Origin of the sequence: Bacillus sp. 166amftsu (genome assembly GCF_900107445.1) — a bacterium.
Taxonomy (GTDB): domain Bacteria; phylum Bacillota; class Bacilli; order Bacillales; family Bacillaceae_G; genus Bacillus_A; species Bacillus_A arachidis.
Map to the genome: position 1 here is coordinate 519,043 of NZ_FNQA01000002.1, position 57,671 is coordinate 576,713.

The window sequence follows — 57,671 nt, forward strand, 5'->3', positions numbered from 1 at the left end:
GATGTAAAACTTGGTGTAGGACCTGTTATTGAAAATGGTTTTTATTATGATATGGATCTTCCAGGTAGTATAGGTGTTGAAGACTTACCTAAAATTGAAAATGAAATGCAAAATATTATAAATGAAAACTTGAAGATGGAACGAGTTGAAATTACTAGGAAGGAAGCGAAAAAAGTTTTTCAAGATATAAATGATCACTTAAAGTTAGAGCTTTTAGAAGCAATCCCTGAAAATGAACTTGTAACAATTTATAAACAAGGAGAATTTGTTGATTTATGCCGTGGCCCGCATTTGCCGTCAACTGGTTACTTGAAAGCATTTCAATTAACTCATGTTTCAGGTGCATATTGGCGAGGAGATAGTAATAATCAAGTACTTCAGCGTATATATGGCGTTGCGTTTTCTTCTCAAAAAGAATTAGAAAACTATTTGCGGTTTTTAGAAGAAGCAGCAAAGAGAAATCATCGCAAGCTAGGAAATGAACTTGAGTTATTTATGTTCTCGGAAGAAGCACCAGGAATGCCCTTCTATTTACCGAAAGGACAAATTATTCGAAATGAATTAGAGTCCTTTTTAAGAGAAATACAACAAAAATACGATTATCAAGAAGTGCGCACTCCTATTATGATGAATCAAGGATTATGGGAAGAATCGGGGCACTGGGATCATTATAAAGATAATATGTATTTTTCAGAAGTAGACCACAAAAGCTTTGCATTAAAACCGATGAATTGCCCTGGACACATGCTTATTTTTAAAAATAAATTACATTCCTATCGTGATTTACCAATCCGAATGTGTGAATTTGGTCAAGTACATCGCCACGAATTCAGCGGTGCGTTGAATGGGCTACTAAGAGTTCGTACATTCTGTCAGGATGATGCACATTTATTTGTGACACCTGAACAAATAGAAAGTGAAATAAAGTCAGTGTTAAAACAAATTGACTATGTCTACAGAACATTTGGTTTTGAATATGAAGTTGAGCTTTCAACAAGACCTGAAGATTCAATGGGGGATGATGAGCTATGGGACCAAGCTGAATCGTCTCTCGAGAATGTGCTGAAATCATTGAATTATAATTATAGAGTAAATGAAGGAGATGGAGCATTTTACGGACCGAAAATTGATTTTCATATTAAGGATGCTTTACAAAGAAGCCATCAATGTGGAACAGTTCAACTTGATTTCCAAATGCCAGAGAAATTTGATTTGAATTATATTGATGAGAGAAATGAGAAAAGAAGACCAGTTGTTATCCACCGTGCTGTATTAGGCTCTTTTGATCGATTCTTAGGAATATTAATTGAACATTTTGGGGGAGCATTCCCGGCGTGGTTAGCTCCAGTTCAAGTAAACGTAATTCCTGTTTCTACTTTAGCTCATGATCAATATACAAAAGAAATGGAAGAAAAGCTCAAACAGGCAGGTATTCGAGTTAAACGAGATATTCGTAGTGAAAAATTAGGGTATAAAATACGGGAAGCTCAGATTCAAAAGGTACCATATGTTCTTGTTATAGGGGATAAAGAAGTGGAGAATGGATCGGTAAATGTGCGTAAATACGGAGAAGAAAAATCAGAAGTTGTATCACTAACTGAATTTATGGAAAACGTACAGAATGAAATTTATAATAAATGTTCTCAATAATAAAAAATCACACCGCTTATTAAAAGTGGTGTGATTTTTTATTACGATAAGCAAATTATTAATAGTTGTTTTCGCTTACTTATTCAAAATCTACCTTACAAAAATGTAAGGTGAATGTAAGATAAATCGCAGGAAAATCGCAAATAAAAGTGAGAATATTAAGAAATAAGGAGGCTTATCAATTTCGTTATAGAGGATAGAAAATTTAAGAAATATTAAGAATTTATGTAGGAGAAATCTAAGAAGTGTATGGCAAAGTAATGATATACAAAATGGGATGGAGTGATAGGAATGGCAACAAATGTAGTGACAGTAGAAAGTGTGGAGAAAACATATGGTAAAAGAAATGAAAGCCAGTCAAAAGCATTAAGAGGGGTATCACTCACGATACAAGAAGGAGAATTTGTTGGGATTATGGGTCCTTCTGGATCTGGGAAAACAACATTACTTAATGTAATTAGTACACTTGATTATGCAACAGGAGGAAGTGTGACAATAGCAGGCACAGATATTACTTCAATGAAGGGGAACGCTTTATCAGATTTTCGTTCTCAAAAACTAGGATTCATTTTCCAAGATTTTAATTTGCTTGAAAATCTCTCGATTTATGAGAATATTGCTTTGCCACTTTCATTACAAGGAGTGCCTTCAAGTGAGATAAGCGGGAAAGTAAATGAGGTTGCAAAGAAACTGGATATTGTGGAGATTTTAACAAAGTACCCATCAGCTGTTTCTGGTGGACAAAAACAGAGAACAGCTGCGGCGCGGGCTTTAGTACATAATCCGGCTATTGTATTAGCGGATGAACCAACAGGTGCACTTGATAGCAAAAATGCAAAAAGTTTGCTAGAAGCGATGCAAGATTTACATGAAAATCATGGAGTAAGTATATTAATGGTAACGCATGATGCATTTAGTGCAAGTTATTGTCAGCGGATTCTGTTTATTCAAGATGGACTACTTTATAAAGAATTGAAACGCCAAGGAACACGTGAGGATTTTTATCAAGATATTTTGGGTGTGCTTGCTCATATGGGCTCAGCGGCTGAATCCAAGTAGGAGGTGAGATCATGTTATTGAAATTATCACGTCATAGTATGAAAAAAATGCTAAAGGACTATCTAGTTTTACTTGTTGGTCTTGTCATTAGTATAAGTATTTTCTACATGTTCCAAACGATGGCAATCAACAGTCAATTTACAAAAGATAATAGTATGATTAGTAGTATTCGCCTTGTATTTTGGGTCGGTGCGGTCTTACTTTCCTTCATTACGGTCTTTTATATCGTATATGCGAATTCCTTTTTACTTACATTGCGCAGGAAAGAGCTTGGTATGTATATGATGCTCGGTGCGAAGAAGAAAAAAGTAGCTCAGTTATTATTTATCGAAACATTCGGCATGGGAATTATCAGCATTATTATCGGAATTATTGTAGGAATATTGCTAGCAAGTGCAGCAGGGAATTTTTTAATGAATGGTTTAGAGATTTCGGCAAAAGGCTATGCGCCATTTTATATGCCTGCAGTTCTTGTTACATGTGGATTTTTCTTGGTCTTATTTATTATTACTGGATTTATCAATAGTGTACGTTTATTGCGCAAAACTGAACTTGAGTTACTTCGTGAAGATGAAACACAAGATGAAATAGAAAAGAGTAAGCGCCGTGTTATCATTTTTACTGTAATGGGAGTACTGCTGTTAGGAACCGGATACTATTCTATCCTTCATATAGACAAGTTACGTGAAATAGGTTTTATACTAGCAACGGGTGCTACAACGATAGGGACATATTTTATTTTTAGTTCATTGCTACCATTGTTTGTGACACGATTAAAAAGTAACAAAAATCGAAATGAAACAGGTTTAAATAGCTTTACATACGCTCAGCTTCGTTTCCGGATCAACAGTCTATCACGGGTACTTGGAACTGTAGCGATGCTAATTGCACTTGGTGCAGGAGCGATGACAGCTGGAATGGCATTTCAAAAAAATGTTGGTATTATGACGGATTTTTCTCGAGTCTATGATGTGACAATTCACGATCCGAATGAAAAAGATAAAGCTGCATTAAAGGAAATGAACATTGTAGAGCAGCGGACTTATAAATATAAAGTAGACGGAGAAGCAGTCTATTATTTACGAAACGATTTAACTGCAAAACCACCGCTCATTTCTGATCATCAAGATACTAAAAATGTAAAAGAGCCTGTACGTAAACGCGTAAAGGAACCTTTAACTGAATCATTATATACATCTATGGAAGCACCTGACGCTTCACCTAATCTCCCGCGTATTCCAAGAGATTGGGAAGATGCGATTGTAAGAGAAATTCAAGTTACACATAATCAATTTAATGGAAAACCTGTACGAATTGCAGATGACAATCAATATAAAAATATTCAAGGAACAGAACATAGTGTCACACTAGTGCAAGTAGATGATTTACAAAAATATAAACCTTTATTGATAGATATCGATCAACGACAAAAAGAGTTAGTAGAAAAAGAAACAGGCAAAAAAATAGAATTATATACAAAAATGACAACTTACCAATTTATGAATAGTTTTATGAGCGGTACGATGTTCATGGGATTCTTCCTTGGAATCGCATTCTTAGCAATGATGGCAAGCTCTCTCATGTTTAAAATTTTAACAGGAGCTTCTCGTGATGTACGTCGTTATGAAATGCTTCGGAAAATTGGAGTACGCCGTAGTATGTTGTCGCGCAGTATTTATAAGGAAATTTCATATCTCTTTATTTTCCCAGCTATCATTGGTATTTCTCACATTTTAGTAGGACTTAACTTATTCCGTCTCTTCTTAGTTGATCCGTTTGTAAAAGTGTGGATGCCAATTGGAATTTTTCTTGTTATTTATGTTGTATATTACTGGATTACAGTTCAATTGTATAAGAGTATGGTTCTGCCGAAAGAGCAAATGGTAAAGTAGATTTCATTACCCTTAAGAAAAATTCGATTTATGTACGATTAGCAGTACCTGATTCTGATTTTTAATAGAGGAACAATAAATGAACGTGGAATGCACGTTCATTTATTTTGTTGAAAAATATATTTTACAATTTTTGAATATTTTGTAAAATGAAATTATAGTTCAGAGAGGGGGAATGTTATGTTACTTCGAGTTGGAAAGTGGTGGTGGATTACTTTTTTACAATTATTAGCTGCACTAGGATGTATTCTATGTTTAGGGGCACTCCCGCGTTTATTTAAAGGATTACAAATAGACCTTGTTGGATATGGAAAAGCAATTGTATATCTTGGTGGTAAATTGATTCATCCAGGGGAGATTATGTATGGATTTCGTGATTCTCGGACTCTATTTCCACAAATTTGGATACATTATATGGAGACGATGCTAGTATTTGTTTCGTCTTTTCTACTATCTTTATTTATAGCGTACGTGCTTGTTGTATGGGTATTGCAGAGTTCTCATATTAGGCAACGCGTATGGAATGCGGTTTTTCTTACACTTGAAAGTATTCCGGATATTCTACTTATTTTATTATCACAACTTTTGGTAGTGATTGTGTTTCAAAAAACAGGATGGATGCCAGTGAAGTTTGCGGGGATGTCCGGAGAAAGGGTGCGTCTTTTACCGATTTTGTGCCTTACATTACCGACAACGTTACTATTTATTAAATTGTTATTACTCCGTTTTAGAGAAGAGTCAGAAAAAGACTATAGTTTATTTGCGAAAAGTAAGGGATTAAGCTTACGGCATATATTAACGCACCATATTTCAAGAAACGTGTTACTCACTACAGTTTACTATGCAAAAACGAATATTTTATTCATGTTATCAAATCTTTATATTATTGAATGGCTCTTTAATACATATGGCATGCTTGTATTCGTAAAAGAAAATTCGAAAATAGAAGTGTTTACTGTGTGCTTAGTTCTATTATATGTCCCTATTTTCTTCTTATTTCGCTTGTTACATACGCTCATGCAAAATGTGATAAAGGAGCGTGTGTAATATGTGGCAAAAGTTAAAGTATGACATGCGATTTTGGATTGGTTTGATTTTTTTAAGCGGACTTATGCTTGTCAGTATCGGAAATACTCTATTTTTCGATGGAGAAATTCGAGAAGTAACGATGTTGTATAACGAAAAAGGACAAGTAGAAGCAGCACCTTTTCCTCCATCATCTCAGTTTTGGTTTGGGAGTGATAGTAAAGGGCGTGATTTATTCCAATTAATAATAGAAGGTGCAAAATGGACAATTGGTGCAAGCTTAATTGTTGCGATTTTGCGGGTTATCATTGGAGGAGGATTAGGGTTACTTCTTGGCATGTATAGTAAACGTTCTTTTTCGGTTATTTCTGCATTTTTTGATCCATTTAGTATTGTTCCCATGATTATGATTTCGTATTTTATGTTAAGAGAAGTTTTATTCTTTGAAAATGGTACTATTCCAGCTCCTTTCACAATACGAGTTCTGTTTCAAATTAGTATTCTCACATGTTTAGCTGTGCCCACTGTTATGCTGTATACAGGGCAAGAGGTGCAGCGTGTAAAACGAGAAGAGTTTATGATGGCAGCAACTGTTCTTGGGGGGAGTAAATGGCATCAATTACGTCGCCATGTATGGCCTCATCTTGTACCATCTTTTTTCTTACTTGTTGCCCAGCAATTTGTTAGTATGTTGCTGCTTCTTATGCATCTTGGCTTACTCGAGTTATTCTTTGGAGGAACTATATTATTTACCGGTGACGTAGATAGTGTGACGAAGGAATGGACAGGATTGATTGGACAAAATTTTCGCCATTTGACCACGCATACTTGGATTGTTCTTATACCGATGTTTTTCTATAGCTTGACTATCTTGGCAGGAAATCTTATTAGTAATAGTCTGCAAGGATCGATTGGTATAGGAAATCTGAGAAGAAGGAAAGTAGGAAAGAAAGAAGAGAAAGTTGAGAAACAGGTGAAAAGTGAAAGAGAAGATTTTTCTTTCCATCAAGAAGTATCTAAATAAAAAAGATAGATGAGAACAATTTGTTTTCATCTATCTTTTTTCGATTTTACAAAGGTGGTAAATCAATTTTTCCTTCTTCGAACAACTCTTTTAGCATGTGTTTCGTATATCCAGCTGCTTGTCCGAATGTAATTTTTGCAGGCATTGGTGCTTCATTTACGTCTACTACTACATCAATAATACAAGGCTTATTTTGCTTAACAGCATTTTCAAAGGCAGGAAGTAATTCATCAATATGTTCTACTCGGTATCCAACTCCGCCACATATTTCTGCATATTTTGCAAAATTAGGATTTGTTAAGTCTGTACCAAATTCAACATTTCCCATTACTTCTTGCTCAAACTTAATCATAGCGATTTTATTGTTGTTTAAGACAACAACAATAATTGGTAACTTATATTTTACTGCAGTGACAAAATCATTCATCGTCATTCCAAATCCACCGTCACCACAAATTGCAAAGACTTGTTTATCTGGATAGGCAAGTTGCCCAGCAATTGCGCCAGGTAGACCGCATCCGAGTGTAGCAAGCCAACTTGAGATGATGAATTGTTGGTTCGTCATCCGAAAATGACGGGCAGCCCATACTGTGACATTCCCAACATCAACTGATAAAATGGCATCATCATGAGCAACATGTTGCAAGGCATGCATAACTCTTTGTGGTTTGATTGGAGTGGAAGAATCCTCTTCTTGGTTATGCAATTTTTCTTCCCATTTTTTCATCAATTCTTGATGATGTTCTAGGAATGAATGATCGTTATGCTTCTCCACATTTTCTAAAAACCATTTCAATGTTTTATCCGCATCACCAGCTAATCCGATGTCTGTCGCATAACGCTTTCCGATTTGTGCAGGATCTGTATCAATATGAAGCGTCTTTGCTTTTTCGGGTAAAAAGCCAGTGAAAGGGTAAGAAGTTCCGACCATGATTAATGTATCCGCATTCTTCATTGCTTCGTAAGACGGTTTTGTCCCAATTAATCCTAGTCCGCCTATACAGAGAGGATGTTCATCAGGAATAATTCCTTTTGCTGGTAGTGTTAAAACAATAGGGGCACCAATATGTTCTGCAAATGTAAGTAAAGATTCCTTCGCATGTTTTGCCCCTTTTCCAGCTAAAATAACAGGTTTTTTTGCGTCATTTAATGCAAGTTTTGCCAATTTTAGATCCTCTTCTTGCGGAAAGAGTTCGGGCAATGTAAAAGAAGAACTTGTTATACGTGCACCAGCTTCCACTTCAAACTTCGGAACATCATCTGGAATAGTAAGAACAGATACACCTTTCTTTGTATATGCCATCCGAATCGCTTGGTTTACAACGGCAGGGAGTTGTTCAGCTGACATAATTCGTTGATTATAGACAGCGACATCATCAAACATTCTTTCTAAGTTTACCTCTTGGAAAAATCCTGTTCCGAGTAAATCAGATTCAACTTGCCCTGTAATTGCGAGAACTGGCACTTGATCTAGTTTTGCATCATATAATCCATTTAATAAATGGATCGCTCCAGGACCAGCAATTGCCATACAAACGCCGAGTTTACCTGTTAATTTTGCATAGGAAGCGGCTGCTAAAGCACCAGCTTCTTCATGACGAACTTGAATGAATTTGATTTTGTCTTGTTTCTTTCGAAGCGGTTCAATAATAGAATTGATTGAATCCCCGGGCATGCCGTAAATGTGGTCAACGCCCCAATCGATAAGTAAATCAATAAGTGCTTCACCGGCTGTTTTACGAAACATAATAGATCCTCCTTATGCATTGAGATACTATTATGTTTTGGATAAATAGGTAAAATATACAAGAAATGAATCCTTATTTTAATGATGGTCAGCGAAAAGAATAAAAACGGTTATGAGTAAAAATCCACTAATAGACCAAGAAAGGAAGGGGAAAGGAGAAAGGTGTTTCTTAGCCTTCCATAACATCTCATGTATTGTGACATAACCTAAAGAACCGATTGCACTCCCCATTATCAGCCCTTGTAAGTGAAGTGCTTTCCCGTGCATCATCATCCCAAAGATTGTACCAGTACCGAGGATAATCGATAATAACAAGATTGTTAATAGAAATGAAATATATTTATGCTGTGTAAATAGAAAAGGAATGATTAAAGCTAATCCTTCTGGAATATGGTGTGTGACAATCGCAAATAAGAACGGAATTGCAGTTTCGTCATGATTTGTAAAAGCAGCTCCTAATGCAATACCACTAGGCATATTGTGAATAAAAATAGCGAAGGAGAGAAATAAAAAAGTTTGCCATGCTTGCTGGTGTTTTTTATGTATGATAGGATGATGGCAATAATTATCAAGTAAACTCATAAGTAATATACCAATGGTAATGCCGAGTGTGGTGCCAATGATTTCATAGCTTGAAAAAGTTTCTGGAATGATTTCTAGCGATAATAACCCAAATAAAATGCCTCCACATAGCGCGTATAAACGATGCATTTTTTCTTCGATAAGTTGACGCGTGGCAAGTCCAACTGCGCCACCTAATAGTAATCCACCAAACGAAAAAAACGTAACGATCATTGGAAACCATAGTCGCTCCATATAATCACACTCCATTTTTCTAGCCTTCATTTTCAGCTTACTGTGTGAAAGAAGAGATTAGTCCAACTTATTTGGAAGTAATTTTTTATATAACTTAAATCTGGTAATGATGATGTATGTAATAAAAGGTTAAATTTCTTTAAGATCAATCTATTTAGTAACATCTGATATCACTGTCAATAAGGTATTGGGTGATTTTTGAGATTGTGAAATGGTGTCATAAAATGCCTTTCGAATAGAAGTTTCTCTTGGGTCATCAAACATTTGCATACCAACGCGTGTCATTGCATAAGAAAAACCAACTCGATTGATTGGATCTGCGAAACATAAAGAGCCACCCGCACCTGGATGTCCAAAGCATGAGAAATTTCCATAGTGAGAGCCTGTTTCTAACGGTTTGAAAAAGCCTAATGTAAAAGCGGTGTCTACGGTTTGTACAACATCACGCCAACAACCGTTCGTTTGTACAGGTGGTTTCGATAGTTCACTTAAAGTATATGGGCTTAAACCTAATATGGGGCCACCATTAGCAAATTCACTATAGATTTTTGCCATATCACGCACTACACCGATGCCATTTCCAGATGGAAATTCTATTTCTCGTAATTCTCTTTTGTTGAAGTTATCATGTGCCAGTAATCCTTTTGGATCCACCATGCTACGCTTTGCTAAGGATTTTGGATTCAAAAATGCCCATAGTAAGCTTTTCGGGAAAGAGCCAAAGCTTTTAAATATGTCAAAGATAGATTGGATTCCCTTAATAGTCGCTATACGTTCATTTGGCAGTGAAGTGGGTATACCAATATACATTTCTGCTTGTAAAGGCTGTGCAATCTCTTCACTAAAAAATTGAGTCAAATTTCTTCCTTTTGGATCTACATGACGAATTAATTCACTTATATACCAACCGATTGTCCATGTATGGTAGCCATGTCTTGTGCCGGGTTCCCAAGCTGGTTTCATGGTTTCTAAATAAGGAGCAACGTGCTTCGTATCAAAATCACCAAGTGTATATAATGGTAATTTGTTAATACAACATAACCCAGCTTGGTGTCCAAGCAACTGCCGGACTGTGATGTTTTCTTTTCCATTTACTCCGAATTCGTTCCAATAAGTAGATACTTTCTCTTCGTAATCGATATAACCTTTTGAATGCGCTAAGGCCAATGCAAGACTAGCAAATCCCTTTGTTGCAGAAAAAATGAGAATTGCTGTATCTTCTTGCCAGCGTTTTTTTGTATGATGATCACGATATCCGCCCCATAGATCAACAACGCACTCATCGTTATAATAGATGCAGCAAGCAGCTCCTAATTCTTCACGGTTTGTAAAATTCTCTATAAATGCATGTTTAACTTTTTCAAATCCAGGTTTGACGAAACCGTCAATATGAATGGTTTGTTCCATCGTTGTATCCCCTTAGTGTTTAAATTATAATATTTTAAAATATTGTTATGTATATTAATACTCCACTAAAATATGTGAATCCTTTTTGTTTAGTGAAGGAAAGGAGATTGATATTAAAGATAGAATATATATTCAGTTGTGGAGAGAAGGGAAAAGAGTAACCATGCAAAGTAACAAAGTAACACATCTTTTTGTAATTAATAAAAAACGCACCTTGTTTATGTAGGTTTACAGCTCTTGTAGTAACAGTTACTTTTGAAATCGTTCAGAATGTGAGACACAAAATGAGAAAAGGTTTAGGTTAAAAGGGGGATTCTGGGAACACTGTAATAACGATAAAATCAGTTGATAAAAATGGTAAACTCGACATAGAAATTAAAGCTAACACATTTTCATATTGAAATACCAAACTCTTTGTTACTGAGAGTGAATCATTATTAAAATCACTTCTATTATGCTTTTAATAGAAGTTTACTTAAAAGAAAGTATATCGGTAAAAAGATGATGAAATAAGAAAGTGTTGGTCTCATTTTTATTAAACAAATAGATGTTTTAGTTGAATAAATCAAAGAAAAAAATCGATTTCTTTCCATGAGTATATTAGGAGAAACAATCGGAACTTGTATCCTTGCATATTACATTTTGGATGAGACTATTTCTTTACAACAAGGTATAGGTATTGTACTTATCTTAATTGGTCTAACGTTATTTCTATTACAACCAAAGAAATAACGAATCATAGGATTATGGTCTATTGTTGTTATTGATTACTGAAAAATGTTAATGTTATAAAAATAAATCAAGGGGAGAGTCTAGAAATGATTTATGTGATTAGACATGGACAAACAGATATGAGGAAAGAATGAAGACTTCAAGGGAGGCTAGGGTTGCCATTAAATGAATATGGCATAGAGCAAGCAGAGTATTTAAGAGATAGGCTTAAAAATATAAAGTTTGATTATGTATTTTCCTCATCACAAGAAAGAGAATTCTAGATAAAATATTTCATTTTAATATTCTTTATTTTATAATTATTTATAAACATAAATAATTACTATGCTTTTTTATTAGGAGGGGATTTGTGGTGAATATAGTACCAATACAGAAAGATGAAACTCTAATTAGAAACATGTCCAAACTGTACTGCATGGTGCATGAAGGAAAAGATTTTGATGAAATGGTAGAAAGAATTACAAGACATATAGATTATGAAAATTTCAAGGGTATAGTAGCTATAAGTGATGAGAATGAAATTATCGGTTTTGTTTATGGATATGAATCTTTAGAAGGGCAGTACTACAATCATTTGTTAAGGGAAGCATTAAGTTCGAAACAGGTGGATCGATGGTTACATGATTGTTTTGAATTTGTTGAATTAGCGGTCCATTCCGATTATCGGAAAAAAGGAGTAGGAACTGTATTACATAATAATTTATTAGATGGAATATGCAATAAAACTAGTGTTTTGACGACACAGGTAAGTAACAATCATGCTCGTTCGTTATATGAGAAACTAGAATGGAGTAATATAATGGAACCATTTCATCCAAGTAAAGATGATGTTCCTTATGTTATAATGGGAAAAGATTTAAGTACTGTATAATAATTGGCATCATATTTAGTAAGCAACTAGAAAATAAAAAAGAAGACCTGTTGCTAAAGTCTTCTTTTTTAAATATTAAACATTTAATCTAAATGCACCGTGCAATTATATAATTCTGAATCCCAGCCATTTTCTAGCTTTTTAATTTTAGTTATGGATGTATTTTTTGGAGAATCTGTCGTGCTCAAATGAGGTACTAATTCTTTAAGAAGATGCTTAATGTATGAGCCATGACTAACGATCAAGATATTTTTGTTAGGGTGTTTATATGTAATGTCTTCAATAAACGGTAAAGCTCTCGCTTTAACACTGTCAGCACTTTCAATTCCTAAATCGAGTTCTCTCCAGCTCTTTCCCCATTTCGAAATTCGCTCTTCTTCAGTTGTTCCTTCGATTTCTCCACCACCCACTTCACGAAGTCTAGGGTCTAAATGGATTTCTATATTTTTAATGCTTTTTCCTATTGGTTCGGCAGTTTGCTTTGCTCTTAGTAAATCACTAGAATAGATTAAATCCCAATTTTCTGTAGCTAAACGTTCTGCTAGTTTATAAGCATCAGAGAGTCCGTCTTGATCAAGTGGGATATTTGAATTACCTTGAGCTCTCCCTTCTTTATTCCAGTGTGTGCTGCCGTGCCGAATGATTCCTAGTGTTGTCATTTTGTATCCCCCTTACAATAATAGATTTACCTTGGTAATTATATAATAATTCTGAAAAAAAGTTCAACAGATTGTAAATAAATATGGACATGTGAGAGTGGAAGGAGTAGCGTTTTCTTTTTACAGGATGTTTCCTTATTTTTCAGCCTAGATTTTAGAAAATGAAGGGAGATACAGATGAAAGAAAAATGCGAAGGTATTGTGGAATGGTTTAAACAAGATGAAGGCTATGGGAGTATTTTAATAGATGGAAAAGAGGATAGTCACGTTTTTGTACACTTTAGCTCAATCGCACCTGATTCAAGCAGGATTTTTTTGTATTATAAAGAATCTTTATTGTATGGATTGGAAGGGGAGAATAAGATGGAAGTTATAATTCGTGCAGTAGAGATACAAGATGCTAAAGCAATTCATCGTATATGCATCCAAAATGATGTTTTACCTTATATGGTTTTCTTACCTAGTATGCGAATAGATGCGATGGAAAATAGAATTCGAAATTTAGCGCCGAATCAATTTGAATTTGTTGCAGAATATGACGGGCAAGTAGTAGGATTTGTTGGTTTAACGCAAGGACAAGGAAGAAGGTCACATTCGGGAGATTTATTTATCGGTGTAGACAGTGGATATCATAATAAAGGTATTGGAAAAGCTTTATTAACAAAAATGCTGGATCTTGCAGATAATTGGTTAATGCTAGAGAGAGTAGAACTTGGTGTTTTGGAAATAAATCCTGGTGCAAAAGCACTATATGAAAAGTTTGGGTTTAAAGATGAAGGTATAAAAAAGGGGAGTTTAAAATCTCACGGTAAGTTCATTGATGAACTCATGATGAGTCGTTTTCGGCCAAATGGTTTAATTACACATACGTAAAGATTGGATAATTACAAGGAATTTACAAAAAGATGTATAAAGGACATAAAGCATGATATAAGGTGGTCATGCTTTTTTGTTGCGGTGAGATTGTTAAGTAAGATATGTTGGTTGTGCGATGAAGTGTAATTTTTATTTTGACATAGTATATAGTTCCACTCATTTGTTTTTAAGATGTCATATTGAATTGAAAATGAAGCTTTTACTTATTATGTGAATACTCTATACTAGAGTACATACATTTTAAATTGGAGCGATTAAATACGATATGGAGCTGAGGAACTTAGAGCAAATCATTGAAATGAAAAAAGAAGAACTATTTACACTAGTATCTAATTATGGATTTCAACATGAAGAAGTACTTACAGTAAGTCAAGAACTAGATAAATTAATTAACTATATAATGTTATTAAAATAAGAAGCTATTATAATTTGTAGTGAATGCCATTTTTCGTAATATAACATCAATGTTCTGAACCTCATAATACACAAAGAATATAGAATTACATTCATTTTCTCGTATGGATAACACTTGAAAAAAGGTGAGTATCTTTTAACAATTCCTTATGAATTGATTCCCTAGACAACTATAAATATTAAAATAAAGAAAATTTAAACATTTAAACATTTAAACATTTAAATAATTAAATATTAGACATATTAAAAGTATATGTGGAAATAATATGTACATTTTAAGAACTTTATTAGCTGCTAGTCGAGAAAGCGAATTTTTGGTTATAATAATAAAGGAATTTATTATCGTATCGGTTAGGAGCGCAGCAAGTATGAAAACAGTTGTTGTCATAGGTGGAGGGATTACAGGTCTTTCTACGATGTATTACTTAGAAAAACTAAAAAAGGATTACAATATAGATTTAGAATTAATCCTTGTAGAAAAAAATGAATATTTAGGCGGGAAAATTCACAGTGTGAAAGAAAAAGATTTTATTATAGAAGCAGGGGCTGATTCAATCGTTGCTCGAAACGAAAATGTTTTGCCCTTTGTAAAAGAGTTGCATTTGGAAGAGGAATTGGTATACAACGAAACGGGTATTTCTTATATTTACTCAAATGATATGTTACATCCGATTCCTGCTGACACAGTATTTGGTATACCAATGAGTGTAGAGTCGCTATTTAGTAGTACGTTAGTTTCAACGAAAGGCAAAATCATTGCACTGAAAGACTTTATTACAAAGAACAAAGGTTTTACGAAAGATACCTCACTTGCTGTATTTTTAGAAAGTTTTTTAGGGAAAGAGTTGGTTGAGAAACAAATTTCTCCCGTTCTTTCGGGAGTCTATTCCGGTAAATTGAACGAGCTTACAATGGCATCTACATTACCATATTTACTTGATTACAAAAATACATATGGCAGTATTATGAAAGGGTTTGAAGTAAATAAAAAACAATTTCAGGCTGCTGGGAATAAGAAGTTTTTATCTTTTAAAAAGGGTCTTTCTACGATTATTAATCGTTTAGAAGAAAAATTGACTGGGACAGACATACGAAAAGGAGTAACAACGACGAATATAAAAAGAGTCGACGACGGATATGAAGTTTCTTTTTTGAATCAAGAGACAATAAAAGCGGATTACGTTGTTTTAGCTGCTCCACATGATGTTGCACAAACAGTATTAAGTTCTAATGAATTAGATGATGATTTCAATAAGCTGAAAAATTCCTCTCTTATTAGCATTTATTTAGGGTTTGAAATACCTGACGAACAATTACCTGCAGATGGTACGGGTTTCATTGTTTCAGAAAATAGTGATTTACATTGTGATGCATGTACATGGACGAGTAGGAAATGGAAGCATACATCAGATAAACAAAAATTATTGGTAAGAATGTTTTATAAAAGTTCCAATCCTGCTTATGAAAAAATGAAACAAAAAAGTAAGGAAGAATTGGTCCAAGTTGCTTTATCTGACATTGAGAAAAGCCTTGGGATTCAAGGGAAGCCGCAAACTGTTGAAGTTACGGACTGGAAAGATTTAATGCCAAATTATCATTTAGAACATAATCACGCAGTTCAATCTTTAAATGAGAAATTATCAGCTGCTTTTCCAAATATGTATCTAGCTGGGGCTTCATACTATGGTGTAGGTATTGGAGCTTGTATAGGAAATGGAAAGAAAACAGCAGAGAAGATTATGAACGCATTGAATAACCGTACTGAGTAATGTAACCTTTAATATTTTTTGACAAAATCCCCTTCTAGTAAAAGAAAGGGGATTTTGTCTGTTGTTACTAAAAATTGTACATATCGTTTACTATTTAACTTTGATTAGAGTGTCTGCACGTGTAGTTTCACTGTCTGTAACTATTTTTTAATAGTCTAAATCATTTTTTAAATCAAATACCTATAGTATGAAGACAGAAAAATCATCAAAAAGGGAAATGGATAGTTTGAAATATTTATATAATATTTTTATTTGTAAGCAAAATTCAATTATGTTAAAATGTCTGAAAGATAAAAATTCTGATTATTATTGTGTTAGGTTTAAAACGAATGAAATATTGTGTATAAACCGAATAAATTAAGAAAATCATTAAGGAGCCTGATTCATGTATTTTGAAAACAGGTTTTTTTATTTATGGTGAATTTTCCAGTAAGAGAAGATTTTTCTGATATAATAAACGAGTAGAAAGAAGAGGAGGGTTTTAATGACATTTCCTGTTTTAGAAACAGAACGATTACGTTTAGTTGAAATTGATCAATCTTATTGTCAAAAAATATATGAAATCTTTTCGCTTGAAGAAGTAACGCGTTATTATGGAATGAATTCTTTTACAGAATTTGGACAGGCTTCACGTATGATTGAGTCTTTTTCAAAAAATTATTTTGAAAAACGTGCAATTCGCTGGGGAATTGTATTGAAAGAAACAGGTACGCTAATTGGTACAATTGGATTGAATAATTTACAACTTTGGAGTAAACGTTCTGAGATTGGATATGATTTACATCCTTCTCATTGGGGAAAGGGCTACGCATCAGAAGCTGCTAGAAAAATCATTACTTATAGTTTTCAGGAATTAGATTTATTTAGAATTGGAGCAATTACATATCCTGAAAATGTCATCTCATGTAAGATGCTATCCAAAATAGGATTTCAGAAAGAAGGAATACTGCGCGGATATATTCAACAAGGAGAAAAACAACATGATGCGTGTATCTATTCTATAATACGAACGGATTTGGAAAGGGACCATGATATATAATATGCATGGTTTTTTTCGCATTAGTTATGGAAAGGCATAATAAAAATCCCTCTCATCCAAAGATAAGAGGGATATGAAACCATTAACCTAATTTAGGCAATAAACGTTCTCCGCTTTTCATGTTACTTTTACATAAAGGGCATTTTGGCTCTTCTTCAAATGAAAAGTTCTTTCTCATCCATCCTAAACAATCCTCTGATTCGCATTCCCAAACAGGGGTTTGTTCTGGTGGTACTTCGGCTACATCGTTCTTTCGATTGCGATACATGTGACCACTCCTTTTATGTAAAATTTTTTAATTATATATTAAAAAGGTTGTTAACCGTGCGATGGTAACAACCTTTTTATTGTTTAAATTATAGCTTTACAACGTTTTTAGCTTGAGGTCCACGGTTGCCTTCTTCAACTTCGAAGCTAACTTCTTGACCTTCGTCAAGAGATTTGAAACCTTCGCCAGTGATAGCAGAGAAGTGAACGAATACATCGTTACCGTCTGCAACTTCGATGAAACCGAAACCTTTTTCGCTGTTAAACCATTTTACTTTACCTGTTAATGTCATGGTAAGAGCCTCCTAAAAATAAGAAAAATAAATTACAATATGATCGGTCTTATTTCAATGAAAATAAAAATTCACATATTATCAAAAATCAATTATGAATACGTATTATCCTTAATAGATGCTTGATAATATGCAAAGTGAAACGTCTATAAATTTGACCTTAAGACCTATCTTACAACAAATGGTGAGAAATAGCAAGTGCTGGAAGTAAGTGGAGTAAGGGAGGTGCTTCAATCATGCTACTGGTACAGTGATTGGATTGTATTTTATGTTTTTAAGTTTTTTATTAATTAGGTATAAAAATAGGTCTTTTCAATGTAGTATGCCTAGTATAAAGTGCCTCAGATGATTAGGAATGGTATTTCTTGTTGCCTTCTTTTTATTGAATATAGTAAATTTAATGTAAAATAGGAAGTGTTTGTAAGTGGTGGAGGGAGGAGTAGTTTTGAATAATAGTCGATTTAAAACAATTAAAGCAGCCAAGGAAGGTCGAAAGAAAGTACATCCAATTTTAGCAGTAATATTATCGGTTGTGTTTTTGACTCTTGGCGAATTGTTTATGGTATTTATATTATTTTTACCGAAAGCAGAAACGACATTTATGAAGGGGATTTATGATAATGTAAGGATGTTATTGACATTTGGTGGAGCGATTTTAATTGTATTTTTATGGGTTCGTTTTGTGGAAAAACGTCGATTTTCATCAATTGGTTTTTGGAAAGATAATGCTTTGAAAAAATATTTACGTGGAGCTTTCATTGGTTTTATATTTATAACAATACCAGTTTTAATTTTAGTTTTAAGTGGTTCTGTTACCTTACATGTGCAACAGATTTCAAGTACATTCATATTAGGAATATTAGGTTCTTTAATCGCGTTTTTGGTACAAGGTGCCGCAGAAGAAATTGTTGTACGCGGTTGGTTATTTCCAGTTATTTCAGTTAGAAGTCGGATATGGATTGGGATTGTTGTTACATCATTTCTCTTTGGATTTCTCCATCTGTTAAATCCAGGCATAACAATTCTTTCTATATCAAATATCATATTAGTTGGTGTATTTGCAGCGTTCTATGTATTAAAAGAGAATAGCCTTTGGGGAATATGCGCTTGGCATTCTATATGGAACTGGGCTCAATATAATATATATGGTTTTGCGGTAAGTGGTACAACAATATACTCTACACCTTTGTTTAAATCAACAACAAGAGGATCAGAATCGTTACATGGAGGAACTTTTGGAATTGAAGGAAGTGTAATTACAACAATTATGCTTGCGGTTGCCTCAATAGTATTATGGAAACAACTGTGGGGCAGACGATCGAAACAGCATAATATGGATAGTTTGTGATGAGGGTGAAAATTCACCGCAAGTATCGAAGCCGTGATCGGATTGTTTGGTTTTTTATTGAGCGAACATAGTGTAATAATTGTCAAAAATCTATATGTCCTTGGTCCAAATTTGTAATAGCATCGCCTATCATATATTTAAATGGATTTAAAATAAAAATGCTTTTCTAATTCAATTGATTTTAAATATAGGTAGGATAAAGCTAATCGTATTTTGCTGAAAAGAGATAGAGTGCGCGAAAAAATAATTTGAAATTTTAGAAAATTTAATCCTTTTTACAGAATAATCTTGCAATATGAAATGGAATAGAAATACAATAAAAGGAAACATAGGGGATGAACTGATAAAATAATACTTTTGGGGAGAATTTTTATGAAAAAACATCTTCAATGAATCATTTATAACGAGTACATTTAAAAAACGAAATCACTAGAAGGAAAATGAGTGATGGAATGTTGAGGGGGGAATGTGTTCAATGAAGACACTATTAAAAATACTAGGAATAATTGCTGGGATGGCAGTAATTGGCGTGGCACTAACTTATGGAATCTTGTACTATCTCAATAATAGTAAGCCAACCGCTAAAAAAACATCAATTGCAGCTCCAGCAGTGGAAGTATTAGCTGATAGTAAAGTAAAAACAGAGAATGCGAAAATTTTAGAAAATGGGAATTATTCATTGCCGAATAGTGATTTTAATAAAAACTTTAAGTGGACTGATGAAAAAGTACAGACTGCATTACATGAAATGGCACATCAAAAAGTAAAAGCAGATCAAAAATGGGGTTATATTTTTATAACACAAGAACGAATTGAAAGTTTAATTGAGATTGTTAAGAGTGGAAATATGAATCAAAAAAGTGCATATATAGGTATTTTAGAAAGATGGAAGCAAGGAAAATACGAGAAAGTTGATGCTGATCATAATACGATTTGGAAATTACAAAGCGGTAACCTTGGTGAAGGTAAGGGGATAATGTCACAGGATGAGCAGAAAGATTTGATTAATAAAGTCTTCATGAAAAAAGAGACATTTTCAGGAAGTACGTTAATAGCGGGTGGGGAACAAGGGGAAAAATAACTTGTAAAATATACATAATTATATTGAAAATATTAGATTGTTCAGACCTTGTCTTGGTGGAGAAATATACCAAGGCAAGGTTGTTTTATTTGACATATGAAATATATGAGAATAAGATTCATATATGAAATAAAAAAGAAAGGCTTTTTCAAATGGATATGAAAAAAAGGGAATTATACGGAAGTATTCGAGATGTTTATCATCAATTGCAAAAAAATTTGGATAAGGCGATAGAAGAGTATGATATAAGTTATGTCCAATTTGGTGTAATACAAGTACTTGCGAAATCCGGAAAGGTATCGATGTCGAAGTTGATTGAAAACATGGGATGTGTTCCAAGCAATATGACCACCCTGATTCAAAGAATGAAGAGGGATGGATATGTTGCAACGGAAAAAAATCCAAATGATCAACGGGAAACACTTGTTTATTTAACTGAAAAGGGAGAAACAACTAGAGAGCAAGTCGATGGGAAGTATGCAAAATTTTTACAAGAAAATTGCAGTTGCTTTACTGATGAAGAAGAACGAAAGCTGCAAGAACTATTATTAAAATGGAAGCACCATTTAGTATAATTACGGTATAAGAAAAAGTGTAACATCTTCTGTTACATTTTTCTTTATATAAATCATTCATATATGAAATAAAAATATATATAAAGTTTGAGGTGAAAGGACAATTTTAGTAATTTATTTCATATATGAAATAAAAGTGGAGGAAAAAGATGAAAGGAAAATCAATGTTGTGTATTTTAGCGGTTATTGCGTTTTTTATTGGTTTAGATGGTTTAATCGTTTCACCATTATTGCCTGTGATTTCACAAACAACAGGAATGCCTGCTGAAAAAGGAGGGCTTTTAATTACAGCCTATGCACTGTGCTATGGGATAACGGCTCCATTTTTTGGACCATTGTCTGATAAAGTAGGGAGAAAGCATTTGATTGTTATAGGGCTAATTATTTTTTCAATCACTACATTTTGTACTGGGCTTATGAATCGTTTTGAAATACTCTTATTGTTCCGTGGATTGACTGGTTTATCAGGTGCGATGATCATGCCAAGTGTATTTGCACTAGTAGGAGATAAAGTACCATACGAGTCTCGCGGAAAAGCGATGGGAATGATTATGGGAGCGATGATTGGATCAACGGTATTAGGCGTGCCTATCGGTGCGTTTTTATCTGAGGTAGGAAACTGGCAATGGACATTTTATATCATTGGATTACTGACTTTGCTTGTTACGATAATTGCAAGTCAATTGTTAGAAAAAGAGGTACCGAAAAATCAATTATCAGTTTCTGCACCGAAAGCAATGATGAAATCATATAAAGTGATATTCACGAATTTTTCTATTTTCTTTGCGTTATCAGCAACACTTTTATGGACTGTTGGCTTACATGGTATGTTCTCATACATAGGTGTGTATTATGAAAGAAATTTTGGATTTACAGTTGGACAGATTGGAATTGTAATATTCTTTGCTGGTTTAGGGAGTGTAATTGGTAATATAGTTGGAGGGAAATTAGCAGATAAAATAGGGAAAAAAATAGTGATTTCCATTGCGGGTGTTATCGCTTCAGTTAGTGTAATTACATTTTCACTCTATATTGATAATATCAAAATCGCGATTATGGCACATATGGTTTGGAGCCTATTCATTGGATTTGGTCAAGCATCACTAACAGCTTTGATTTCTGAATTAAGTCCAGCAATTAGAGGGACAATTATGGCGTTGAATAGTTCTGCAATGTATATTGGAATGACGATCGCTTCGAGTGTTTCATCGTTTACCTTGAGTAAAGGGTTTCCATTTGTTACTTTAGGGATTATTTGCGCAATTGCTAGTTTACTTGTTTTGCCGATGATTTATTTTCTTGTTAGGGAAAAGACTATGTCTAATAAAAAGGAAAGAATCATGTAAAAGGGAAAGTATACCTATCAACTTAAACATATTCTCAAATGAACAAGGTGAGTTGATTTCTTGCGTAAAGGAAAATCAACTCATCATCTTTTTATATATCTGGCTATTTGTAATCGTCTTTAAGATATAGAGAAAAACAGGGAAGATGAGCAGGTGATAACTATTCAAAAAAGTCTAATTTGGCAACTAGAAAAAACATTGTTATCTAGGAACAAAGATTCTATGGAGCAAAAAACATCAAGAATAAAAAATATTCATTTGATAGGATTTAGATAGATTATAAAGAGGGAAAAAGGAGCGGATTTGTCCTTAAAGTTATATTGAAACTCTTGACTTATTTTGGTATATTTTGTGATAATATGTTGAGTTAGAAGTGAACTTCTTTGATTTAAACACAATAGAAAACGATTACATTAATAGGAATGAACTTATGGAGGAACAATATGGGGAATCTTATTCTTTCTGAAAACTTTTTGATGGAAGAACCGAAAAAGGAATTGTTGTTTCAATTATTTGAAGAGGTGTTTCATATTCCTGTTCAAACGTTGCAAAACTTTGAATCCAATGGATTTTGGGATGCTACATACAAACCTTTTTCTTATTTACAAGAAGGGCAAGTAATTGCAAATGTGTCGATGTTTGCGTTACCAATGTTTATAAAAGGAGAGCAGATTTATGCAGCTGGTATCCAATCTGTCATGACACATCCAAAATATAGGAGAAGAGGTTTGATGAAGCAGCTTCTTGGTAAAGTATTACAAGAAATAGATAAACAATATGAATGTGCAATGTTATTTACAGAGAAACCGGAACTATATGAACCATTTGGTTTTCGAGTTGTACAACAACATCTGATGACGTTATTATATGATAAAGTTCAATCTCGTTCATCTTCACTTCGAAAATTAGATTTTTATAATGAAGAAGATATGCAACTTATAAAAGAAATAATACAAAACGCTCAACAGCTTTCGATGGAATTTTCACCATTAAACTATCAGTCTTCTTTTTATTTTAATATGTACGATGTGAAATGGAATGAAAAACTATATTATTCAGAGAAACTGGACGCACTTATTGTATTTGAAGTGAAAGATCAAGTGTTAAAATTATTTGGTGTTTTTGCACAAATTATTCCGATTTTAGATGATGTATGTGCCGAAATAACTGAATCATTTACAGAGATTGAATTTTACTTTTATCCTGATGAATTAGGTATTGAAGAGGTAGCGTGCAAAGAGTTTCAGTCTGAAAAGTACTTAATGATTCGCGACAGTGAAAAGTTTGATTTGAATGGATATAAGTTTCCAATTTTAACAGAATTTTAAATAGAATCTTAATCTATAATTAATAACTAGTTACTTATTTTTATAAAAAGGAGCATCTGTTATGGATGCTCTTTTTTGATGTGTAAACAGTAAATTTAATGCTAGATAAAACGAAAATTCTATTTGTTTTTACCGCAATTACATCCTTTTTTCTTTACATACCCTTGGCGATATAGGCTTTGTGATGATTGATAATTGGAAGATTGTGAAGATGAAGTGCGGATATCTTTATTATTAGAAGAATCTTTGTTAGAAGAATAATTGTTAGAATCGTACTCTTTATTCATGATGCCATCACCTCCAGTTTGATATATAGATAGTATATGTGAAAACTCTATTAATCGTTACTGTAGTTTAAGGTAATGAATATAATGAAAATATGAGAGGATTCGTACATACAAGATTTTGAAGAACCAAAAGGATGCTTACAGAGTAAGTAAACATCTTTTTAGAACTCATTTTTCAGCTTATTAACCGAAGTAAAGTGCAATATAATTTTTATAGGATCTTAAGTGAAAGGTACTTAAACTCTGATTTACTAGATAAAGAATATATTTGCGCTGTTGATATATAAATACACTTCAATGCTAACTTCTCCTATTAATACCCCCAATATGGATGAAATGGAAACTGTTGTTGGTAGTATGAAGGTGGCTGTTCGGAATAGGGGGGATTTTGATGTGGTGTATTGTACAAAGTATTTCGATTTTGAGTGCAGTTTGTCGGAGGCCCAATTACGGTAGTTGATTGAATAGGGGATACCGCTTTCTTCCACTCCTGTTCATCGAGACAATAGGTATGAGCCATTACAGTTGATGGTGTCAGTCTTAAAATATCTGAACCAAATATAACTTCTGGTGTAGGAGCGTTAAAAATTGCTAATAAATGTGTATGATCTACAGAGGCAATTTCATAATGCCACCAACCTTGGGGTACGTTAGCCACTTGACCTGGTTTAATAGGAAGATTAAGAAGTTGATTTGTAAATGGGTTAAGTATGGATACAATAGCTGCTCCAGAAATACAGTAAACAAGTTCAGCAGCATTTTGATGTACATGTAGCTCAACCACATTACCAGTGCTTAAAAAAATATCTAATAAAGATGTATTGTCTAATGTATTTAATTGTTTAATCCCCAGTACATTTATATAATTTTGCGCATCTTTTTTAAAAAAATTACTTGTACTTAAATCATGAGTAAAACGGACAGAGGGAGAAGTGTAATCTATATTGGAAGTCATTGGTTTTCCTACCTTTCTCTTTTGAAATAGGGTTAAATACATGGATTAGGATATGAGTCTAGTTATTTTAGTGTGCAGTATTGATTTTCCTATTCGTGTATAAAGAATAGATTTAGAATGAATAAATGATGTTTTTTGAAAAAGCATAGGCTTTATTTACCTTGTAAAAATCAAACTATTTTCGTAAATACATTGATACCCTTGAGTGATGTAACGCTTAAAGAAAAAAGGTATTGTATTCTTACATCCAAATGATAAAGGAGTGAATGATCATGTCATATAGTGAAATGATTAGAAAAGAAGTACTGAGCTGGGAGGGTGTTTCTGAAAAGCCACATCGCTTTGGGGGAGTTGAATTCAATTATAAAAAGAAAGAGTTAGGTCATCTTCATGGTGACAAATTAGCAGACCTTCCATTTCCAAAACCAAAACGGGATGAATTAGTAAATCAAGGATTAGTAAGTCCACATCATGTATTACCTGAATCAGGATGGATTAGTTATCATATAAAAAGCGTAGAGGATCTGCCGTTTGTCATTGAACTTTTTCGGATGCAGTATGATAGATTCGTAAAAAATTAGAGAAAAGTTGAAGTTGGTACTTCATTTACAAAATAGCTAGGTATAAATACCTAGTTATTTTGTAAATCGCTGAGAAATTCTGATTATTTTTTGCTTTTACAAAGTAAGAATAGATGTGAAACGTACATATTTAAGGAAATAGAAAAAATATTAGATGAATTACAAAACTTTTTTGAATTGTATGTACGAATTCAGTTAATATATGAAAAAGTAGAATATTGACTAAGGAGTATGAGGTGTTTATGGAAGAAGATATTAAGATTAGAGATGCAAAAATTAGTGATTTATCTAGTATAGTGGATATATACAATTCAACTATTTCAAGCAGAATGGTAACTGCTGATACAGAACCTGTTACTGTTACGAGCAAGGAACAATGGTTTCATGAACATACACCTTCTTTTAGACCTTTATGGGTAATAGAATCGCAAGGTGAGATATGCGGATGGGTTAGTTTTCAATCCTTTTACGGTCGACCAGCTTATAATGGAACAGCTGAAATAAGTGTATACATTCATCAAATGCATAGAGGTAGGGGGATAGGTAAATATATCATACAAAAAGTGTTAGATACTTGTCCGAAACTCAAGATTAAAACATTATTAGCATTCATATTTGCTCATAATAAAGCTAGTCTTCAGTTATTTTCTTGTTTTGATTTTGAAAAATGGGCGCATTTGCCTAACGTTGCAGAATTAGATGGAATAGAAAGGGATTTAATCATTCTTGGTAAAAGGATTTCTTGATATTTGAGTGAAATATTATAATAATAGTGTAATAAGGTCAGTATAATAAGAGATTAAATTTGTATGTGAAAGTAGAAAATATGCAGTTGGATTTGAAAATAAACAAGTTAATTAATCTAGCTTGTTTATTTTCATTTCATTTAATATTATGCATAATTTCATGCAATCGATTGCGTATTTTGTTTTATAATGAAAACGGATACATAAAAATGTAATTTAAAGAGGAGAATGTCGATGAAAAATCAGTTTCAATATCTTTGTATTGTTATTTTGTCTATCGGGATGTTATTTGTATCATTATTAATTCCGCAAATTAGTTTTGCGGCTATAAATGGAAAAGGAATGAATCCGGACTACAAAGCATATGTAATGGCCCCGTTAAAAAAGATTCCAGAAGTAACAAACTGGGAGACATTTGAAAATGATCTAAGATGGGCAAAACAGAATGGCTTTTCTGCTATTACCGTTGATTTTTGGTGGGGAGACATGGAAAAGAACGGGGATCAGCAATTTGATTTTTCATACGTACAGCGTTTTGCTCAATCGGTAAGAAATGCAGGTATGAAAATGATTCCGATTATTTCTACACATCAGTGCGGTGGAAATGTTGGGGATGATTGCAACGTACCAATTCCTTCATGGGTTTGGAATCAAAAAAATGATGATAGTCTTTACTTTAAATCTGAAACCGGAACCGTTAATAAAGAAACATTGAATCCACTTGCTTCAGATGTAATTCAAAAGGAATATGGTGAACTATATACGGCATTCGCAGCAGCTATGAAACCGTATAAAGATGTAATCACAAAAATATATTTGTCTGGTGGACCAGCTGGAGAACTGAGATATCCTTCCTACACATCTGCTGATGGAAGCGGTTATCCATCACGTGGAAAGTTTCAAGCATATACAGAATTTGCAAAATCAAAATTCCGTTCCTGGGTATTAAATAAATATGGTTCCTTAAATGAAGTGAACAAAACGTGGAGTACAAAACTTACTTCTGTTTCAGAAATTTTACCACCAAGTGATGGGGAACTGTTTCTAAAGAATGGATATAATTCTTCATATGGAAAAGATTATTTAGAATGGTATCAAGGTGTTTTAGAAAGTCATGCAAAATTAATTGGTGAATTGGCACACAATGCTTTTGATCCAAGTTTTCAAGTACCAATCGGTGCAAAGATTGCAGGAGTACATTGGCAATATAATAATCCGGTTATGCCTCACGGAGCAGAAAAGCCGGCAGGGTATAATAATTACAGCCATTTACTCGATGCTTTCAAAAGCGCAAAGTTAGATGTAACATTTACTTGTCTAGAAATGACAGATAAAGGTAATTATCCGGAATATTCAATGCCTAGAACATTAGTACAAGATATTGCAACATTAGCTAATCAAAAGGGAATTGTATTAAATGGTGAAAATGCTTTAAGCATCGGAAATGAAGAGGAGTATAAACGAGTTGCAGAAATGGCTTTTAATTATAATTTTGCTGGATTTACTTTACTTCGTTATCAAGATGTAATGTATAATAATTCACTAATGGGAAAATTTAAGAATTTATTAGGTGTGACACCTGTTATGCAAACAATTGTAGTAAAAAATGCTCCTACAACAATAGGAGATACTGTATATATTACGGGGAATCGTGCGGAATTAGGAAGTTGGGACACGAAACAGTATCCAATTCAATTATATTATGATTCTCGTAGTAATGATTGGAGAGGAAATGTTGTGTTGCCAGCTGAAAGAAATATAGAATTTAAAGCGTTCATTAAAAGTAAAGATGGAACGGTCAAATCATGGCAAACAATGCAACAAAGTTGGAATCCAGTCCCCCTGAAGACTACCAATTATGTAAGTTTATGGTAATTATATTATGTAAACAAAAAGATCCTTTAATATGAAATAAAGGATCTTTTTGTTTTTGAAGGAAAAATAAATCTTAAAAAATGTCACATTCAACTTCCTTCATCCGTCTTGTGTGTAAAACAATAAGGAGGAAATTTATATGCAGAACTTTAATGTGGCAATTATAGGCGGGGGACTTGCTGGATTGACAGCTTCGATTTATTTAGCAAGGGAAGGTAAAAAAGTTGTTGTATTAGAGAAATCGAGTCGCTTTGGCGGAAGAGCAATAACAACGAATAAAAACGGCGTTCTTATGAATCTTGGGGCGCACGCTTTATATCGCGGTGGAGAAGCACTATCAACTTTTAAGGAACTCGGAATCAACATTCTAGGAGGAATACCTTCTACTAGTGCACATGGTATATGGAAAAATGATGTGTATACAATACCGACAGATTTTCGGTCAATCTTAGCTACACCATTATTTTCATGGTCTGCAAAAATACAATTTTTCCATTTGATGTTAAAGTTAGGGAAATTTGATTTGAAGACAATTCCTAAAATGAGTTTGAGTGTATGGGTAGAAAAAGAAATTAAAGATCCAATGGTAAGAAATATGTTTTATGCATTATGCCGAACATCGACTTACACATATGCTCCTACATTACAGTTAGCATCTTCTGTACTAAAACAAATACAACGATCAATGAAAGAAGGGGTTTTTTATGTCGATGGTGGATGGGAGACGATCATAACAAAGCTAAGAGACGAAGCTACAAATGCTGGCGTTCATTTTATAGCGAGTAAAAATGTAGTTGAAATTGAGCACTGTGGTCATATTCAAAGAATTCGTTGTTCTGGTGAGGAACTCTTTGAAGCTCCTACTGTTGTTGTTACTATACCACCAAAAGAAGCTTGTAAAATTATAAAGGGAGCAAAAGATACTGCGCTACAAATATGGAAAGAACAGTCTATGCCAGTTACAGCAGCTTCGTTAGATCTTGGTTTAAGAAGGTTACCCAATCCATCATATCAATTTGCTTTAGGATTAGATCAACCTGTATTTTTTACGAATCAATCAAGAGCCGCTAAGTTAAGTGATGATGGAACGGTAGTAGTGGGATTAATAAAATATCACAATCCTGCATTACAAGCTAGTAACTTTAATGACGATAAAGTTTTGTTAGAACATACAATGGATTTATTACACCCGAAGTGGCAACAGGAGTTAGTTGAAAAGCAATATTTACCTAAAGTAACAGTTGTATATGATTTTCCTCATATTGGTCGTACTGAAAATCCAGGGCCTGCTGTTCCTGAAATGCCAGGGATATATGTTGCAGGAGATTGGGCTGGCCATGATGAATTATTAGCTGACGCTGCAGTTTCTAGTGGTAAACGAGCAGCACTACAAATTTTAGAACAAAGTAAAATCACAAATTGAAAGAGGGTCATGTGAGTTTGGAACTGGAGCAATTGTATCAAGCATATAAGCCTTTATTGTTTTCTTTAGCCTATCGTATGCTCGGGAGTGTTATGGACGCTGAAGATATTGTTCATGATACATTTCTTTCATTAGACCAAATAGAAGAGCTAGAGTCTGTTGATAATATAAAAGCGTATTTATGTAAGATGGTTACGAACCGCGCCATCGATAAATTACGTTCAGCATCTCATAAACGAAATGTTTATGTTGGCATGTGGTTACCTGAACCACTCGTTGAAGAAAATGATGATCCTTCCATGACATATATAATGAAGGAATCTATTTCTACAGCGTATCTTTTGCTTTTACAACAGTTATCTGAAATTGAACGGGCAGTGTTTATATTACGAGAAGTTTTTGGTTACGATTATGATGAAATTGCATCAATTGTTGATAAAAACAATGCAAATTGTCGGCAAATCTTTCATCGTGCTAGAAAGGGCATTGTAGATAAATCGAAAGCTTCAAAATTAAGTATAAAGCAGATGGCTGCATATGTGGAACAATTTGTCGCATCTTTGCAGCGAGGAGACGTAAAGGCAATGCTAGAAGTGTTAAAAACAGATGCGATATTCAAATCAGATGGTGGAGGGAAGGTTACAACAGCTCTTAAACCAATTTACACATCTGAAAGGATTGTGCGCTTATTCTTAGGAGTTATCAAAACGTTACCAGAAGAACATTCCATTGCATTTAGAATGGTGAATGGTACACCTGGTATTATTGTAAATATAAATAATCGCGCTACGTATGTGCTTTCGTTTGAGTTTCAAGAAGAGAAAATAGCATCTATTTATATGATGATGAATCCAGATAAGCTTATGCATTTAAATGAGAATGTATAGAATGAAAAAGACGCATCTCAATAGAAATGCGTCTTCGATTTAAAATCATGTAAATTACTTCTCTAACATTTCAAGAGGAACATCCTTTTCGCCTAATACCTCGAACTTAATTTCTCCGTCCTCTTCGTAAATACGTTTAATAATCGGTATAGTTATCATTCGCTTTTTGTGCTGTTTACGTTTTCTAGCAGCGTCTAAATTAATCACGTTCATGTTCAAAGCATCCTTTCTTACATACAGTTATAAACAAAAGAAAATGCGTCCGAAAAGGGCGCTTTTTTAATTTGAAATACCGATTAAAAATGATTTTATAATTGCATTTTGATTGTAAAATAATGTGAATGGAATAATTACACGTAGAAATTAACTTTACCAAAAAATGAAACAATACGCTACAAAAAAATTCAATTCTTTGTCTTATAACAGGAAAAACCTATTCGTTTAGCATATAATGAAAGGTAGACAAACATAATCAACTTTCTCATCAATTTTTTATCATTAAATTTGTTGGAAAGGAGATAGATTGTATGAATTCATTAGAATTATTGTTGTTAGAGCTTGAAAAATACGGAAAAGAGCACGATAGTAAAAAAGAGAAACGAGAAGAAAAATTAAGAAATATTTCTCGTGAAATGGGAAAATTTTTATCTATTTTAATAAAAGGGTGCGGCGCTCAAAGAATTTTAGAAATTGGTACTTCAAATGGATATTCAACATTATGGCTGGCAAATGCGGCTAAAGAAACGAAAGGAAATGTTACAACTGTTGAACTTTCTTCAGGACGAGTTGCAGAGGCACTTATGAATTTTGAAAAGGCAAATCTTAGATATCAGATTGATATTCATAATCAGGAAGCGGGGGCGTTTCTAGATACACAAGTAGAGTGTTCGTTTGACTTTATTTTCCTAGATTCAGAGCGTACTCAATATATGTGGTGGTGGGAAAATATAAAGCGAATATTAGAACCTAAGGGATTTCTGGTAATCGATAATGCAACTTCGCATGCAGAAGAGTTAGCGGAATGTATTCAGATGATTGAAGAAGATGATACGTTTGAAACAGTATTGCTAGGTTTTCAAAAAGGAGCGTTTGTAGCACGAAAAAAATAAAAAATATAGCCATAACAAACAAGGGGATTCAATAAAAAATGCATATACATTCTTATTTTTATGAGCAGGCACAAAAAAATCCTGATTGCGTTGCACTTTCGGAACAACATAATAGTTGGACTTATAAAGAGTTGGCGCAGAATGTTTCAAATCGTGTATCAGTGCTTATGCAAGAAGGAGCGGCACCAGGGCATATTTTTATTATAAAGTTAGACAATTGTATGGAATGGATTCAAGATGCCCTTGCAGTTTCAGAAATTGGTGGAATTATACTGCCAGTTCATCCAGACGTTACAGAAATGGAATGGAAAACAATTGTAAGTAGAACGGAGCCTAATTGGATTATCACATCTAAAGGGACTGTATGTCAAACAATGGAGCATAATACCATCTCATTTCCTTTTAGACATGTGAATAGTAAGGAAGAGTTATACTTCTTTGGCTATACTTCAGGTTCAACGGGCACACCGAAAGGTTTTGTTAAAAGTCATCGATCATGGACTAGTAGCTTTAATGGATGGAGTAAGGCGTTTTCGCTAACTGAAAGTGATCGCATAGTAGTTCCATTACATTTATCTTATTCAGCTCAGCTATACCCGGCACTTCATGCATTAGCTACAGGAGCTGAGATTATTTTATTATCTAATTTCACACCAGAGGCATTTTTCAAAGCGAAAGGCTCATGTGTTTCTATTACACCAGCTTTAATTGAACCTTTAACTCGTTATGCAAAGCAAAAACAAAGTGTACAGGAAATGATTCCGAGGTGTATGATTTCAGTTGGGACAAAATTATCGCCTATACAAAGAAAAAAATTTGAGGAATGTTTTTCTAAATCATTTTTGTATGAGTATTACGGATCATCAGAAATGGGGTATGCCTCATTATTAACACCAGAAGATGCAAGAACGGCACCTGAAACAGTCGGAGTACCATTCCCCGATGTGGAGATTGCTTTCTTTAATGAGAAGAAAGAACGAATAGTAACTGATAAAGAAAACTTTGGGAAATTATTTGTTCGATCTGGTCAGGCTTTTGAAGGATATATTGAAAATGAAGAGCAAACAAAAGCTACTTTCATAGAAGATTGGGTAACATCACATGATATTGGTTTTCAAAGAAAAGATGGAAAAATTGTTTTAATAGGTAGAGACCGAGATGTTATAAAAGCTGCTGGGAGCTTTGTGTATGCTGGTGAAATAGAAGAGGTATTGATGGGACTTACTGGTGTTATAGAAGCTATAGTGTTTGCAGAAAAAGATGAGAATCGTGGAGAAGTTATACACGCTATTATTGTAAAGGAACCTTCTCAAACATTATTAGCTATTCAACGAGAGTGTCGTCAGAAATTAATATCATATAAGCAACCAAGAAATTGGACTATATTATCACAATTACCTAAGAAGCCGAATGGGAAGGTAGACAAAATAAAATTGAAAGCGGAATTACTAAACAATAAACCGTGTAATATGTGAAGAATCCGCCTTTAGCACGTAGCATTCTAGGTCTTAAGTCTGAGGAAAATAATGCACGAAACAGGTATACTTATGGTAAGAAACAGGGAATGACTGCATAAGCAGGAGTTTATTAAAAATCGATTTCAAACAAATATCATATAAGTGGTATAAGATATTTTAGATGAAATATAGTGCAAATAAATTCGCACATATAAATAAAGGAGCGATTTTGTTGACTGAATTAGAGAAAAAAGAACCTGTATCAGTAGCGAAAGATAATATGCAAGTAGTGGTTGATACAGTTATTAAAGATGAAGAACTTGTTGAACTGAATAAAGAAGCTGATTTATATGTGAAAAAGTTAAATAGTGAACAAAATACTGATCTTTCAAAAGTGTTATCCCAGCTCGGAGATTTAGGAGATAAAGAGCAGCAAGCAGCAGGTCAAACATTATCAGCATTAAAACGTCCTGTGACTGCAATGATGAACGGGAAGAATGAAGAGATTCCGAATACATTGCTAGAACTGCGTAAAGTCGTATCAGAACTTGATCCTAATTCATTAAAAGCGTCGGGTATGAAGAAATTTATGTTTAAAGTTTTTAAGAAAAATCCACTTGAAACGTATGTTCATAAATATCAATCTATAGATAAACAAATTGAAGAAATTATAAGATCATTGCTTATTGGACGTGACAATCTCCAAGAAGACACGGTTGGTTTAGAAATGCTAAAAGAGCAATCACATGATAAAATCCATGCATTGGATAAGCAAGTATATCTTGGCAGAAAACTTGCTAGTATGCTTGAAGCAGAAAAGCAAAATCCAGATCGTCAAAAGGATATTCCATTAATCAATGATGCGTTAGAAAAAATTCTTGTACGTACACGCAACATGCAGCAAGCAAAAAGTGTATTGTTGCAATCTATCGCATCAGTAGACATCATTAAGAAAAATAACGAAAAGTTAACAGAGGCAATTCGTAATGCAATTACAATGACGCAAAACGTAGTTACTGTTTCAGCAGCGATTCAGCTAGCACTAACGAACCAACGTAAAACAATCGATGCGGTTAATGCGACGAATGAAGCAATCGAATCAATGGTATTAAGTAACTCACAAGCTTTAAAACAAAACACAGAAGAAACGACGAAGTTGCTTGAAAATCCAGCAATCAGCATGGATAAGCTGCGCGAATCATTCCAAAATGTATTTGCAGCTATTGAAGCATCTGAGAAATCATCAGAACGCATTATCGAATCAAGTAAGAAGTTTGTTATTGAACTTGATACATTTAATGATGAAATGAAGCAGAAGCTCATTCAGCGTCCAAAGAAATAAAAGGTCATTAGAGGAGGTGAAAAGATGGGTTTCTTCGAATTTGTTTTAATGATAGGTGGAATTTTGCTTTTACTAGGGTTTACAGTTGTTGTTTTACTCGTTTACTTCGGCCGGAAATTTTACTTATCCTGGACGAAACCGTATAAGCGGGCAAACGAATCAATTGAAAAATTATCAAATAAATCAACACCATTTTTACAAGAATTTACGCAGCATCCTCTGTTTTATCGCTGGATTCGTACAGAAGGAAAAAAAGAACAAAAAGCATTTAACACACTTTTTTGTGCGGCAGATCAACGTACAAGAGAACAAGTTTTCTCTATGTTACCGAAAGATAAACAGAAAAAAGTACATGTAATGGCAAAAACAACGAAAAAAGTTACAAATGAAGATATTGATGTAACTACAGTGAAAGTAAAGGATTTCTTAAGGCAAGAAGCACAACAATCATCTAAGCCAACGGATCTATCGTTTTATAAATTGTATTTTTACGACCGTTATCCGGATGCATTAAATACCATTCAGGCGTATAAACGATCTGTTAATCCTTCATTACAAAGAATGGTTGATGAGATTACGATTTCAGTCTTAAATGCACTTCCTTACTATCAAGAACAACGTATGTTTGAACAACAACACAAACTGGAAACATTCTTAATGAAAGACTTAATCGCTATGTTGTCATTAGTAACACAGCTGCCGCCATCACAACGTCCTGAAAAAGAAGAAGAATTGCAAGTTTACTTACAAAACTTTCAAAAAGAAATGGAAGTGGTAGAACGAGATATTCGGGACTCTATTGATCATGATTTGAATGTGAAGATGAGAGCGGCGAAGGAGAAATTTAAGAATAAGTAAAGGAAAGCCTCTTGAGTAAATTACTCAAGAGGCTTTTGGTTTTAATATACATTTAAGGGGGATGTTGTATATTTTTGGATTATAAAATGGTAAAATATACAATGTTATATTGAGATTTTAGAATGCTAAGTGGAAAGTGGTTATAAGTTGCACATTTAGTATGGTAGCCTATGAATCAGATAAAATGAGGGACTTAAAATGAAAAATCATTTTGAGGAGAACGATAAAAAAGAGAAAGATCGCTTTGAAAAAACGCTAATTTAAAAAATAGTAAATATCTCTTGTGAAAAATAGATCAAAATAAGGAGATCAGCCTATTGTGTTAATTATTATTTTTATTTTTCTCGTATTGTTATTACTTATTATCCCAATTGAAAGGATTTGGAAAAGTTTTCTACAAGAAAGAGAGATTACCGTAAATGTATTACAAATTAAGAATTGGGAATTTATATCTATTAGTATAAGCTATTTTGTATTATGGTTAGGTATAATGGGAAATCTAAGGGACGTACAAGCAGGACAGCCTTTGCACAAATATGAATATAATGGTGTTATGCAAGATCAATATGCTTCTTTAGCCCCAGATCATATTTTCATTGTCGTATTTTTGTTTATTTTAGGAGGTTTTTCATATTGGAAATTAAGTTCAGATATAGAAAAGCTTTCGCCTGTTATGTATATTGTTTATAGTTCGTTATTAATCTTAAATGTTGTGTTTACAGTGGTTTATATAACACATACGGGTATGACTGTTTATGCAGAATTTCTAAGATTAAGATATATTTCCGTTTTGTTTATTCAAGCTAGTGCTTTTTCAATCAGTTTATTATTTATATCTAAATTAAAAGATTCCTTGAGCTATTTTATTCAATGTAGGCAGAATAGAGATTATAAACAGGAAAACAAATTTATGAAGTTTTTATATCGTATTTCTTTTGGATATGAAAAGATGTCGAGAATTTGGATGATTAGTTTATTTCCTATTTTATTGATTGTTCAATTTATATTAGTGCTTTTTGGACAAAGACCAGATAGTTTTATTCGAGTGTTTTTAGAAACGAGTAGTTTTAATTATTCAAAAATCGCTGCACCTAGTCCTGAAATACTTTCTGGTGATGGACATTACCTGTGCACAGTTTCGGTTAAAGGACATAAGAAAATTGTTAAACCGCTTAGAGCTGGTATTAGGCATGGAGAAAGAATTACTGTAAATCGGCAGTTATTAATCGCAAATGCTTTTGAAAACGTTATTGAGGAATGTGCTCCAAAATATCATAAAGTAATTCGGGATATTTACGATAAATATGGTTATCCAATTAGCAAACATATCAACACAAAGTGGTCAGCCGATCTCATTTATATAATAATGAAGCCGCTAGAATGGTTTTTCTTACTCGTATTGTATACAGTAGATGAAAATCCTGAAAATAGAATCCACATTCAGTATAGTGAACTAAGAAAATAGCACTTTCTTTTTAAAACATATGCAAGATATAATCCCCTACAAAATGGAGTGGGGGATTTTTTATTATTACTTAGCTTTAACAGCGGTTTTACTAGAAAGGGTACTTTCATTGTGCAACTAATCCACCGTAGTTACTACATACATATAAGTCTCTCAAGAGGTAGCTGTTTTATCTACATAACTACCTTTTATTTGTTTGAGGATTTTATGCAATTCGTCTTGACTATTCTTCAGGATTCGACTAAGCGGGAACGGAATTATTGTTAATTTTGTATGCAGCTTGTCCAATATATAAGTGAATGGATTTGTTTGCATTTTCTTTTACCTGCCAATTTGTTGAAATATCATATGATGCAGCTGCAAAACCGATATTTCAACAGATTTGAGGTCTAAGCTGCGATGGAGAATGTGAAAAAACGACTATTGCAAATGACAAAAGCTAAGCATTTGCAAATCATGCTTGGGACAGGGACATTAGCAAATGATTCAATCGCTTTGCAGCTAAAGTTATTAAAGGGACGTGGATTCATTTTAACAAATGGTGAGTTTGGAAATCGTTTAATCAAGCAGGCGATTCGAGTAAACTTATCGTTTGATACATATGAAATAGAAATTGGGAGACCATTTTTATACAATGAAATAGAGAAATTAGTGAAACATCAAGAGTATGAATGGTTATGGTTTGTTCATCACGAAACATCCACTGGTATGCTAAATAATTTAGAAGAGTTAATTGGAATTAGTAAAAAGTACGGTATTAAATTATGTGTAGATTGTATTAGTTCTATTGGAGCAATACAATCCTCTCTAGAAGATGTGTATTTTGCTAGCGGAGTTAGCGGAAAAGCGATTGGAGCATACACGGGATTATCTTTTGTATTTTACAATCATATTGTGAATGCAAATGAAACATTACCTACCTACATGGACATAGGAATGTATGAGGAAAACGGGAGTGTACCGTATTCTCAATCTTGGAATTTAATATATGCATTACAAGAAGCGCTAAAGAAATTTGAAGATGAAACCGAGTATAAGAAGATATATCAAACATATGTTTTTATTGAAGAAGCTGTTACTAATATGGGATTACAACTTGTATCTTCAGAAGAGCATGCTTCATCTATCATTCTTACAATTGCATTGGATAAAGAACTTTCTTCTAAGGAAATAGGAGATTCATTAGCTTTGCAAGGATTTATTATCCATTATGAATCATCCTATTTACAACAAAATAATTGGATCCAAATCGCTTGTTTAAATCAGTATAAAGAACGTGAAATGAAAAGAATGTTGGATTGTTTACGGATGCATGTGAAACGAGTGAATGTATAGTGAAAGACGGTTATGAAGGGCGAGTTTTTTTTCATGTATTATGTATGTGCTGAATCAAATAAGGATTCCATTTTCACTTTTCCCTTTTCTCGAATTTCTGCATTTGTATGTGCCATGATATATTTATGTGCCCAGGCAATTGCGATAACATCATCTAACAGGCCAATCCCGATAATAGCTGCTAAATCTGGAATGAAATCTATTGCCCAAACGTAATAAGAGAGTGCAACTAATATAATCATTTTAGCTTTAAAAGGCAATCCGTTCTTTTTTAAGGTGTAATATAAAATAATGCTCTCATACACACCGGACTTACCTAACTTGGTTGCACCTTTTTTTAGTTTTTTCCATAGTTTCTGTTTCTCCATATTCTCACTCCTCATTTTAGTTTTTCGTTCATATTGTAAATGTATATTTAACATTATGTAAAAACACGTAAAAATATAGATTTTTTAAAAGGATAGACAAACAATCGACAAAATAATCCTTTTTATCGTTTTATTCTTATTGCTCATTTTTATAAGAATAAAAAAGAAGATAGGAGGAGAAAACATGTGGCTTTTGTTTGAGGTAATAGCAGATAGTATATAATTTTATCCCAGGACTGACTCGAAGTTAAAGTGTCATATTGTAAAGTTAAATGAAGGTATAAGATACATAAGTTTCATTTAGAATAATTGAAGAATTAAGAAAATTATTTGGTTGTTTCCAATAAGGCATTATTACCAATGTTAAAAAAGAAACAGAAAGAATTTCTTCAATTAATACATAGCGCACATGAAAAAGGATCTAAGAATTATTTTATTTTTCATATTTGCTGTAACAAGTGGTACAATGAAACCTTAATGTGAAAAATAAGGAAAAGAAGTGATCTGTTTGAAAACCTTTTTAGAATTAGGAATTAGTGAGACGTTAAATCAAACACTACGTGAAAACGGGATAGCTGAAGCAACGCCAATTCAAGAGCAAGCAATCCCGGTCGTTACGGCTGGAAAAGATATAATTGGGCAAGCAAAAACTGGTACAGGTAAGACACTTGCATTTGTCTTGCCAATTTTAGAAAAAATCGATCCTACGTCAAGTGATGTACAAGCTTTAATTGTTGCGCCAACTAGAGAATTAGCACTGCAAATTACAACTGAAATTGAAAAGATGCTTGTTCATAAAGAAAATATTAATGTTCTTGCGATATATGGCGGTCAAGATGTAGCACAGCAAATGAGAAAGTTAAAAGGAAGTACACATATTGTTGTAGCAACACCCGGACGTTTATTAGATCATTTACGCCGTGAAACGATTGTATTATCCAATGTTTCTATGGTTGTGTTAGATGAAGCGGATCAAATGCTTCATTTCGGATTTTTATACGATATAGAAGATATTTTAGATGAGACACCTGAGAGTAAACAAACGATGTTATTTTCAGCGACGATGCCAAAAGATATTAAAAAGCTTGCGAAGCGCTATATGAAAGAACCTGAAATGATTCGAATTCAAAGTGAAGAAGTAACGGTGAATAATATTAAACAACGTGTGATTGAAACGACAGATCGTGCAAAGCAAGATACGCTACGTTATGTGATGGACCGTGATCAGCCGTTTTTAGCAGTTATTTTTTGCCGTACAAAGCGTAGAGCGAGTAAGTTATACGCTGATTTAAAAGGCTACGGTTATAATTGCGATGAACTTCATGGTGATTTATCTCAAGGAAAACGTGAACGAGTGATGAAGAGTTTCCGTGATGCGAAAATTCAATATTTAATTGCAACAGATGTAGCAGCACGTGGATTGGATGTAGAGGGTGTAACACATGTATTTAACTACGATATTCCAGAAGATGTAGAAAGTTACATTCACCGAATTGGAAGAACTGGACGTGCTGGTGGATCGGGCCTTGCAATTACATTCGTTGCACCAAAAGATGAAATGTATTTAAAAGAAATTGAAAAAGGTATTGGTGCAACACTACAAAGACAAGTAATCGAACAGCCTGCTAAACAAAAAAATGAAGTGAATGAAACAAAACAAAAGCAACAAATGAAAAAGCCAATGAAAACAGGTCAATATCGTCAAAAAGATAACCACGGAGAATCGAAAAATTCAAAACAGCGATCATTTCATAAACCAAGTAAGAAGAAAAGTAGTATAAAGCAAGGACAGCAAAGACGAGGTCGTTAATATAGAGTACGTGTTAAGAACAAAAGTCGTTTTCTTTTAAAGAAGGAAACGACTTTTTTATTCATAGCACTACTAGTAAGTTCACCTGGAATACCCCTTATTAAGTCAAAGCAGGTGTGTTAATATTTCTGAAATAAATTGTGGTATAATTTACATATAGGGGGACAGTAGATGACACAACATAAAGAAGAACAAATGAATCAAGCACTTGCATTGTTTTATTTTGCATATAAAACATTTACAGAAAAACCAGATGAAATTATAAAAGAATATGGTATACAGCGGGTGCATCACCGAATTTTATTTTTTATTGCTCGTTTTCCAGGGCTCAGTATAAATGAATTGTTATCTCTGTTAGAAATAAGTAAACAAGCTCTTCATGGACCACTTCGTCAGCTTCTTGAAAAGGGGCTTATCGAAAGCAATGAAGCAGAACATGATCGTCGTGTGAAACAGCTTGTCCTAACGCAAAAAGGAGCAGAGTTAGAAAAAAAACTGAGTGATGTGCAAAGAAAACAAATGGGAAGGATTTTCACGAAATTTGGTGAAACATGTGAAGAAAATTGGCATCAAGTTATGACTGAACTAGCAAATAATCGTTTAGGTTTTGATGCATGGTTATCTAAGCGTGAAGAGCCAGTTGATTAAAATGAGTAAATAAATTATTCGTCTGTTTTTAGAGTTTGAAAAAACAATTTTATCCATGAATGTTGACAACTAGGGATGAATCATAGAATAAATGGATAAAAAATTCACATTACCAGATACTTTATTACGTGTACACATTACAAAATGTAAATAGTTATTTCCGAAAGGGGAATTATTATGATAAAACTTGTACTCATTCGTCACGGACAAAGTTTATGGAATCTTGAAAATAGATTTACAGGATGGACAGATGTAGATTTATCGAAAAATGGATTAACCGAAGCAAGGGAAGCAGGTGCAATATTAAGAAACAATGGATATACGTTTGATGTTGCATATACGTCTGTTTTGAAACGGGCAATTCGAACGTTGTGGATTATTCTGCATGAAATGGACCTTGCATGGGTTCCTGTACATAAATCATGGAAGTTAAATGAAAGACATTACGGAGCATTGCAAGGGTTAAATAAGGATGAGACAGCAAAGAAATATGGTGATGAGCAAGTTCAAATATGGAGAAGAAGTACGGATGTAAGACCACCAGCTCTTACTGAAGATGATCCAAGGTATGAAGCTGATGATCCAAGATATAAATTTTTGAAAAAAGGCGAATTCCCGCTTACAGAATGCCTAGAAGATACAGAACAAAGAGTACTGGAATTTTGGCATAAGGAAATTGCACCGATGTTACAATCAGGACAAAGGGTCATAATCTCCTCTCATGGGAATACGATTCGTGCTCTTGTGAAATATTTAGATGATTTATCGAATGATGGTGTTGTGTCATTGAATATTCCAACGAGTATACCACTCGTATATGAATTAGATGACAATTTACAACCCATTCGTCATTATTATTTAAGTATGGACGGTGCAGTACCTAAAGGTGTAATTCCAAAGCATATATCTTGATAAAAAATATTTGTGAAAGTTTGAAATGCATGCTTGTCTACATGTAAAATGTAGATTCATTATAAAAGACGTGGCTTTCTTCTCATGTATATGCAGTATAGCTTATTTTAGAAGGTTGTCCATGTCTTTTGTCATAATGAGAGAGAGTTGAGCATGTAATGATATCGTGAGAAGTTTTTGAATGGAGGGTGATGTAATTGACAGTCTCTAACATTCGAATTGGTTTGTTTTTTCTTGTACTAGTTTTTTTATTTCTTATTTTCTTTTATTGGAAAAATGAAGAGTTGTACGAAGAGAAAAAACAGCTGATTCGAAAAACATGGTATGGTGTTTTTATTACATCAGTCACAATTTATTTCATGGTGAAAGGAATTGATTTAACCCTCTGGAAAAACATTTTAATGTTCGTTGCAATGGTCATATTTGTTGATATTGCGTTTATTTTAACTCCAAACATTTCGGAAATATGGGGGGCGAAATTTAGTGATATTGGAAAGACCGTTCAATCTATTAAACGATCATTAATTGCTTCGAAAGCACGAGGTGAAATTTACACAACAATTATTCAAAATGTAAACCCAGTGGCATTTGGGACGATGGAGTGGCAAACTGAAACAGAGTATGCAAAAAGCTTAAATGTATTTCTTGATACGTATGGTGAAAAAATTGGAGCAAAAATCGTTGTATTTGTGACAGCCAATGAATTAAATACAAATTTCCGTGGTATCCGCTCTCAATTTAGTATTACAGTACCTTTAGAACATATAGAGCAGTTAAATGCACAAAAAGCAGTGCAGGTTGAAAATGTTGGTATTATACCAGCGAAAATAGTAAAAGATGTTTGTATTGTTATTGATGGTCAAAAGAACAATCTTCAAGATCGGGATTTTGAAAATGTATATAATTTAACGATTCATCATAGTTATTTTAGTAAATAGGACAGAAGCAAAAGTTTCTGTCCTTCTTTCATACATAAATATAGACAAAGTTCGTGAAAATGAAACATAATTGAATAAATTTGGACAATCATCCCAACACTAGCAGGTAGAGGTGATTGTAGTGGAAAAAGAATATAGTAATGAATTTTTCAAAGAAGAAACTGAGGATACAACAGATTTCTCTTTAATAAAAGGAGATACAATGCAGCAAGTAGAAAGTTTAGAAGAAGAATTAAAAAGAAACGGATAAAAGTGCGTCTGGTTTATATTTGAGATATAATTAAGAGAGAAAGGTTGTATCTCTTTTATAAAAGGGGGAGGAAAAAATGCAAGAAATGAAACAACAAAAACTTTCTTTTTTTAAGGAAAAAAAAGAAGCACCAAATACAGATTTCTCTCTTGTAAAAGGTGCATTAACAGAAAATATTAATCGATTAGAAAAGCTCATGAATCATGATGCATCAAAATATATACAAAGAAAAAAAATGGAAGAAAATGTATAAAAGCATTTTCTTTTTTTATTTCTTCTTCATTCCTGCTCCGAATTCCTCAAAATCCAGTTTCTTATAATATGGAATATTTTCTTCTGTGCAAATTAATTGTAAATGCAGATTCCGTTTTTGGCATTTCACTATTAATTTTTGCACTATACCTTTTCCAATCCCTTGATTTTGGTAGGATGGATGAACGACTAATCCACATAGGTAAGCGTTAATTACCCCATCTGAAATGATACGCCCTGTCGCAATTAATTGATCGTTATCATAAACACTTATAACAAAAGTACTTTGAGTTAGAGCATGATGCAATTGCTCTTTTGAAAGCTTTAAAAAGTCATTCCAACCGACGGAATCGTATAAATCGAAAATATGTTCAGGATCAGGGAGGTTGTCTGTAAAATACATATACATTCTCCTTTTTTATGTATTATAAAAATTATAACAATATTCTGTGAAAAAAGTGTAGGATAGTTTTGTTAAATAGGATCGATAGGTTTACATCTTTCATAAAAAGTAAAATGATGAAGCGTGGTATAATGATAAAGAAAAGAATAATTTAAAATTCAAAGATTTATTTGAGAGGAGCTTTACAATGTATTCTACTTTAGAACAATTAACAAAGCACCCTGTATTTTATCATTTTGCAGAAATTTCAAAGGTTCCAAGAGGATCTGGACATGAAAAAGAAATTAGTGATTACTTAGTGAAATTTGCAAAAGATCGTAATTTAGAAGTTGTACAAGATGAAGCTTTAAACGTAATTATTAAAAAGCCAGCAACTAAAGGGTATGAAAATGTTCCAGCAATTATTATCCAAGGTCATATGGATATGGTTTGTGAGAAGAATCAGGCAACAGTTCATGATTTTGAAAAGGACCCAATCGAGTTACGAATTGTTGGCGACATGTTGTATGCAAATCAAACGACTTTAGGTGCGGATAATGGAATTGCAGTTGCATATGCATTAGCGCTTTTAGATTCAACAGATATCGATCATCCAGCACTAGAAGTTGTGATTACAACAGAAGAAGAGACAACAATGGGCGGAGCTTTTGCTGTTGATCCAAAGCACTTTGATGGAAAAATATTTATTAATATTGATTCTGAAGAAGATCATAAATTACTAGTGAGCAGTGCAGGAGGAGCAAAAGCAGTTGAAACAATTTCTGTTGTTTGGGAAGAAATATCTGCTGATTTAGCTGCATATCGTTTATATGTTGGAGGGCTAAAAGGCGGCCATTCGGGTATGGAAATTGATAAGCAACGCGGTAATGCAAACAAAGTTTTAGGACGAGTATTGCATGATTTATCGAATGAGATCCAATTTAACATGAGTGAAATCCATGGTGGATTAAAAACAAATGCAATTCCACGTGAAAGTGTAGCAACAATTTTATTATCTGCAAATGATGTACATAAGGCAGAAGAGAAAGTTGCAGATTGGACACGCATTTTACAAGAAGAGCTACGTGCTATTGATCCCGATGTACATGTGTCTCTTACGAAATTAGAAGAAAAAGTAGAAAAAGTATTTGCGAAAGAAACACAAAAACAGCTTATATCTTCTTTATTCTTAATTCCAAATGGTATTCAAAGTATGAGTATGGATATTAAAGGGCTTGTAGAAAGCTCAACAAATTTAGGAGTTATTGAAACATTACATAATGAAATTAAATTGCGAAACGAAGTAAGAAGTTCAGTAAGTAGTCTAAAGCAGCATATTACGAATGAAATTAAGCATATTGCAGAATTGGTCGGAGCAAAGTTTGAGAAGGAATCAGAGTATCCAGAATGGCCATATAATCCAAATTCATCGATTCGTGATTTGTTTGAAAAAGTGCATAAAGAAAAATATAATAAAGATGTTGAAATCTTCGCAGTACACGCTGGTATCGAATGCAGTGTATTTGTTCAAAAAATGCCTGAATTAGATGCAATTTCATTTGGACCAGATATTTTCAACGTTCATACGCCGGATGAACATATTAGTATTTCTTCTGTTATTAATAACTGGGGATACTTCATTGATGTAATGAGAGAAACAAAATCTTTAATATAAATATGAATGAATCGAACTGTCTAAGATTTTCTTAGGCAGTTTTTTGATGTATTTATAGGATTTCTCACACGGATAGGGTGAATTGTGAATTTGAAATAAAGTCGTACCGTTTATAAAAAAGATGTACCATTTTGAAGAAAGTTATTCCGTTTGCAAAAAAGTTACCCCGCTTTGCCCCTTTTCGATTAAAGGGTTCAGTGTGAGTCTCAATCAAATTTTATTCCAAAGCCACAGAAACCTCTTGGCATCTAAGGTTTTATTGTTGAATATTCAGAATTTTAACAATAGATTAAATTTAATAAGGTGTCTGAAATGAGAAAATTGATTTACCTGTCCATTTTTTTACTGTTTACAGGGATAATAAGTTTTACAGCTCAAGCTCAAACACCAAGTAAAGAAGTTACTTTTAAAGAAAAACTTAACGTTAAAAAATTAGATGTCGTTGAATTTTTCTCTGAACATAATGGAACGTTTATATTACGTGATGTTAAAACGGGAGAAACCTTTGTCTACAATCAGGAAAGAGCTAACACAAGACAAACCCCGGAATCTACATTTAAGGTCCCTAATGCCTTAATTGGGTTACAAGTCAAAGCTGTTCGAGATGAGTATGATGTAAAACGATGGGATGGCGTAAAACGTGAATTTGATACATGGAACCGTGATCATATCCTTGGATCGGCTATGCGTGAATCAGCTATTTGGTATTACCAGGAAATGGCTAGGGATATTGGAGAGCAACGCATGAATGATTGGATACAAAAAGTCTCGTATGGAAACGAGGATATTAGTGGAGGAATCGACCATTTCTGGTTAAGCAGCTCTTTAAAAATTAGTCCTCTTGAACAAGTTGATTTTATCGGGAAGTTGTATAAAGAAAAACTTCCGTTTGATAGACATGTAATGAAAACTGTAAAACGAATGATGATCCAAGAAGAAGGGGATTACTACACACTTTATGGGAAAACGGGGACAAGATTGTCTGATTTAGGATTAGGCTGGCTTGTTGGCTTTAAAAAATAGACAATCGTTCTTATGTTTTTGTAACAAACATTGATGGTACGGGTACAAAAGCTAAAAACATCACATTGGATATCTTAAAGAAGTACCGCTTAATGTCCCGTTATAAAAATGTTTTAGACCGAACATCATTGATCTAATTAGATTCCCCTATTCATATTTTTCTACATTTGTAAAATAAAGATTTAGACTGATGACTAAGTTTCATTTCGTGAAGAAAGTTTTTAATAAAATAAAGTATTAGACTATATGGTAGCCTTACATGTATACAGTATACAGGATTTCATAGCTCAATATAGAACATTAAAAGAGTGTTGATATATTAAAAAAGGGGAAATATACATGAAACTTACAAATGATGTAAAAGCCATTGTCTTAGATCTCGATGGAACTCTATTAAATTCACAAAAAGAAGTGTCTGAAAGAAGTAAAAAAGCCATTTTGACAGCTCATGAAAAAGGTCTTGCTGTTATATTTGCAACAGCACGGCCACCAAGGTCTGTTAATGACTTTTTATGTAGGGAGCTTCAGGAAATAGCATCTGTTGTTTATTATAACGGTGCTTTATCCATAGATAATCAATTAGGTAAAAAACATTATCCAATTGAACAAATATTGACGGAAGAAATTCTAAACTATATACATACGAATCAGCCAGATACTTATATTTCCATAGAGTCTGAAGATGCTTGGTACAGCAGCCAAACTTTAGACTATAAACAGGTCATGAAAGTTACAACAAACCCTACAGTAATAACCATTGATGAACTTAGAAAGACACAAGCTTCCAAAATACTGATTTCTCAATGCTATGACTATAAAAGTTTACAGGAACTCTTTGCAGATAAAGTTAACATGATACGCACTGACTCGGGAAGTTTGATTCAAATTATGGATAAAGATGTGTCGAAAGAGCGCGCTGTTATTGATATCTGTGCAGCTAAGAGAATACCTATGGATTGTGTTATGCCTTTTGGGGACGACTGGAATGATTTTAATTTATTTAGGGAAGCTGGATTACCAGTGGCAATGGGTAATGCTATTCCTGAGTTAAAAGAAATAGCATTTTTTGTTACCGGAAACAATGATGAAGAAGGTGTGGCACAGGTGTTAGAACAAATAATCTTTGCTGCCAATCCAAGTAAAAACTAATGTGAATGGAAAGTCCCTTCAGTTCTTAAAAGGGACTTTTAAAGGTTTTGCGATACTCTGATTTTATGTTAATAAAGGGTGTTTTCATATCTAAAAAACATTTTCAGTCTACAACTATTTTTTAACAGTCTAATACTTTATTCTATAGTCTAAAATATTTTTTTAATGGGGCACTTAAAGTATTTTTATTATTTCCACTGTCTACTTGACAGGGAGCTGCTCATCTTTTTTTAATGGATCCTTTCTGTTTACCATAGAATGTGGATTTGTAAGAAGTTTTTAATCAAACTTTATTTAAAAGCTACATGAATAGGTGATGTCAGTATTTGCAAATTTAGCTGGCAAGGGAATTAAGAAGGTGATAATTTCATGTACTGTATTGAAAAGAAAATAAAACATTATATTCAAAAAACACAATAGTATCTATTCTATCAAGATAAGTTATATAATAAAATACTAATAATACGATTTGAAAAGGAATGCTAAAAAATACATACTGATTGCACCTTTATAAGGAAGGGAAATATGAAAAAAGATATAAAAGGTTATTCATTATAAGTATATTAGTAGTAGGAGTTAGTGCATTTTCATATCTGCAAAACAATGTATTAAGTATAGGAAAAGTATTGACAACATCAAGTAACATACCTGCTAATTTTAAAGGGTTTAAAATGGTCCAGTTGTCGGATTTACATAGTAAAACATTTGGAGAAAATCAGAAAGTTTTAATTGAGAAAGTAAAAAAGTAGCAGTTTAGGGAATAGCATCATTCCTCAAAGGGTTTTTAATAGACAGGAGATTGTAGTCGTACAGTTTAATTAATTTGTACGACTTTTTTATTTGTTTTCGATGAAATTACTGTTATCTATTCACCAATACTCTTTTGATAGAAAATAGTATTGATGATGGAGAAATTTACATGAAAGATTGAAATTCTCTATAAAGTACAAGTATCCATTACAGTTTTGTTAAATTTTTTCAACGCTACATAAACTAACAAATTTTGACGTCCTTTCTTTGTTATAGTTTAAATAATTAAAATAATCAGTTTTCGTTTAAGTGAAAATGTTTATGACTTGTGCATATAAAAAATATTATAAAGGGGTGTACACATGTATAAAGAATTTGAAATTGAGGAATACACTGCAATTGAGGAGCAAATTCATTATTATAGTCAAAGTTTATTAGTGAATCATCCTGAGCAAATAATAAAGTATTTGGAAAAAAGGCTAGAAAAATATACGGAAACTTTAAAATATGCACATTTGTATCCGGAAAAAGTTATTTCACCTATACAACAACTAATTATTGAATATTCTTTAGATGTTGCTAGAATTAGAAAATATTTAAATTTAAAGACTTAATTTGTAATCATTTGAAATGAATCAGAGTCGACAGTGAGAAAATATATTCTACTGTCGACTCTGATTCATTTTCTATAACAAACTTAGTTGTTAGAAGTTTAGATTGAAAAAAATAATACTCATAAAAGAAATTTGACATATAATAATTCAAACGTATAATTAAAGTGAGTACTCACTCATTTTATAAAAGGAGGAGATTTTATTGCAACAACCTTCTGTTATTTTGCAAGATGTATCAAAGCGTTTTGGAAAAAAAGAAGTTTTGCATAATATTTCACTATCTGTAGCAGAAACAGAAATTTTTGGTTTAGTAGGCCCTTCAGGTTCTGGCAAAACAACACTTATCAAAATGATTGCTGGTATTAGTGAATCGACGACAGGTGAAGTAACAGCTTTAGGAACGAAAATGCCTAATTTAAACGGTATGAAGCAAATAGGCTATATGGCACAGGCTGATGCACTGTATGAAGAGTTATCTGCTTATGAGAATGCAGATTTTATCGCAACAATGTATGGATTGAAAGGTAAACGTAAGAAAGAGAGAATTGAAGAAGTTTTTACATTAGTTGAATTATCAGAGCATGCTAAAAAACAAGTGCAACACTTTTCAGGTGGGATGAAGAAACGGTTATCTCTAGCGATGGCACTTTTACATGAACCAAAGCTTTTAATTTTAGATGAGCCAACGGTTGGAATTGATCCGGTTCTTCGTAAATCTATTTGGGGAAAATTTCATGAACTCAAAGGACAAGGAACAACGATTATTGTGACTACACATATTATGGATGAAGCTGAATTTTGTGAACGTCTTGGATTAATTAGAGATGGGAAGTTAATTGCAACAGGAACCCCAAATGATTTAAAAGGTCGAACTTCATCAGGGCGGATTGAAGATGTCTTTCTATTGGAAGGAGCGGTTGAATCATGAGAATTGGTGGTGTAATTATTCGGATTATTCGGCAATTTTTCCGGGATAAACGATCGTTGGCAATGATGTTCGGAGCGCCAATGTTACTCCTTTGGTTATTATCGCTAGTGTTTACACAAAAGGATTACACTCCTCATATTGCATTAATAGATGCTCCAGCACCTATAGTGGAATCAATGAAAAAGCAAGATGCTACCATCTATGAGTATAATAAAGATAAAGCGTATTCTAAGTTGAAAAATCAACAAGTAGATGCCATTATTACTTTAGAAGATGGAAAAGTGAATGTGTTACTAGAAGGTAGCGATTCTTCAAAAAACCGTGCCGTGCTACAAGCATTACAAAAGGCCACAGAAAAAAATGAAATGCCTGGTATGAAACCAAAAATTGATTTTTTACATGGTTCCGCAGATTTTACGATGTTCGATGGACTCGGACCGGTATTAATTGGCTTTTTCACATTCTTCTTTGTCTTTATTTTATCAGGAGTTTCATTTGTGCGAGAACGTTTAAGTGGGACGTTGGAAAGACTGCTATCTACTCCAGTGCGTCGCTGGGAAATTGTCATGGGTTATATACTGGGATTTGGTATTTTTGCTTTGTTACAATCTGTTATCATTGTAAGCTTCTCTGTTTATATTCTTGATTTATATGTAGCAGGATCACTGTGGCTTACATTACTCATTACATGTATGCTTTCACTAACAGCGTTAACACTTGGTACTTTTTTATCGGCATACGCCAATAACGAATTTCAAATGATTCAATTTATCCCACTTGTTATCGTACCGCAAATTTTCTTTTCAGGTTTATTTCCAATGGAATCAATGAATAAGTGGCTACAAATGCTTGGAAAGTTATTTCCGCTCACATATGGTGCTGATGCGATGAGACAAGTGATGATTCGTAATCAAGGATTTGCTGAAATTGCGGGAGACCTTTGTGTGTTATTTCTTTTTGCACTACTATTTACAATAGGGAATATATTTGCTTTGAGGAAACATCGTAGAATATAAATTTTATTAAAAGGGGCATGATGCATGAAAAAAGATTGGTTAGAGGAGTTAATTGCTGCTACAGATACAGATAAGCGTAATGAACGACAAATGCGTATATTAGAAGCAGCGGTTGATATGTTTGGAGAAAAAGGGTATGCATCCACTTCAACAAGTGAGATTGCAAAGCGTGCTGGTGTAGCGGAGGGAACGATCTTCCGCTACTATAAAACGAAAAAAGAGTTACTTTTAGCGGTTGTAATGCCCACATTAACAAAGTTCGCTGCACCATTTTTTGTACAAGCTTTTGCAAAAGAAATACTGGAGAATACGTATGAAACGTATGAAGAGTTTTTAAGAATAGCAATACGAAATCGATTTGAGTTTGCTAAAAAACATTTTCCAATGCTAAAAATTTTAATGCAAGAAGTACCATTCCAGCCAGAATTAAAAAATGAAATACAACAATTAGTGGAAAAAGAACTTTTTTCCCGGTTTAAAAAACTAATTCTACATTTTCAAGAACAAGGGCAAATTATTGAAATGCCTACACCTTCAATTGTGCGCTTTACTTTATCTTCTATAATGGGGTTAATTTTAACTCGATTTTTATTATTACCTGAAGAAAAATGGGACGATGAAGTAGAGATTGAAAATACAATTCAATTTATATTGTATGGACTAACACCACGAACGTTGTGATAACAACGTTTGTGGGTTTTGATTTTCATATTTGTAAACATTGACTATCCCAAGATACTGTTAACCGCGTTTTTACTTTCTTAAATGCAAATGTACAAAGAAAGAACATTCAATTCGTACATCCGCTCGTATTGCAGGTTCAAAATTACCAATCAGTGCGTTAGCAATAGCAAGTTATGAATCTGCAAACAATACGCAAAAAGAAATTTTGAATAATATGCCACAACAAGATATGCGCTTTATTATCTTTTATTCTATTTTTGCACCAAAACCTTTTTTATTTACTATTCTCTTTGTACAATAAATGAGTAGCTGTTATCTCCATCGCCATGCGATTGTCGTATCTTCGATGTGAATAGCTGGAATATCAATTCCTAGATATTTCCCCTCATTTTCATCGGAAATAGACCGATTTTCATCGTATAGAAATTCAGGATTGATACTTTCAAAATCAAATGTACTATCCTCATCTACCATTTCATGAAAATATTCCTGAAATGGAAATGTATTGTTCCATACATGGTGTTTCTACAAAAACATCTGTGATTTCGCCTATTTCAGTATCTTTAAAGTATAATTTCATATTTGCACCTTCTTATTCAGGAATTTTGAAATAGTCTTTTGGTATTTCACCTTTTATCAAATACTCATTGTCTCTTTTAGTCCACTTTAGAGCAAGTTTTTTTCAATGAGATGTCGTTATTTTATCTTGTTTAATTAAACGCTCGATTTGTTTTGAACTTAAGATTGCTACATCTTTTATATCTCTATTACGGATTGCTGTTCGTAAACCATTAAAGATTCCTTTACCAACGGGTGTAAGGCCTGCAAAAACCATGACACCTGCCCCACCACGTTTCCACCATGAAAGTTTTTCTCCCGTGTCAGGGTCCACACCTTCTATAACACACCTTACATCATATTCACCCGAAAGTTCACCCGTTAAATCCCTGGCTGCTTTCTTTAAATCATCGCCATTTTCTTCAGAAGAAGACGTATAATCTACTGTCTCACTTTCAACTAGATTGTCACCTTCAAGAGTTTCGGATTGGTGAGCTCTATCTTCTGTAATTTTTTGAATAGATGCCGTCCACTCCATGTTCAACCCTTGCGTACTAAATGTGCCACTTGCCGGACTAAAGCCTTTTCCGCTTTGGACTTCCGCTAGACCCGTCGCAATGCTAGCTGCTAATTGAATTGCTGTACTATAGTTATTGCTAGAGGTCTGATTGAATTGATACAGATGATCTAACTTTTCTTGCAATTTTTGCCTCATGACAGTAAAAAGATCCGCCATAGCGTCCATACCCGGGATTGGCATAGCTTGACTGACTGTTTCCATACTTGTTTTCATTCGGTCAATTTCTTGAATTTGTTCTAATATTTCTTGTTCGATTACATCCGTTGAAGCTACCTGTGATTGAAATTGACAAGGAAGGGGAGTGCCTAATATGTATGTCCATTATCTTACTGTTCTTCATAGGAACACCCCTGGAAAAATATTGTTTTAGTTATAACAATAAATGGTTAAATTCTCCTCCGAAAAATACAGTTTGTGTAAAATGTGTTTCTCGTAGTTCTGAACAAGGAAACAAGAATTAATCTGATATAGCGTAGAGGTAAAGAAGGGGAGAAGATTATAATAGAAGAAATATAAAAAAAGTGCTAACAAGTTTGCAAATGAACTTGCTAACACTTATATGAAATAGATATTAATTATCGCTGATATGTCACTCATATTTAGTCATAATAAAAAGAGAAAATACAAACTAACTTTGCTTAGAATACTCATCGTAGTCCAATTTATATTATACGAATTAACGCCGTGGGGGTAATAAAATGCGACAATTTGCAAAACCAACAGTTGTTGTAAGTAAATGCCTAGAATTTGATGCTTGTCGTTATAATGGAGAAATGATTTCAGATGTTACAATTCGAAATTTACAACCATTTGTTACATTTATTCCGGTATGTCCTGAAGTAGAGATTGGATTAGGAATCCCTCGTGAAACGATTCGGATTATTGAAGATGAAGGAATCCACAAACTTGTACAACCTTCAACTAAAGAAGATGTAACAGAAAAAATGCAAAGTTTTTCTAATCAATTTTTAGGTTCTTTACCAGATGTTGATGGTTTTATTTTAAAGAATCGTTCTCCAAGTTGTGGAACTAGAGATGTGAAAATTTATACAGGATATGAAAAATCACCAGTAAAAGAGAAGGGTGCTGGTTTGTTTGGTAGCGCTGTATTAAAAAAATTTTCGCATATTGCAATAGAGGAAGAAGGTAGATTGTCGAATTTTATTATCCGTGAACATTTCTTTACTAGGCTGTTTACAATCGCTAATTTTAAAATATTAAAACATAATAGAAACTTGAAAGATCTCATACATTTTCAGTCTGATAATAAATATTTATTTATGGCATATAATCAAGTGAAACAGAAAGAATTAGGGCGTATTATCGCGAATCCCAAAAAGGAAAAGATTGAAGTTGTTTTTGAAAATTATGAGAAGACTTTGCATGAATTGTTAATGCGCACACCGCGCTATACATCGAATATAAATGTATGTGCGCATATTTTGGGATACTTTAAAATGAAGTTAAAGAAACAAGAAAAAGAGCATTTTTTAGGATTACTTCACAAGTATGCTGAAAAGAAAATTCCACTTAGCAGTTTGCTTGCAATCTTAAAATCATGGGCGATTCGATTCGAAGAAAACTATTTATTACGACAAACATATTTTGAACCGTACCCTGAAGTATTAGTAGAAATCTCAGATTCAGGAAAAGGAAGAGATTATTAAAGAAAAAACCTCATAATTCGACACCATTATTCCTATGTTGTTGTAGAACAATGTAGGAATTTTTTTGTGCATGAGTACAGAATCTGTTTTAAAATTAAATTATGACAGAATTATAACAATTATCTAACTACTATCCTTATCTTTTAAAAAGCAATGTTTGTAGTACAGACTCGCACGCTGTCGAAACTCAATATTCGATAAGGGGTGTGTGGCGGAATGGAATTTACTCTAACTCGCGAAAAACAAATGATTAAAGAAATGGTACGTGACTTTGCTGAAAAGGAAATCGCACCAAAAGCTGTGTATTATGATAAAACAGCTGAGTTTCCATACGAAACGTTTCAAAAAATGGGCGAACTAGGTTTGTTAGGAATCCCATTCCCAGAAGAGTATGGAGGTTCTGGCGGCGATACTGTATCGTACGCATTAGCTGTTGAAGAAATTGGACGTGCTTGTGGCGGTACAGGCTTAAGTTATGCTGCAACAATTTCATTAGGTGCCTCTCCGATTTATTACTTTGGTACAGAAGAACAAAAACAAAAGTATTTAATCCCGATGGCATCTGGAAAAACATTAGGTGCTTTTGGTTTAACAGAACCGAACGCTGGATCTGATGCAGGTGGCACACAAACAAAAGCATTTTTAGATGGTGATGAATACGTAATTAGTGGTGAAAAGTGCTGGATTACGAATGCGGAGTATGCAAATACAATTATTGTAACCGCTGTCAACGGTGTTGAGGAAAATGGTAAAAAACGTATTTCTGCATTTATTGTACCGACAACAAGTGAAGGTTTAACGATTTCAAGTCCATACGATAAGATGGGGGTTCGCGCTTCTAATACTTGCGAAATCGTACTTGATAGCGTTCGTGTACCGAAAGAGAATATTCTTGGTGATGTGAATAAAGGATTTAAGCAATTTTTATATACACTTGATGGAGGTCGTATTTCCATTGCGGCATTAGCTGTAGGGATTGCACAATCTGCTTTTGAGCGTGCACTTCAATATGCGAAAGAGCGTCAGCAATTTGGAAAAACGATTTCTAATTTCCAAGCGATTCAATTTAAACTGGCAGATATGGCTACTGAGGTGGAATTAGCGCGTAATTTAGTACATAAAGCAGCTTGGTTAAAAGATCATGATAAACCTTTCGGTAAAGAAGCAGCTATGGCAAAACTTTTTGCATCTGAAGCAGCTAGTCGTATTGCGAATCAAGCCGTGCAAATTCACGGTGGATATGGTTATATGCGTGAATATGAAGTTGAACGTCATATTCGCGATGCAAAACTTTTAGAAATTGGTGAAGGAACTTCTGAAATTCAACGTCTCGTAATTGCAAGACATTTAGGATGTAGATAAAAGGGAGGGTTCACTATGTTTCAAAAAATCTTAATTGCTAATCGTGGTGAAATTGCAGTTCGTATCATTAAAACTTGTCAAAAACTTGGAATACGTACAGTTGCTATTTATTCAGAGGCGGATGAAAATGCACTTCATGTCAAACTAGCAAATGAGGCTTATTTAGTTGGTGGTCCGCGTGTCCAAGAGAGTTATTTAAATCTCGAAAAAATTATAGACATTGCGATGAAAACAAATGCTGAAGCGATTCATCCAGGTTATGGATTATTATCAGAAAATCCATCCCTCGCGATTCGTTGTAAAGAAGAAGGACTTGTATTTATCGGCCCTTCTGAAGAAATTATTGCTAAGATGGGTAGTAAAATCGAATCGCGTCTGGCAATGCAAGAAGCAAATGTTCCTGTTGTACCAGGAATCACAACAAATATTGAGACTGCTGAGGAAGCGATTGAAATTGCAAAACAAATTGGTTATCCATTAATGCTGAAGGCATCCGCGGGCGGCGGAGGCATTGGAATGCAGTTGATGGAAACTGAGCAAACGCTCACCAAGGCATTTGAGAGTAATAAAACGCGTGCGCAAAACTTTTTCGGTAATGGTGAAATGTATTTAGAGCGTTATATTGCAGACGCGCATCATATCGAAATTCAGCTTCTAGCTGATACTCATGGAAATACAGTGTATTTATGGGAACGTGAATGTTCAGTACAACGCCGAAATCAAAAAGTGATTGAGGAAGCACCATCTCCATTTTTAGATGAAGCGGCTCGTAAAGAAATGGGAGAAGTTGCTGTACAAGCAGCAAAAGCTCTTGGCTATATAAATGCAGGTACTGTTGAATTTCTTGTAGATGACGAGAAAAACTTTTATTTCTTAGAGATGAATACGAGATTACAAGTAGAGCATCCCGTTACCGAAGAAATTACCGGTCTAGATCTTGTTGAACAGCAATTACTTATTGCATCTGGTGAAAAGCTTTCCTTTACGCAGGACGATATAAATCGTAGTGGTCATGCCATTGAAGCGCGTATTTATGCGGAGGATCCAAAAACATTTTTCCCATCACCTGGGAAGATTACGGACCTAACGTTACCAGAAAAAGTGCGCATTGATCACTTTTTAGAAAATAACGTGACAATCACACCGTTCTACGATCCAATGATTGCAAAAGTAATTGCTCATGGTGAAACACGTCAAGAGGCAATTGAAAAACTACAGAATGCACTTCAAGAACTGAAAGTGGAAGGCATTAAGACAAATACACCAATGCTACTGCAAGTATTAGAAGATGAAGTATTCCAAAGTGGAATTTATACAACAGGTTTTGTAACAAAACAACTTGTAAAAAAATAAGGTTTATGAATATTAAAGGGGGAAAAAATGATGACAAAAGTGTATGCATCGATGGCAGGTAATGTTTGGAAGATTGTTGTGGGAGTAGGAGATACAGTAGAAGAAGAACAGGATGTCGTCATTTTGGAATCTATGAAAATGGAAATTCCAATCGTTTCAGAAGAAGCCGGTACAGTCATGAAAATTAATGTGCAAGAGGGCGATTTTGTTAATGAAGGAGATGTATTAATAGAGATTGAATAGGGAGAAGAAGGGGTGAAATGTATTGAAGCTACCTACTTTTGCTGTCATTAAAGAAGTTGGACCACGTGATGGTTTGCAAAATGAGAAGAAAATTGTTGGCACAAAAGATAAAGTGAAATGGATTCAATTACTTTCAGAAGCTGGAGTATCGTATATTGAAGTTTCCTCGTTCGTTCACCCAAAATGGGTTCCTGCTTTAGCTGATGCAAGTGATGTGTTTTCAGAGTTAAAGCAGAAACCAGACGTTACATATGCTGCGCTTGTTCCAAATCAAAATGGTTTGGAACGAGCTCTTTTGCAAAATGTAGATGAGGTGAATGTTTTTTTATCAGCAAGTGAATCACATAATAAAAGCAATATCAATAAGTCTATTAAAGAAGCATTATCTGTTATAAAAGATATTACAAAGCAGGCACAATTTGCAGGTAAAAGAGTAAGAGGTTACGTTTCTACTGTATTTGGTTGCCCTTATGAAGGAGATGTAAGCATTGATGCTGTAGATGAGTTATGTAATCAACTCTTCTCATATGGCATTTATGAAATCTCACTTGGGGATACGATTGGTGTAGCAAATCCATTGCAAGTAGAGTATGTATTAGAACATTTACTTAAAAAATATGATTCTTCTCAATTCGCAATGCATTTTCATAATACGTACGGGATGGCGCTTGCAAATGTCGTTCAGTCATTGGCATACGGTGTTACGACATTTGATAGTTCTTGTGGTGGTCTCGGTGGTTGTCCTTATGCACCAGGAGCCTCAGGAAATGTTGCAACGGATGATCTAGTACATATGCTCCATCAAATGGGGGTACAAACCAATATAAATGAAGAAAAATTATTAAAAGCTAGCCAATTTATTCAAAGTAAGTTAAACATTCAATTGCCAAGTCATGTGTATAAAGCATTGCAACATAAAACAATAAGTAGGTGATAAAATGTTACAATTGCAAAATATTTCAGTGAATTA

Annotated in this window: 55 protein-coding genes and 7 pseudogenes (2 of these 62 only partly in view); 48 read left to right on the plus strand and 14 right to left on the minus strand. The window is 33.7% G+C overall.

Translation table 11 applies throughout. The annotated features are described in order from the left end of the window. The 5 genes from thrS to BLV40_RS09430 all read left to right on the plus strand — a co-directional run. On the plus strand, positions 1-1,650 hold the 3' portion of the coding sequence (thrS, locus tag BLV40_RS09410) for a threonine--tRNA ligase (protein WP_090689260.1). It extends 276 nt beyond the left edge of the window; 1,650 of the gene's 1,926 nt are visible here — the last part of the coding sequence; its start codon lies off the left edge, out of view; its stop codon occupies positions 1,648-1,650. 291 nt (positions 1,651-1,941) lie between these two features. After that, on the plus strand, positions 1,942-2,709 hold the full coding sequence (locus tag BLV40_RS09415; protein WP_090689263.1) for an ABC transporter ATP-binding protein: 768 nt from the start codon (positions 1,942-1,944) through the stop codon (positions 2,707-2,709). A gap of 11 nt (positions 2,710-2,720) precedes the next feature. Further along, entirely contained in the window at positions 2,721-4,601 is a 1,881-nt protein-coding gene (locus BLV40_RS09420) for an ABC transporter permease (protein WP_090689266.1), read from the plus strand. 180 nt (positions 4,602-4,781) lie between these two features. Further along, on the plus strand, positions 4,782-5,648 hold the full coding sequence (locus BLV40_RS09425) for an ABC transporter permease subunit (RefSeq protein WP_090689269.1): 867 nt from the start codon (positions 4,782-4,784) through the stop codon (positions 5,646-5,648). 1 nt (position 5,649) lies between these two features. Then, complete coding sequence (locus BLV40_RS09430) at positions 5,650-6,651, plus strand: ABC transporter permease subunit (RefSeq protein WP_139265510.1); 1,002 nt, start codon at positions 5,650-5,652, stop codon at positions 6,649-6,651. Positions 6,652-6,697: 46 nt separating this feature from the next. Here BLV40_RS09430 and BLV40_RS09435 read toward each other — a convergent pair whose 3' ends face one another. The 3 genes from BLV40_RS09435 to BLV40_RS09445 all read right to left on the minus strand — a co-directional run bounded on the left by BLV40_RS09435 (position 6,698) and on the right by BLV40_RS09445 (position 10,621). Beyond that, complete coding sequence (locus BLV40_RS09435) at positions 6,698-8,398, minus strand: pyruvate oxidase (protein ID WP_090689276.1); 1,701 nt, start codon at positions 8,396-8,398, stop codon at positions 6,698-6,700. Between the two features lie 78 nt (positions 8,399-8,476). Continuing rightward, positions 8,477-9,214, minus strand: a complete 738-nt coding sequence (locus BLV40_RS09440) for a ZIP family metal transporter (protein WP_090689278.1) — start codon at positions 9,212-9,214, stop codon at positions 8,477-8,479. A 150-nt stretch (positions 9,215-9,364) separates the two neighbouring features. Further along, positions 9,365-10,621, minus strand: coding sequence for a serine hydrolase domain-containing protein (locus BLV40_RS09445; RefSeq protein ID WP_090689281.1), 1,257 nt, complete (start codon positions 10,619-10,621; stop codon positions 9,365-9,367). A 585-nt stretch (positions 10,622-11,206) separates the two neighbouring features. Between BLV40_RS09445 and BLV40_RS27950 the strand changes: the two are divergent. The 3 genes and pseudogenes from BLV40_RS27950 to BLV40_RS09455 form a co-directional block, all read left to right on the plus strand. Next, a pseudogene (locus BLV40_RS27950) lies at positions 11,207-11,388 on the plus strand (EamA family transporter); the annotation flags it as partial. 51 nt (positions 11,389-11,439) lie between these two features. Next, a pseudogene (locus BLV40_RS29745) lies at positions 11,440-11,607 on the plus strand (histidine phosphatase family protein); the annotation flags it as partial. A gap of 98 nt (positions 11,608-11,705) precedes the next feature. Next, positions 11,706-12,224: a GNAT family N-acetyltransferase gene (locus tag BLV40_RS09455; RefSeq protein WP_090689998.1), complete on the plus strand. Its 519-nt coding sequence runs from the start codon at positions 11,706-11,708 to the stop codon at positions 12,222-12,224. Positions 12,225-12,307: 83 nt separating this feature from the next. Here BLV40_RS09455 and BLV40_RS09460 read toward each other — a convergent pair whose 3' ends face one another. Continuing rightward, the gene (locus tag BLV40_RS09460; RefSeq protein ID WP_026590799.1) at positions 12,308-12,883 is read right to left on the minus strand and encodes a histidine phosphatase family protein; all 576 of its coding nucleotides are present in this window, start codon (positions 12,881-12,883) and stop codon (positions 12,308-12,310) included. A 177-nt stretch (positions 12,884-13,060) separates the two neighbouring features. Between BLV40_RS09460 and BLV40_RS29220 the strand changes: the two are divergent. The 5 genes and pseudogenes from BLV40_RS29220 to BLV40_RS09480 all read left to right on the plus strand — a co-directional run. Beyond that, positions 13,061-13,174: pseudogene (locus tag BLV40_RS29220) on the plus strand (cold shock domain-containing protein); the annotation flags it as partial. A 72-nt stretch (positions 13,175-13,246) separates the two neighbouring features. After that, positions 13,247-13,756: a GNAT family N-acetyltransferase gene (locus BLV40_RS09465; RefSeq protein WP_170833638.1), complete on the plus strand. Its 510-nt coding sequence runs from the start codon at positions 13,247-13,249 to the stop codon at positions 13,754-13,756. Positions 13,757-14,024: 268 nt separating this feature from the next. Then, complete coding sequence (locus tag BLV40_RS09470; RefSeq protein WP_026590802.1) at positions 14,025-14,174, plus strand: aspartyl-phosphate phosphatase Spo0E family protein; 150 nt, start codon at positions 14,025-14,027, stop codon at positions 14,172-14,174. A 367-nt stretch (positions 14,175-14,541) separates the two neighbouring features. Continuing rightward, a complete protein-coding gene (locus BLV40_RS09475) occupies positions 14,542-15,942 on the plus strand; it encodes a protoporphyrinogen oxidase (protein ID WP_090689286.1) in 1,401 nt (466 codons plus the stop codon). 484 nt (positions 15,943-16,426) lie between these two features. Beyond that, positions 16,427-16,981, plus strand: coding sequence for a GNAT family N-acetyltransferase (locus BLV40_RS09480; protein WP_090689289.1), 555 nt, complete (start codon positions 16,427-16,429; stop codon positions 16,979-16,981). An 82-nt stretch (positions 16,982-17,063) separates the two neighbouring features. On the opposite strand, the gene BLV40_RS09485 is transcribed toward BLV40_RS09480, so the two are convergent. Together BLV40_RS09485 and cspD are read right to left on the minus strand one after the other, a co-directional pair. After that, positions 17,064-17,249: a cold-shock protein gene (locus tag BLV40_RS09485; RefSeq protein ID WP_000286200.1), complete on the minus strand. Its 186-nt coding sequence runs from the start codon at positions 17,247-17,249 to the stop codon at positions 17,064-17,066. A gap of 88 nt (positions 17,250-17,337) precedes the next feature. Then, on the minus strand, positions 17,338-17,541 hold the full coding sequence (gene cspD / locus BLV40_RS09490) for a cold-shock protein CspD (protein ID WP_026590805.1): 204 nt from the start codon (positions 17,539-17,541) through the stop codon (positions 17,338-17,340). A gap of 445 nt (positions 17,542-17,986) precedes the next feature. Between cspD and BLV40_RS09495 the strand changes: the two genes are divergently transcribed. The 5 genes from BLV40_RS09495 (at position 17,987) to BLV40_RS09515 (ending at position 23,219) form a co-directional block, all read left to right on the plus strand. Beyond that, entirely contained in the window at positions 17,987-18,889 is a 903-nt protein-coding gene (locus tag BLV40_RS09495) for a CPBP family intramembrane glutamic endopeptidase (RefSeq protein WP_090690001.1), read from the plus strand. A gap of 475 nt (positions 18,890-19,364) precedes the next feature. After that, on the plus strand, positions 19,365-19,970 hold the full coding sequence (locus tag BLV40_RS09500; protein WP_090689292.1) for a PRK06770 family protein: 606 nt from the start codon (positions 19,365-19,367) through the stop codon (positions 19,968-19,970). Positions 19,971-20,128: 158 nt separating this feature from the next. After that, positions 20,129-20,545, plus strand: coding sequence for a MarR family winged helix-turn-helix transcriptional regulator (locus tag BLV40_RS09505; RefSeq protein WP_026590808.1), 417 nt, complete (start codon positions 20,129-20,131; stop codon positions 20,543-20,545). A gap of 149 nt (positions 20,546-20,694) precedes the next feature. Further along, on the plus strand, positions 20,695-21,891 hold the full coding sequence (locus tag BLV40_RS09510) for an MFS transporter (RefSeq protein WP_090689293.1): 1,197 nt from the start codon (positions 20,695-20,697) through the stop codon (positions 21,889-21,891). 443 nt (positions 21,892-22,334) lie between these two features. Next, entirely contained in the window at positions 22,335-23,219 is an 885-nt protein-coding gene (locus tag BLV40_RS09515; protein WP_090689297.1) for a GNAT family N-acetyltransferase, read from the plus strand. A 119-nt stretch (positions 23,220-23,338) separates the two neighbouring features. On the opposite strand, the gene BLV40_RS28505 is transcribed toward BLV40_RS09515, so the two are convergent. Then, a complete protein-coding gene (locus BLV40_RS28505; protein ID WP_170833629.1) occupies positions 23,339-23,506 on the minus strand; it encodes a hypothetical protein in 168 nt (55 codons plus the stop codon). A 313-nt stretch (positions 23,507-23,819) separates the two neighbouring features. Next, positions 23,820-24,461, minus strand: a complete 642-nt coding sequence (locus BLV40_RS09520; protein WP_090689300.1) for a cupin domain-containing protein — start codon at positions 24,459-24,461, stop codon at positions 23,820-23,822. Between the two features lie 272 nt (positions 24,462-24,733). Between BLV40_RS09520 and BLV40_RS09525 the strand changes: the two genes are divergently transcribed. The 5 genes from BLV40_RS09525 to BLV40_RS09545 all read left to right on the plus strand — a co-directional run bounded on the left by BLV40_RS09525 (position 24,734) and on the right by BLV40_RS09545 (position 29,973). Then, positions 24,734-25,042: a luciferase domain-containing protein gene (locus BLV40_RS09525; RefSeq protein ID WP_139265511.1), complete on the plus strand. Its 309-nt coding sequence runs from the start codon at positions 24,734-24,736 to the stop codon at positions 25,040-25,042. Positions 25,043-25,284: 242 nt separating this feature from the next. Next, positions 25,285-25,788: a GNAT family N-acetyltransferase gene (locus tag BLV40_RS09530; RefSeq protein WP_090689308.1), complete on the plus strand. Its 504-nt coding sequence runs from the start codon at positions 25,285-25,287 to the stop codon at positions 25,786-25,788. Positions 25,789-26,022: 234 nt separating this feature from the next. Beyond that, positions 26,023-27,663, plus strand: a complete 1,641-nt coding sequence (locus tag BLV40_RS09535; RefSeq protein ID WP_090689311.1) for a family 14 glycosylhydrolase — start codon at positions 26,023-26,025, stop codon at positions 27,661-27,663. 139 nt (positions 27,664-27,802) lie between these two features. Next, on the plus strand, positions 27,803-29,086 hold the full coding sequence (locus BLV40_RS09540; RefSeq protein ID WP_090689314.1) for a protoporphyrinogen/coproporphyrinogen oxidase: 1,284 nt from the start codon (positions 27,803-27,805) through the stop codon (positions 29,084-29,086). A 17-nt stretch (positions 29,087-29,103) separates the two neighbouring features. Further along, positions 29,104-29,973 carry a sigma-70 family RNA polymerase sigma factor gene (locus tag BLV40_RS09545; protein ID WP_090689316.1) on the plus strand — a complete coding sequence of 290 codons (870 nt, stop codon included), beginning with the start codon at positions 29,104-29,106 and terminating at the stop codon, positions 29,971-29,973. A gap of 54 nt (positions 29,974-30,027) precedes the next feature. Here the strand turns inward: BLV40_RS09545 and BLV40_RS28510 are convergent, their stop codons facing one another. Next, positions 30,028-30,186 carry a hypothetical protein gene (locus BLV40_RS28510; RefSeq protein ID WP_090689319.1) on the minus strand — a complete coding sequence of 53 codons (159 nt, stop codon included), beginning with the start codon at positions 30,184-30,186 and terminating at the stop codon, positions 30,028-30,030. A 314-nt stretch (positions 30,187-30,500) separates the two neighbouring features. On the opposite strand from BLV40_RS28510, the gene BLV40_RS09555 reads away from it, so the two are divergent. From BLV40_RS09555 to BLV40_RS09575, 5 genes are all read left to right on the plus strand, one after another. Next, positions 30,501-31,082 carry an O-methyltransferase gene (locus BLV40_RS09555; RefSeq protein ID WP_090689322.1) on the plus strand — a complete coding sequence of 194 codons (582 nt, stop codon included), beginning with the start codon at positions 30,501-30,503 and terminating at the stop codon, positions 31,080-31,082. A gap of 38 nt (positions 31,083-31,120) precedes the next feature. Beyond that, a complete protein-coding gene (locus BLV40_RS09560; protein ID WP_090689324.1) occupies positions 31,121-32,557 on the plus strand; it encodes a class I adenylate-forming enzyme family protein in 1,437 nt (478 codons plus the stop codon). Between the two features lie 214 nt (positions 32,558-32,771). Then, positions 32,772-33,881: a toxic anion resistance protein gene (locus BLV40_RS09565; protein WP_026590820.1), complete on the plus strand. Its 1,110-nt coding sequence runs from the start codon at positions 32,772-32,774 to the stop codon at positions 33,879-33,881. A gap of 24 nt (positions 33,882-33,905) precedes the next feature. Beyond that, the gene (locus BLV40_RS09570; RefSeq protein WP_090689327.1) at positions 33,906-34,739 is read left to right on the plus strand and encodes a DUF3974 domain-containing protein; all 834 of its coding nucleotides are present in this window, start codon (positions 33,906-33,908) and stop codon (positions 34,737-34,739) included. Positions 34,740-35,058: 319 nt separating this feature from the next. Further along, positions 35,059-36,204, plus strand: coding sequence for a DUF6688 domain-containing protein (locus tag BLV40_RS09575; protein ID WP_244525373.1), 1,146 nt, complete (start codon positions 35,059-35,061; stop codon positions 36,202-36,204). A gap of 117 nt (positions 36,205-36,321) precedes the next feature. Here BLV40_RS09575 and BLV40_RS29225 read toward each other — a convergent pair. Continuing rightward, positions 36,322-36,598 (minus strand): annotated as a pseudogene (locus BLV40_RS29225) (hypothetical protein); the annotation flags it as partial. A gap of 5 nt (positions 36,599-36,603) precedes the next feature. On the opposite strand from BLV40_RS29225, the gene BLV40_RS09580 reads away from it, so the two are divergent. Further along, a complete protein-coding gene (locus BLV40_RS09580; RefSeq protein ID WP_244525374.1) occupies positions 36,604-37,539 on the plus strand; it encodes an aminotransferase class V-fold PLP-dependent enzyme in 936 nt (311 codons plus the stop codon). 38 nt (positions 37,540-37,577) lie between these two features. Here the strand turns inward: BLV40_RS09580 and BLV40_RS09585 are convergent, their stop codons facing one another. Continuing rightward, positions 37,578-37,907: a YkvA family protein gene (locus BLV40_RS09585; RefSeq protein WP_026590823.1), complete on the minus strand. Its 330-nt coding sequence runs from the start codon at positions 37,905-37,907 to the stop codon at positions 37,578-37,580. A gap of 499 nt (positions 37,908-38,406) precedes the next feature. On the opposite strand from BLV40_RS09585, the gene BLV40_RS09590 reads away from it, so the two are divergent. From BLV40_RS09590 to spoIISB, 6 genes are all read left to right on the plus strand, one after another. Beyond that, positions 38,407-39,717, plus strand: a complete 1,311-nt coding sequence (locus BLV40_RS09590) for a DEAD/DEAH box helicase (protein WP_090689333.1) — start codon at positions 38,407-38,409, stop codon at positions 39,715-39,717. 171 nt (positions 39,718-39,888) lie between these two features. After that, on the plus strand, positions 39,889-40,365 hold the full coding sequence (locus tag BLV40_RS09595) for a MarR family winged helix-turn-helix transcriptional regulator (RefSeq protein WP_090689336.1): 477 nt from the start codon (positions 39,889-39,891) through the stop codon (positions 40,363-40,365). Between the two features lie 177 nt (positions 40,366-40,542). Further along, entirely contained in the window at positions 40,543-41,277 is a 735-nt protein-coding gene (gene gpmA, locus BLV40_RS09600; protein WP_026590826.1) for a 2,3-diphosphoglycerate-dependent phosphoglycerate mutase, read from the plus strand. Between the two features lie 197 nt (positions 41,278-41,474). Continuing rightward, positions 41,475-42,215: a type II toxin-antitoxin system SpoIISA family toxin gene (locus BLV40_RS09610; protein ID WP_026590827.1), complete on the plus strand. Its 741-nt coding sequence runs from the start codon at positions 41,475-41,477 to the stop codon at positions 42,213-42,215. A gap of 121 nt (positions 42,216-42,336) precedes the next feature. Next, a complete protein-coding gene (locus BLV40_RS09615) occupies positions 42,337-42,465 on the plus strand; it encodes a hypothetical protein (RefSeq protein ID WP_026590828.1) in 129 nt (42 codons plus the stop codon). Between the two features lie 76 nt (positions 42,466-42,541). Beyond that, positions 42,542-42,718 carry a stage II sporulation protein SB gene (gene spoIISB / locus BLV40_RS09620; protein WP_090689342.1) on the plus strand — a complete coding sequence of 59 codons (177 nt, stop codon included), beginning with the start codon at positions 42,542-42,544 and terminating at the stop codon, positions 42,716-42,718. A 15-nt stretch (positions 42,719-42,733) separates the two neighbouring features. Here spoIISB and BLV40_RS09625 read toward each other — a convergent pair whose 3' ends face one another. Next, positions 42,734-43,120 (minus strand): GNAT family N-acetyltransferase, encoded by a 387-nt coding sequence (locus tag BLV40_RS09625; RefSeq protein WP_170833630.1) that lies wholly within the window; start codon positions 43,118-43,120, stop codon positions 42,734-42,736. Positions 43,121-43,307: 187 nt separating this feature from the next. On the opposite strand from BLV40_RS09625, the gene BLV40_RS09630 reads away from it, so the two are divergent. The 7 genes and pseudogenes from BLV40_RS09630 (at position 43,308) to BLV40_RS09665 (ending at position 50,935) form a co-directional block, all read left to right on the plus strand. Beyond that, complete coding sequence (locus BLV40_RS09630; protein WP_090689347.1) at positions 43,308-44,774, plus strand: aminoacyl-histidine dipeptidase; 1,467 nt, start codon at positions 43,308-43,310, stop codon at positions 44,772-44,774. A 312-nt stretch (positions 44,775-45,086) separates the two neighbouring features. Next, positions 45,087-45,934 (plus strand): annotated as a pseudogene (gene blaOXA, locus BLV40_RS09635) (class D beta-lactamase). A 202-nt stretch (positions 45,935-46,136) separates the two neighbouring features. After that, positions 46,137-46,946: a Cof-type HAD-IIB family hydrolase gene (locus BLV40_RS09640; protein WP_090689349.1), complete on the plus strand. Its 810-nt coding sequence runs from the start codon at positions 46,137-46,139 to the stop codon at positions 46,944-46,946. 1,112 nt (positions 46,947-48,058) lie between these two features. After that, positions 48,059-48,310 carry a hypothetical protein gene (locus tag BLV40_RS09650; RefSeq protein WP_090689352.1) on the plus strand — a complete coding sequence of 84 codons (252 nt, stop codon included), beginning with the start codon at positions 48,059-48,061 and terminating at the stop codon, positions 48,308-48,310. Between the two features lie 202 nt (positions 48,311-48,512). Next, positions 48,513-49,238, plus strand: a complete 726-nt coding sequence (locus BLV40_RS09655) for an ABC transporter ATP-binding protein (RefSeq protein WP_090689355.1) — start codon at positions 48,513-48,515, stop codon at positions 49,236-49,238. After that, the gene (locus BLV40_RS09660; RefSeq protein WP_090689357.1) at positions 49,235-50,254 is read left to right on the plus strand and encodes an ABC transporter permease; all 1,020 of its coding nucleotides are present in this window, start codon (positions 49,235-49,237) and stop codon (positions 50,252-50,254) included. Before BLV40_RS09655 ends, BLV40_RS09660 begins: the two co-directional genes overlap by 4 nt. 24 nt (positions 50,255-50,278) lie before the next feature. Then, positions 50,279-50,935 (plus strand): TetR/AcrR family transcriptional regulator, encoded by a 657-nt coding sequence (locus BLV40_RS09665; protein WP_090689360.1) that lies wholly within the window; start codon positions 50,279-50,281, stop codon positions 50,933-50,935. A 315-nt stretch (positions 50,936-51,250) separates the two neighbouring features. Here BLV40_RS09665 and BLV40_RS09670 read toward each other — a convergent pair. Together BLV40_RS09670 and BLV40_RS09675 are read right to left on the minus strand one after the other, a co-directional pair. After that, positions 51,251-51,518: pseudogene (locus BLV40_RS09670) on the minus strand (hypothetical protein). 102 nt (positions 51,519-51,620) lie between these two features. Beyond that, positions 51,621-52,364 (minus strand): annotated as a pseudogene (locus BLV40_RS09675) (pre-toxin TG domain-containing protein); the annotation flags it as partial. Between the two features lie 410 nt (positions 52,365-52,774). Here BLV40_RS09675 and BLV40_RS09680 point away from each other — a divergent pair. The 6 genes from BLV40_RS09680 to BLV40_RS09705 form a co-directional block, all read left to right on the plus strand. After that, entirely contained in the window at positions 52,775-53,743 is a 969-nt protein-coding gene (locus tag BLV40_RS09680) for a YbgA family protein (RefSeq protein WP_090689362.1), read from the plus strand. 216 nt (positions 53,744-53,959) lie between these two features. After that, entirely contained in the window at positions 53,960-55,105 is a 1,146-nt protein-coding gene (locus tag BLV40_RS09685; protein ID WP_026590837.1) for an acyl-CoA dehydrogenase, read from the plus strand. A gap of 15 nt (positions 55,106-55,120) precedes the next feature. Next, positions 55,121-56,458, plus strand: a complete 1,338-nt coding sequence (locus tag BLV40_RS09690; protein WP_090689365.1) for an acetyl-CoA carboxylase biotin carboxylase subunit — start codon at positions 55,121-55,123, stop codon at positions 56,456-56,458. A gap of 27 nt (positions 56,459-56,485) precedes the next feature. Continuing rightward, entirely contained in the window at positions 56,486-56,701 is a 216-nt protein-coding gene (locus tag BLV40_RS09695; RefSeq protein ID WP_026590839.1) for an acetyl-CoA carboxylase biotin carboxyl carrier protein subunit, read from the plus strand. Positions 56,702-56,723: 22 nt separating this feature from the next. After that, positions 56,724-57,635, plus strand: coding sequence for a hydroxymethylglutaryl-CoA lyase (locus BLV40_RS09700; RefSeq protein ID WP_026590840.1), 912 nt, complete (start codon positions 56,724-56,726; stop codon positions 57,633-57,635). Between the two features lie 4 nt (positions 57,636-57,639). Further along, a protein-coding gene (locus BLV40_RS09705) for an enoyl-CoA hydratase (protein ID WP_090689368.1) crosses the window boundary here: on the plus strand, positions 57,640-57,671 show its 5' portion. 757 nt of this gene lie beyond the right edge of the window; 32 of the gene's 789 nt are visible here — the first part of the coding sequence; it begins with the start codon at positions 57,640-57,642; its stop codon lies off the right edge, out of view.

Excerpts from the sequence above, each read along its gene's own strand:
- BLV40_RS09415 (WP_090689263.1), top strand. The coding sequence starts at position 1,942 with ATGGCAACAAATGTAGTGACAGTAGAAAGTGTGGAGAAAACATATGGT.
- BLV40_RS09420 (WP_090689266.1), top strand. The coding sequence starts at position 2,721 with ATGTTATTGAAATTATCACGTCATAGTATGAAAAAAATGCTAAAGGAC.
- BLV40_RS09425 (WP_090689269.1), top strand. The coding sequence starts at position 4,782 with ATGTTACTTCGAGTTGGAAAGTGGTGGTGGATTACTTTTTTACAATTA.
- BLV40_RS09430 (WP_139265510.1), top strand. The coding sequence starts at position 5,650 with ATGTGGCAAAAGTTAAAGTATGACATGCGATTTTGGATTGGTTTGATT.
- BLV40_RS09435 (WP_090689276.1), bottom strand. The coding sequence starts at position 8,398 with ATGTTTCGTAAAACAGCCGGTGAAGCACTTATTGATTTACTTATCGAT.
- BLV40_RS09440 (WP_090689278.1), bottom strand. The coding sequence starts at position 9,214 with ATGGAGCGACTATGGTTTCCAATGATCGTTACGTTTTTTTCGTTTGGT.
- BLV40_RS09445 (WP_090689281.1), bottom strand. The coding sequence starts at position 10,621 with ATGGAACAAACCATTCATATTGACGGTTTCGTCAAACCTGGATTTGAA.
- BLV40_RS09460 (WP_026590799.1), bottom strand. The coding sequence starts at position 12,883 with ATGACAACACTAGGAATCATTCGGCACGGCAGCACACACTGGAATAAA.
- BLV40_RS09465 (WP_170833638.1), top strand. The coding sequence starts at position 13,247 with ATGGAAGTTATAATTCGTGCAGTAGAGATACAAGATGCTAAAGCAATT.
- BLV40_RS09470 (WP_026590802.1), top strand. The coding sequence starts at position 14,025 with ATGGAGCTGAGGAACTTAGAGCAAATCATTGAAATGAAAAAAGAAGAA.
- BLV40_RS09475 (WP_090689286.1), top strand. The coding sequence starts at position 14,542 with ATGAAAACAGTTGTTGTCATAGGTGGAGGGATTACAGGTCTTTCTACG.
- BLV40_RS09480 (WP_090689289.1), top strand. The coding sequence starts at position 16,427 with ATGACATTTCCTGTTTTAGAAACAGAACGATTACGTTTAGTTGAAATT.
- BLV40_RS09485 (WP_000286200.1), bottom strand. The coding sequence starts at position 17,249 with ATGTATCGCAATCGAAAGAACGATGTAGCCGAAGTACCACCAGAACAA.
- cspD (WP_026590805.1), bottom strand. The coding sequence starts at position 17,541 with ATGACATTAACAGGTAAAGTAAAATGGTTTAACAGCGAAAAAGGTTTC.
- BLV40_RS09500 (WP_090689292.1), top strand. The coding sequence starts at position 19,365 with ATGAAGACACTATTAAAAATACTAGGAATAATTGCTGGGATGGCAGTA.
- BLV40_RS09505 (WP_026590808.1), top strand. The coding sequence starts at position 20,129 with ATGAAAAAAAGGGAATTATACGGAAGTATTCGAGATGTTTATCATCAA.
- BLV40_RS09510 (WP_090689293.1), top strand. The coding sequence starts at position 20,695 with ATGAAAGGAAAATCAATGTTGTGTATTTTAGCGGTTATTGCGTTTTTT.
- BLV40_RS09515 (WP_090689297.1), top strand. The coding sequence starts at position 22,335 with ATGGGGAATCTTATTCTTTCTGAAAACTTTTTGATGGAAGAACCGAAA.
- BLV40_RS28505 (WP_170833629.1), bottom strand. The coding sequence starts at position 23,506 with ATGAATAAAGAGTACGATTCTAACAATTATTCTTCTAACAAAGATTCT.
- BLV40_RS09520 (WP_090689300.1), bottom strand. The coding sequence starts at position 24,461 with ATGACTTCCAATATAGATTACACTTCTCCCTCTGTCCGTTTTACTCAT.
- BLV40_RS09525 (WP_139265511.1), top strand. The coding sequence starts at position 24,734 with ATGTCATATAGTGAAATGATTAGAAAAGAAGTACTGAGCTGGGAGGGT.
- BLV40_RS09530 (WP_090689308.1), top strand. The coding sequence starts at position 25,285 with ATGGAAGAAGATATTAAGATTAGAGATGCAAAAATTAGTGATTTATCT.
- BLV40_RS09535 (WP_090689311.1), top strand. The coding sequence starts at position 26,023 with ATGAAAAATCAGTTTCAATATCTTTGTATTGTTATTTTGTCTATCGGG.
- BLV40_RS09540 (WP_090689314.1), top strand. The coding sequence starts at position 27,803 with ATGCAGAACTTTAATGTGGCAATTATAGGCGGGGGACTTGCTGGATTG.
- BLV40_RS28510 (WP_090689319.1), bottom strand. The coding sequence starts at position 30,186 with ATGAACGTGATTAATTTAGACGCTGCTAGAAAACGTAAACAGCACAAA.
- BLV40_RS09555 (WP_090689322.1), top strand. The coding sequence starts at position 30,501 with ATGAATTCATTAGAATTATTGTTGTTAGAGCTTGAAAAATACGGAAAA.
- BLV40_RS09560 (WP_090689324.1), top strand. The coding sequence starts at position 31,121 with ATGCATATACATTCTTATTTTTATGAGCAGGCACAAAAAAATCCTGAT.
- BLV40_RS09570 (WP_090689327.1), top strand. The coding sequence starts at position 33,906 with ATGGGTTTCTTCGAATTTGTTTTAATGATAGGTGGAATTTTGCTTTTA.
- BLV40_RS09580 (WP_244525374.1), top strand. The coding sequence starts at position 36,604 with ATGGAGAATGTGAAAAAACGACTATTGCAAATGACAAAAGCTAAGCAT.
- BLV40_RS09585 (WP_026590823.1), bottom strand. The coding sequence starts at position 37,907 with ATGGAGAAACAGAAACTATGGAAAAAACTAAAAAAAGGTGCAACCAAG.
- BLV40_RS09595 (WP_090689336.1), top strand. The coding sequence starts at position 39,889 with ATGACACAACATAAAGAAGAACAAATGAATCAAGCACTTGCATTGTTT.
- gpmA (WP_026590826.1), top strand. The coding sequence starts at position 40,543 with ATGATAAAACTTGTACTCATTCGTCACGGACAAAGTTTATGGAATCTT.
- spoIISB (WP_090689342.1), top strand. The coding sequence starts at position 42,542 with ATGCAAGAAATGAAACAACAAAAACTTTCTTTTTTTAAGGAAAAAAAA.
- BLV40_RS09625 (WP_170833630.1), bottom strand. The coding sequence starts at position 43,120 with ATGTATTTTACAGACAACCTCCCTGATCCTGAACATATTTTCGATTTA.
- BLV40_RS09630 (WP_090689347.1), top strand. The coding sequence starts at position 43,308 with ATGTATTCTACTTTAGAACAATTAACAAAGCACCCTGTATTTTATCAT.
- BLV40_RS09640 (WP_090689349.1), top strand. The coding sequence starts at position 46,137 with ATGAAACTTACAAATGATGTAAAAGCCATTGTCTTAGATCTCGATGGA.
- BLV40_RS09650 (WP_090689352.1), top strand. The coding sequence starts at position 48,059 with ATGTATAAAGAATTTGAAATTGAGGAATACACTGCAATTGAGGAGCAA.
- BLV40_RS09660 (WP_090689357.1), top strand. The coding sequence starts at position 49,235 with ATGAGAATTGGTGGTGTAATTATTCGGATTATTCGGCAATTTTTCCGG.
- BLV40_RS09665 (WP_090689360.1), top strand. The coding sequence starts at position 50,279 with ATGAAAAAAGATTGGTTAGAGGAGTTAATTGCTGCTACAGATACAGAT.
- BLV40_RS09680 (WP_090689362.1), top strand. The coding sequence starts at position 52,775 with ATGCGACAATTTGCAAAACCAACAGTTGTTGTAAGTAAATGCCTAGAA.
- BLV40_RS09685 (WP_026590837.1), top strand. The coding sequence starts at position 53,960 with ATGGAATTTACTCTAACTCGCGAAAAACAAATGATTAAAGAAATGGTA.
- BLV40_RS09690 (WP_090689365.1), top strand. The coding sequence starts at position 55,121 with ATGTTTCAAAAAATCTTAATTGCTAATCGTGGTGAAATTGCAGTTCGT.
- BLV40_RS09695 (WP_026590839.1), top strand. The coding sequence starts at position 56,486 with ATGATGACAAAAGTGTATGCATCGATGGCAGGTAATGTTTGGAAGATT.